Source organism: Streptomyces sp. A0642, from assembly GCF_004795105.1.
In the GTDB taxonomy this organism is placed as follows: Bacteria; Actinomycetota; Actinomycetes; order Streptomycetales; family Streptomycetaceae; genus Streptomyces.
The window spans coordinates 1-56,684 of the sequence record NZ_SSBL01000003.1; the positions used below are offsets into that span (position 1 = coordinate 1).

Here is a 56,684-nt window from a genome sequence, read left to right on the forward strand (position 1 = left end):
GCGCAGATGACGCCAGCCGAAGCGCCGTGTGATGTCGGCCATGATGGACCCCCTCGTTCTCGTCGTAGCGACGATAATGGCTCGCGCTGCATATCGTCAAGAGGACGAGAAGGGGGATCGGCGGCCGTACGCGGGCGGCCGGTGACTTCCGCAGAAGTCACCGGCCGCCCGGGGTGTGCGCCGCCCCCGTCCCCACGGTGCGGCGCGGGCGGGCCGTCGTCATCCGCTGGGACGACGGCCCACGTCTGTCAGGACCCGGACGCCTGCGCGTCCAGGCCGAGTGCGGGAAAGACCGCTGCCTCCACGAAGCGGACGAGGAAGGTCTCGTCCGCCTGGGCGCACCCCAGCAGCGGACGTGCGCGCATCACGCCCAGCAGCTGGGCGGAGACGAACTCCGTCGCCGGGTTGCCGGCGGCCACCTCGCCACGCTCCACGCCGCGCGCGACCATGGCGTCGATCGCCGCCAGTTCGGGCAGGATCAGCGACTCGCGCAGCGCACACAGCAGCTCGGGGCTCTGCAGTGCCGCATGGCTCAGGGCCAGCATCAGGGGGGTGTCGCGTCCGGAGCCCTCGCCGATCGCGCGCGCCGCCGCCCGCAGGTCCCCGGCCAGCGTGCCCGTGTCGATCCGGCCGAGCAGCCCGTGCCGGGTCCCGTGCAGGGCGGCGACGACCAGTTCGGGCTTCGATCCCCACTGGCGGTAGAGCGTGGACTTTCCGCAGCGGGTCCGGCTCGCGACGCCCTCCATGGTGAGGGACTCGTAGCCGCTCTCCCTCAGCATGTCGAGCACGGCCGTGTAGAGCTCCTTGGCCCGCTCCGGCGTGATCTTCGAGCGGCGCGACGCGGTGGCCTGCTCGGGCCCCGATTCCTGCGACGACATGCGCTTTCCCTCTCTGCGACTCTGCGACGAGGTCCATCGATACGCCAGTGTACCGATACGCGAGTGTTCCGATACGCCTCCGTATCGGTACACTGGCGTATCGATACGGCAGGGACTCGCTCCCTGCCACCGCACACCGCTTCGTCAGCAAAGGGGCACCGGATGCTGTTCGCCGGTAGCAGGCCCGCCGATCGGGAGCCGGACACTTCTGCCCGACCGCCCCTCGTCCGCGAGCTTCTTCTCGTCGTAGGACTCTTCGTGATCTACAAGTTCGGCCGCCAGGCGGCCAACGGTCACGTCGACGAGGCGTTCCACAACGCCGGACGCGTCTGGGACCTCGAACGCGCCGTGCACCTGCCCGGCGAGGGCACCGTGCAGAGCCTGCTGCTCCACGACGAGACGCTGATCCACCTCGCGAACACCTATTACGCGACCGTGCACTTCCCGGCCACGCTGCTCTTCCTCGCCTGGCTGTACTGGCGCCGCCCGCGCCACTACGTCTGGTCGCGCCGCATCCTCGCCGCGCTCACCGGAGCCGCGCTGGCCCTGCACCTGCTGTTCCCGCTCGCACCGCCGAGGCTGCTCGCCGCGACCGGCCTGATCGACACCGGCCAGGTCTACGGACCGACGGTGTACGGCTCCACGCCGGCCACCGACTCGATGGCGAACCAGTTCGCCGCCATGCCCTCACTCCACTTCGGCTGGGCCGTCATGGTCGGTGTCGGCCTCGTCGTCGCCACCCGCTCGCGGTGGCGCTGGCTGTGGCTGCTGCACCCGGCGGTCACGCTGCTCGTCATCGTCGGCACCGCCAACCACTACTGGATGGACTCGATCGTGGTGGCCGCGATGCTCTCGGTGGCGTTCGCGGCGCTGAGGCTCCCGCGCGCGGAGCCCGTCCGGGCCCCTCTGCCGTGGCCCTCCACCGCCGGCGTCCCGGCGCAGGCCGTCGCCGCACGCGCGCATGCCGTCGCGGCACCGTACGGCTCCGGCCGATCGTCCACCGTCGCCTCCGGGCGCTCCTCCTCGTACGCCTCCTCGGGAGCCCGGCGATGAACGCCACCCTGATCGCCGTCGCGCTGTCGCTCGTCTCCGCCGCCGCCTACGCCTGGGCGGCAGTGGCCCAGGCACGCCTCGCGGGGCGCACCGCCCCCGGCACCGGGACGCTGAGGCTGCTCGGCAGCGGGGCGTGGTGGTCTGCCGTCGGGCTGAACGCCGGCGGCGCCCTTCTGCACGTCGCCGCCCTGAAGTACGGGCCGCTGACCCTCGTCCAGCCGCTCGGGGCGCTGACCCTGGTCGCGGCCGTACCGCTCGGCGCACGCGCCGCGGGCCGCAAGGTCTCGACGACCGAGTGGCGCGGCACGCTCCTGACCCTGCTGGGCCTGGGAGCGCTGCTGATGACGGCGGGCGGCTCGGCCCCGCACGAGACGCTGAGCCTCGCCGAGGCGCTGGCCGTCGGCGCCGCGACCATGGCCCTCGTCGCCGGGCTCAGCCGCCCGGGCGCGCGTCCCGGACTGCGGCACGCCGCAGCCTCCGGCATCACCTCGGGCGTCGCCTCGGCACTGACCCAGACGCTGACCGTCGCGGCCACCGACCACACCACCGGCCCGCTGTTCAGCTGGCGGCTGGTCGTCGTCGCCCTGCTCGTCTCGGCCTTCGCGATGGGCGGACTGCTCCTCTCCCAGACCGCCTACCGGGGCGGCCTCGGCGCACCGCTCGCCGTCGTCACCCTCGCCAACCCGGTCGCCGCGGCGGTGATCGGCCTGGCCCTGCTGGGGGAGCGGCTCCAGGGCGGGACGATCAGCCTGGTCCCGGCGCTGTTGGGCACCGCGGCGGCCGCCCAAGGAGTCATCCTGCTCAGCCGCGCCCAGGCGCAGGCCGCCCCCGCCGCCGCCGCGGCGGTCGCCGCCGAACCGGCTCCGAGCGTTCCGTCTCGGGTCGTCATCAGGAGCCCGCGCGCCGTACTCCAGCAACACGGACACGGACACCTGCGGCGGATCCGGGCCGGCCGCTCGTAGCGGCCCCGCCGCCCGCCGGCCGCTCGCAGCGGCCCCTCCCCGTGATCCGCCGACGCCTATCCGAGGCCGGCCGCCGCCGCGCCGGCGTCCTCGGCCAGCGCCCGGGTCAGCCAGCCGATCCAGAAGTTCTCCAGATCGATGCCGCCGCGCAGCACGAGATGGCGCAGCCGGTCCTCCGCCGCGTCCCGCCCGGGCGGGAAGTCCCGCTCCTCGATCTCCAGATACTCCGCGAGCCGGCGCCGGTGCAGCGCGAGGTGGCGCCGGAGCTCCGCGTCGAGGCCCGGCGCACCGACGACCGCCGCCGCCCGCATCCGCAGCAGCAGCGGATCGCGGATCTGCTTCGGGTCCTCCGGGCGGGCCACCCAGGCGGACAGTGCCTCCCGGCCCGCGGAGAGCACCTCGTACTCCTTCTTCTGCCCCCGGGCCGGCTGGGCGGGTTCGAGGGCCCTGATCTGTCCGGTCTGCTCCAGCTTTCCCAGCTCGCGGTAGATCTGCTGGTGCGTGGCGGACCAGAAGTAGCCGATCGACCGGTCGAACCTGCGGGTCAGCTCCAGCCCCGACGAAGGCTTCTCGAGCAGGGCGGTGAGGATCGCGTGCGGGAGTGACATGGAGTGCATCCTAAGGAGGGCCGGGCGGGCCGCCCGGCCCTCCGGGTGCCCGGGGTCAGAGCGAGGCGGCGAGTTCCGTGCCCTGGCGGATCGCCCGCTTGGCGTCCAGCTCGGCCGCGACGTCGGCGCCACCGATCAGATGCGCGGGGCGGTCCGCGGCGAGCAGCTCCTCGTACAGGTCCCGCCGGGGCTCCTGGCCCGCGCAGAGCACGATCGTGTCGACCGGCAGCAGGTGCTGTTCACCGTCGACCGTGATGTGCAGCCCGTCGTCGTCGATCCGGTCGTAGCCGACGCCCGCGATCATGTTCACGCCCCGGTGACGGAGCTCGGTGCGGTGGATCCAGCCCGTCGTCTTGCCGAGGCCCGCGCCGACCTTGCTCGCCTTGCGCTGGAGCAGATGGACCGTGCGCGGGGACTTCGGACGCTCGGCGGTGCCGAGTCCGCCCCGCTCGCGGTACTCCGTGTCGACGCCCCACTGCCGGAAGAACGCCTCCGGGTCCTGGCTCGCCGCGTCCCCGCCGTCGGTCAGGAACTCCGCCACGTCGAAGCCGATGCCGCCCGCGCCGACGAGCGCCACCCGGTCGCCCACCGGCGCCCCGTGCCGCAGCACGTCGAGGTAGCTGACCACGCTCGGGTGGTCCACGCCGGGGATGGCCGGCGTGCGGGGGGTGACGCCGGTGGCCAGGACGATCTCGTCGAAACCGTCGAGCTCCCCGGTGCCGACCGGGGCGCCCAGCCGCAGCTCGACCTTCTCCTCCGCCAGCCGGGTGCGGAAGTAGCGCAGCGTCTCGTTGAACTCCTCCTTGCCCGGCACGCGGCGCGCCACGTTGAGCTGCCCGCCGATCTCCTCGGCCGCGTCGAAGAGCGTCACGTCATGGCCGCGCTCGGACGCCGTCACCGCGCAGGCCAGTCCGGCCGGCCCGGCCCCGACGACCGCGACGCGCTTACGGGTGCGGGTCGGCGACAGCGTGAGTTCGGTCTCGTGGCAGGCGCGCGGGTTGACCAGGCAGGAGGTGACCTTGCCGCTGAAGATGTGGTCCAGGCAGGCCTGGTTGCAGCCGATGCAGGTGTTGATCGCGTCCGCACGGCCCTCGCTCGCCTTCGCGACGAAGTCCGGGTCGGCGAGGAACGGCCGGGCCATCGACACCATGTCCGCGCGCCCCGCCGCAAGGACCTGCTCGGCGACCTCGGGAGTGTTGATGCGGTTGCTCGTCACCAGCGGGACGGAGACGGCGCCGCGCACCTTCTCGGTGACCCAGGTGAAGGCGGCGCGCGGCACCGACGTCGCGATCGTGGGGATGCGGGCCTCGTGCCAGCCGATGCCCGTGTTGATGATCGTCGCCCCGGCCGCCTCGATCTCCCGGGCGAGCCGCACGACCTCCTCGAGCGATGACCCGCCGGGCACCAGGTCCAGCATCGAAAGCCGGTAGATCAGGATGAAGTCGCTGCCGACCCGCTCGCGTACCCGGCGCACGATCTCGATGGGGAAGCGGATGCGGTTCTCGTACGAACCGCCCCAGCGGTCCTCGCGGTGGTTGGTCGCGGCGGCGATGAACTCATTGATCAGGTAGCCCTCGGAGCCCATGATCTCGACGCCGTCGTAGCCCGCGCTCTGTGCCAGCGCGGCCGCCGTCACGAAGTCCTCGATGGTCGACTCGACCTCGTCGTCGGTCAGGGCGTGCGGCACGAAGCCGCTGATCGGCGCCTGGATGGCGCTCGGCGCCACCAGCGCGGGGTGGTGCGCGTACCGCCCGAAGTGCAGGATCTGCATGGCGATCCGGCCGCCCGCCGCGTGCACCGCCGACGTCACGACGGCGTGCTCGGCGGCCTCGGCCTCGGTCGTCATCTTCGCGCCCCCGGGCAGCGAGCAGGCCTGCTCGTTCGGTGCGATGCCCCCGGTGACCATGAGGCCCACACCCCCGCGGGCGCGGGCGGCGTAGAAGGCGGCCATGCGCTCGAAGCCGTTCTCGACCTCCTCCAGGCCGACGTGCATCGATCCCATCAGCACCCGGTTGGGGAGGGTGGTGAACCCGAGGTCGAGCGGGCTCAGCAGATGCGGGTACGGGCTCATGGAGTGGCTCCTCGCGCGGTGTGGTTACGCCAGTTCTAGACCACCGAAACGGTGTTGTGCAACAAGTTGCACAATGGCGTACGTCGCACTGTGTCACGGGTCACGTGCGGCATCGGCTCGCCCCCGGGCTGCGGGAGAGCGGCTGGTCACGTGCCGTGGCTGTGCGCCCGGGCGGCGTGAGGACGGCTGGTCGCGTGGCGTGGTGGTGCCCCCGGACGGCGACAACTGGGCACGTGTCCCGTCCGCGCCCCCGGACGGCGTAGCAACGCGTATCGTCCCGGCCCCGGTGCGCGGAGAGTGGAGACCGAACCGCACCCGGGCGCTTCCTCCGTCCCGGCCCCCGAACCTTCCCGGAGACCCCCATGGGCTGCCTCAACCGTCGTGACCTCGGCCTGCTCGTCCTTCGCGTCGGCACCGGCGCCGTGCTGGCCGCGCACGGCAGCCAGAAGCTCGCCGGCTGGTTCGGCGGCGGGGGCATCGAGGGCACCACCGCCGCGATGGAGGCCATGGGATTCCATCCGCCGAAGCACAGCGCGATCGCCGCCGGTCTCGGCGAGGCCGGCGGCGGCGTCCTGCTGGCGCTTGGGCTGGCCACTCCGGCGGCCGGCGCCGCAGCCGCGGGCGCCATGGCCGGAGCCGTGGCCGTCCACGCCCCCGCCGGCTTCTTCGCGCAGGGCGGCGGCTACGAGTACCCGGCCTTCCTGGGCTTCACCGCGGCCGCGATCGGCCTGACCGGCCCCGGCCGGTACTCCGTGGACCACGCCACCCGGCACGCGTTCGACCAGCCGTGGATGGTCGCCCTGGCCTTCGTGGGCAGCGCAGCGGCCGCGGTCGCCGTCGTGGGCAAACGGGCCAAGGGGCAGACCGCGGAGCCGGAGGAGCCGGACGATTTCTGACACCCGCCCCGCAGGTCAGCGTGCGGACCGCAGGGCACGTCCGCTGGGCGCGGCGGTCAGCGTGAGGACCGCAGGACACGTCCCTTGGGCGCGGCGGTCAGCGTGCGGACCGCAGGGCACGTCCCTTGGGCGCGGCGGTCAGCGTGCGGACCGCAGGGCACGTCCCTTGGACGCGGCGGTCAGCGTGAGGACCGCAGGCCGCGTCCCTTCGACGCCGCGATCAGTGCGGGGACAGTGTCGAACTTGATCCGCGGGCGGCCCTGTTCGCGACCGCGGGCCTGTTCCGCACGGTCGATGGCGGCGAGCCCCCTGGCGTCCACGACCTGACGGCCACGGCGCCGGACCAGGCGTCCGAACGCCTTGGCCGGGTACGCGGGGGAGGGCAGCGCGCCCGCGACGGCGTCGGCCAGGAGGGTGCCGACGGTCTCGGCGGCGCACGTGCGGTTGGCCCCGATGCCGCCCGAAGGGCCGCGCTTGATCCAGCCGACGACGTAGCTGCCGCTCAGGCCCGCCACCCTGCCGCCCTCGTGCGGCACCGTGCCGGCCGACTCGTCGAAGGGCAGACCGGGAACCGGCACGCCCCGGTAACCGATCGCCCGCAGGAACAGGCCCGCGGGTATCTCCCGGTCGCCCGCGGCGGCCGTCACGCGCACCGCCTCGACGCCGTCGTGTCCCCGTACCTCCATGGGAGCGGAGTGGAAGCGGAAGACGATGCGGCGCCCCGGTGGCGGGGGCTGTGACCAGTCGACCGTCTCCCGGGGCAACTCCCGCAGGAGGGCGGCCTTCTCGCCCTCGGCCGGGCCGTCGAGCACGGCACCGGTCCGCGGGTCGTGGTCGTCGACCACCAGGCCGACGCCCGGCAGATGGGCGAGGGCGAGCAGTTCGGACGCGGTGCAGGCGGTGTCGTCGGGTCCGCGCCGGCCGAGCAGGACCACTTCGCGGACCTCGGAGTCCTGCAGCGCCGCCAGGGCGTGCCCGGCGATATCGGTGCCGGCCAGCGCGGCGGGGTCGGTGACGAGGATGCGTGCCACGTCCAGCGCCACGTTGCCGTTCCCGGCGACGACCACCCGCTCGGCGGACAACCCGACGGTCTCCGGCGGGACTTCCGGGTGGGCGTTGTACCAGGAGACGAACTGGGTGGCCGGGAGGCTGCCGGGCAGGTCTTCGCCCGGGATGCCCAGCCGCCGGGCGTCGGAGGCGCCGACCGCGTAGATCACCGCGTCATGGTGGGCGGCGAGCTCCTCGACCGTGAGGTCCTTGCCGACCTCGACCCCCAGGTGCATCCGTACCCGGGGGTGGGAGTGGAACCGTGCGAAGGTCTCACCCACCCCCTTCGTAGCGGGGTGGTCGGGCGCCACGCCGTACCGTACGAGGCCCCCGGCCACCGGGAGCCGGTCGATCAGCGTCACCTCGGCGTTGGTGTGCAGCAGCAGGTCCTCGGCCGCGTACATCCCGGCCGGCCCCGTGCCGACGACGGCCACCCTGATCGGAGCGAAGTCGGACGGCAGGCTGCGTGCGAACGACGGCTCACCCCAGGAGTGGAAGTTCGGCCCGGCGGCGGTCTCCCGTTCCCGCCCCTCGTAGTACGCCGCGTTGATGGCGGCGTACTCCTTCTGCCCGGCTGACAGACTGTCCACCGGGAAGATCGCGTCGACCGGACAGGCGTCGGCGCAGGCACCGCAGTCGATGCAGGCCGCCGGGTCGACGTAGAGCATCTCCGTGCTGCCGAAGGCCTGTTCCTCCGGCGTGGGGTGGATGCAGTTGACGGGGCACACGGCGACGCAGGTGGCATCGCTGCAGCAGTTCTGGGTGATGGCGTAGGTCATCGTCAGCTCGGGCTCTCGGCTCGGGTCAGATCAGGTCGGCGGGCTCGCGGAGGACCCGGCTCAGATCAGGTGGGCGCGCTTGTAGAAGAACAGGGCCGGTTTGGTCAGGAGGCGGGCCGAGGCCAGGAAGTCCATCAGGCCCGAACAGCTGGAACGCATCAGGGACTTGTGGTGTTCATTGGCCTTCGCCTCGGCGCGGGCGCGCGTGCTGTCCAGTCCCGCGTTCGCGTAGACGTCCCTGTTCACCATGCTGGTGACGATGTAGTACGAGGCGATGGCGACCACGAGAGAGTTGATCTGCCGGCGCAGCGGACCCGCGTCGCGCAGGCGCCTGCGGGTCTCGTCACGTGCGAACTTCATGTGCCGGGACTCCTCCACCACATGGATGTTGTTGATCGTCCGGACGAACGGCGCGACCCGCTCGTCCCGCATCCAGTCCCGCTGCATCACGTCCAGCACCTCCTCCGCCACGAGGATCGCCGCGTACGCGGCCTCGCCGAACGCGAGGGTCTTGAAGGCACGGCCCAGTTCGACCACCGGCCGGCGCGGCCGGTAGGCCGGTGCGCCCAGCTTCGCGGCGCCGCGCGCGAACATGATGGAGTGCCGGCACTCGTCGGCGACCTCGGTGAGGGCCCACTGGAACCGCGGGTCCGTGGGGTCCTTGGCGTACATGTCGCGCAGCACCATCTGCTGGAGGATCATCTCGAACCAGATGCCGGTGCTGGCGACGGAAGCGGCTTCCTGGCGCGTCAGCGCCTTGCGCTGGGCCTCGGTCAACTCCTGCCAGTACGCGGTGCCGTAGAGAGTGCTCCACTCCGGGCTCGCGCCGTGGTGACCGGTGTCCAGCGGGGTCTCCCAGTCCACCTCGGTCGCCGGGTCGTACGACAGTTTCGCGGCCGAATCGAGCAGGCGCCGGGCGACGTCCTGCTCGGCGAGCCGGTTCTGGTCCTCCGGCCGAACGGTGCTGCTTGCCATTGCTGCGGCTCCTTGAATCGCGACAGACCGACCCGACGCTGCCCGGCCTCTTGCCTCATCCCGTCCCGGCCCGATGAGACCGACGGCCGGCAGGCGCCGTCCTCGCTTGTTAGACGTGGCGTCTAGCAAGCTGTTAGACGGAAGGTATAGCAAGAGGGCCGTCCGGGCCTACCCCCGCGCAGGGAATCCGTACGATCTCTCCACGACGAGGCGCACATGGACGGCCGGCAGCGGGTGCTCCGAAGGGGTCGCGGAGGTGCGGGTCCGCCATGACCGGCCTCCACCTTCGTCCGCGGATGTCCGTGCACGTGCCGGGTGCCCGGGAGCCTTCCCCGAAACCTGTCCCGACGTGTGGTGCCGGTCCGCAGGGGTACCCATCCGGCGTCGCCGTCGGGACGGCTGCTCCGGGCCGTCCTCCCTGCTCATCCCATCGCTGGAGGCGTCATGGCAGCCGAGGAGCCCACGGGCCGGAACACGGGACAGGACTACGACGAGCGAGGGGCCGTGCCCCTCCTGGGTTACGCCGCCATCGCGGGGACGTACACAGCCGCTTGCGGAGCCTTGGTGGTGCTCGCGCGCCGACGCGGGGTCGTTCTGCCGGAGCGCGTGCCGCCGTGGGACGTGGCGCTGCTGGGCGTGGCCACGTACAAGACGGCACGGCTGCTCACCAAGGACAAGATCACCAGCTTCCTCCGGGCGCCCTTCAGCCGCCGCTCGCAGGACACGACGGCGGGCGAGGTGGCTGACGAACCTCGGGGCCGCGGCCTCAGGCTCGCGATGGGTGACCTGGTGACGTGCCCGTTCTGCGCCGCCTCCTGGACGGCCACGGGACTCCTGGGGACCTACGTACTCGCCCCCCGGGCCGCCCGGCTCATCGGTGCGGGCTTCGGTGCGATGGCCGTCGCCGACTGGATGCAGTACGCATGGGCCTGGACCCAGCGGAACGCCGAAGGGTGATCGGAGCGTTCTGCGGTGCCGGAGTGACAAGCGTGTCAGGTCGGAGGGCCCCCGCTCGCGCGGAGGTGAACGGGCTGCGCGTCGGTGCCCAGTCGTCAGCGCCGGCCTCGTCAGGCCGAGCGGGTTCATCCGCAGTCGGCCGGGCCCTTCGACGAGTGCGCGGACGCGCCGCTCCCCGGAGGCGGTATCGGCTCACGGGATGGTCACCGCGCCCCCAGCAGGGCTTCCAGGCCGGCCGCAAGCTCCGCCGGGCCGCCGCGATCGGCCATCCCGACGGCCGTCGCCCGTAGGTGAGGCAGTTCGCGCGCGGGCAGCCGGTGCAGGCCCAGCCGGAACGCGGGGTCGGGTTCGTCCGCCTGGTCGTCCATCGCCCGCAGCTCCACGAGCAGGAATCCGAGCAGCCAAGCGGTGAAGGCGCGGTGGAGGCGCACGACCTCGCCCTGATCGAAACCTGCGTCGTGGAGCAGCGCCAAAACGCGTTCGTCGCTCCGCAGCACCGGCAGCGGCCGCTGCGCCAGGGGCGTGGACAGCAGACGTGTGGCCAGGAGGGGCACCACGTGGGGGTGGAGGAGCGCCACGTCGTAGGTGCTCAGCGCGATGTGATGGAGTTGGGCCAGCCAGTCGGGCGTGGGAGGGTCCGTGATCTCAGGCTCCGCCCGGGGGCTTCGCTCCAGAATCCCCTCCACTTCCCGGCTGAACTCCTCGACCAGCCCGTCCAGCAGCGCTTCCTTGCTCGGGGCGTAGCGGTAGAGAGCCATTGCCTCCACGCTCAGTTCCGCGCCGAGCTTGCGCATGCTGAGGCCGGAGAGCCCGTCGCGGTCGACCACGTCGAGGGCTGAAGCCAGTACGCGCTCCCGGCTGAGCCGACCGTAGCGCCCCTTGTCGCCCGCCCTTCGCCCCGCCCCCTGCTCGGCTTCGTTCACGATGGCCGCCTTCCGGTTGACATGAAAGAACAATACGCTCAAAGTCGTACGTATATGACGTAAACGTATGGCGTCAAGGTACGGCGTCTACGTACGACGTAGCCACTCAGGAGTGTCCGGTCATGACGCACAGCGACCTGAAGCCGGAAGATCGCCTCGAGATGGAGCGCGAGCTGGCGCTGATCTCGGACGGCAACGTCGTACGGGTCTCCGACGAGGGCCCCACCTTCGGGCACCCGTACCGGGCCCGGACCGTTCGGCGCACGACCTTCACCCCGGTGCTTCCCGCCCGGGACCGGGCGGTGGTGTGGTCCGTCGCCGTCTGCTGGGTGGCGTCCTTCCTGTGGTTCTGGTCCTGGTGGCTGCGGCCGGAGCACCGGGCGGGCTGGGCGGGGCTCATCGTCAACAGCCTTCTTCTGCTCTACCTCACCGGCATCCCCTGCTACTTCTTCATCACCGCCCTGCGGTTGCGCCGGGTCGATCCACGGATGCCCGTTCCCTCGGTGGCGGTCGCCTTCGTGGTGACCCGTGCCCCTTCCGAGCCGTGGTCCACCGTCCGCCGGACCCTGCGCGCCATGCTGGCCCAGGACTACCCGCACCCCTACGACGTCTGGCTGTGCGACGAGGACCCCAGCGAGGAGATCGAGCAGTGGTGCCGCGAGAACCGCGTCACGATGTCATGCCGACGCGGTGTCCTCCCGTACCACCGAGCGGGATGGCCCCGGCGGACGCGGTGCAAGGAAGGCAACCTCGCCTACTTCTACGATCACTGGGGATACCGGCGCTACGCGGTGGTCGCCCAGCTGGACTGCGACCACGTCCCGGCCCCGACGTATCTCGCCGAGATGGTCCGCCCGTTCGGCGACCCCGCGATCGGTTACGTCGCCGCCCCCAGCGTGTGCGACGCCACCGACGCCGCGTCCTGGTCGGCGCGTGGCCGGCTGCATCGCGAGGCCGTCTGGCACGGCGCCGTACAACTGGGCCACAGCGACGGGCTCGCCCCGATGTGCATCGGGTCCCACTATGCGGTGCGCACCCGTGCCCTGCGGGACATCGGCGGCCTGGGGCCCGAGCTGGCCGAGGACTTCTCCACCACCTTTCTACTCAACTCGGCAGGCTGGCATGGAGCGTTCGCCGTCGACGCCGAGGCGCACGGCGACGGGCCGCTCAATTTCGCCGACATGGTCACCCAGGAATACCAGTGGTCCCGGAGCCTCACCACCATGCTGCTGGGGCTGCTGCCCCGCCATCTGGGGCGGCTTCCCGTGATTCTCCGGCTGCGGTTCGGCTACGCCCTGGCGTACTACCCGCTCCTGGGCCTGATGATCGTGTCCGGGCTGATCCTTCCGCCGGTGGCGGTGATCACCGGGCTGCCGTGGATGAACGTCAACTACTTTGACTTCCTGCTCCACTTCTGGTCGATGCCCGTCTGGCTGCTGCTGACGCTCGGCCTGCTGCGGCACCGGCAGCTGATGCGTCCGCGTACCGCTCCTCTGATGAGCTGGGAGACCTGGCTGTTCACGGTCGCCCGGTGGCCATTCGTGGTCTGGGGTCTGTTCGGCGCGGTACGTCAGAAGATCTGGCACACACAGCTGACCTTCAAGGTCACTCCCAAGAACACAGGCGGGCCCGTGCCGCTGCTGGCGCGGCTGACCTCACCCTTCGCGGCGATCGCCGTCCTGCTGTCCTCGGTCGCCCTTTACGGGGAGCTGAGCGGTCCGTCGGCCGGATACGTCTTCCTCTGTCTCCTCGGAGCGATCGTCTACGCCACGGTGGCACTCGCCGTCCCGCTGCTGCACGTGCGGGAAGCGGCCAGGACCTCGGGAAGGCGCTTCCTCGTCGCTCTGCGCACTGCGCGCCTGTCCCTGACCGTCGGCCTCCTCTCGTCGTTGCCCGTCGCCGCGGCAATCGTCTTCTATCCGGCCTACGCGGCCGCCGTCCTGGGCTGGTGAATGCAGTGACCATGAACGTACGCGCACACGCGAACAACCGCGACCACCGCGCGAGTTCACCCTCCACCATCCTCGTCACCGGAGGAGCCGGTTTCATCGGCTCACACGCCTGCGTCGAACTCCTCGACCATGGCTACGAGTTGATAGTTGTGGACAACTACTCCAACAGCACTCCACAGGTCTTCGCCCGTGTGCAGCGGATCGCCGGCCGTTTCGTCGGCGCCGTGTACGAGCTGGACATCCGTGATCGGCGCGCCCTCTCGGCAGTCTTCGACCGCCACTCCGTGGACGCCGTCGTACACTTCGCCGCTCTGAAGGCCGTCGGCGAGTCGACCCGGATGCCCGTCGAGTACTACGACGTCAACGTCGGCGGGACGACGTCGCTGCTGCGGGCGATGCACGAACACGGAGTGCACCGGCTGGTGTTCTCCTCTTCCTGCTCCCTGTACGGCGACGCGGGAGGCGGACGCCTCAGCGAGGCGTCCCCGGCCCGGCCGACCAATCCGTACGCCGTCTCCAAATGGACCTGCGAGCAGATCCTCGCCGACGTGTGCCGACGGATTCCGGAGTTCACGGCGCTCTCGCTGAGGTACTTCAACCCGGTCGGCGCCCATCCCAGCGGACTGCTCGGGGAGGACCCCTCCGGCATCCCGGACAACCTGATGCCGTACCTGGCCCAGGTGGCAGTCGGCCGCCGCGCGCGCCTTCCTGTGTTCGGGGACGACTACGCGACCCCCGACGGAACGCCCGTCCGTGACTACCTGCACGTCATGGACACGGTGGAGGCGCACCGCGTCGCGCTGGACCATCTCGCCGACGGCCCCGGGATGCACGTGTACAACCTCGGTGCCGGCCGGGGCTGGTCGGTCCTCGACGTCATCGCGGCCTTCCGTGAGGCCTGCGGCAAGCCCATCCCGTACGACATCGAGCCGCGCCGCCCCGGCGACGTGACCGAACTGGTCGCCGACGCGGCCGCGGTGGCCCGCGCCTGGGGGTGGCGGCCCACCCGCGACCTGGCGGCCATGTGCCAGGACGCGTGGCGGTTCCAGCAGCTCAACCCATCCGGCTATGCCGGTCCTTCCGGCAGCAGATCCCCAAAGGAGTGAAGTCATGCGTATGACCGTGATAGGAACCGGATACGTGGGCACAGTGCATGCCGCGTGCATGGCCGACATAGGCCACCAGGTGCTCGGAATCGACATCGACCCGGCACGGATCGCGTCGCTGACGGCAGGCCGCGCTCCCATGCACGAACCCGGTCTGGACGAGCTCCTCGCCCGAACCGTCGCGTCGGGGAGGCTGCGCTTCTCCACGTCCCTCGCCGAGGGCGCGGAGTTCGCCCGGACGCACTTCGTGTGCGTCGGCACCCCGCAGCGCCCCGACAGCGAAGCCGCGGACCTGCGGTACGTGGACGCCGTGGTGGACGAACTGGCACAGCATCTGCGACCGGGAAGTCTGGTGGTGGGCAAGTCCACCGTCCCGGTCGGCACGGCCGCGGCCCTCGGCAGGCGGCTCGCGGCGTCCACGCGGGACTGTGAAGTCGCCTGGAACCCCGAGTTCCTGCGGGAGGGCTCCGCGGTGCAGGACACCATGCGCCCGGAACGCATCGTGGTGGGCGTCGGCTCCCCACACGCCGAAGCGGCCCTCCGGGCCCTCTACGAGCCCCTGGTGCGCGTGGGCGCGGAGTTCTTCAGCACGGACACGGCCACTGCGGAGCTGGTCAAGGTGGCCGCCAATTCCTTCCTCGCGACCAAGATCTCCTTCATCAACGCGATGGCCGAGGTGTGCGAGGCGGCCGGCGCGGACGTGACCGTACTGGCCCGCGCCATCGGTGCGGACTCGCGGATCGGCCACCGCTTCCTGGATCCGGGGCTCGGCTTCGGCGGAAGCTGTTTCCCCAAGGACATCCGGGCCTTCGCGGCCCGCGCCGAGGAGATCGGCGCCGGCGAGGCGGTGTCGTTCCTGCATGAGGTCGACCGCATCAACCTCCGCCAGCGGCGGCGCACCGTCAACCGCACCAGGCGGCTCGTCGGTGGTTGCTTCGCGGGCCGCCGGGTCGCGGTCCTGGGCGCCTCCTTCAAACCGGGAAGCGACGACGTCCGTGACTCGCCCGCCCTGGCCGTCGCCTCCGTCCTGCACGAGGAGGGTGCGAGCGTGCGCGTACACGACCCGGAGGCGCTGGACAACGCGCGCGCGGCCCTGCCCGACCTCACGTACTCGCTGGACATCCCCAAGGTGTGCGAGGACGCGGACGTGGTCCTGCACCTCACACCCTGGCCGGACTACCGCCGGATCGACCCGCTGGCCCTCGCCCCCGTGGTCCACTCCCCGGTGCTCCTGGACGCACGCAACAGTCTCGACGCCCATCCCTGGCGCGCGGCCGGCTGGTCGCTGCACGCGCTGGGCCGCCCCACGGGAGGCACATCATGAAGGCCGTCGTCACAGGGGGTGGCGGATTTCTGGGGTCCCATCTGTGCGAGGCGCTGCTGCGCAGAGGCGACACCGTGTGGTGCCTGGACAACTTCTCCACGGGCGAACCGGAGAACGTGTCCCATCTCTGCGCGAACCCCCGGTTCCGTCTCCTGCACGGTGACATCACCGCCGCCATGGAGATCCCGGGGCCTGTGCACGCCGTCGCCCACCTCGCCAGCCCGGCGTCTCCGCCCGACTATCACCGGCTGCCGCTCGAAACGCTCACGGTCGGCAGCCGTGGCACGGAGAACGCCCTGCGCCTCGCCCTGCGGCATGACGCCCGGTTCGTCCTCGCCTCGACCAGCGAGGTGTACGGCGACCCGGAAATCCACCCACAGCCCGAGGAGTACTGGGGCCATGTCAATCCGGTCGGCCCCCGCAGCGTCTACGACGAGGCCAAGCGGTATGCGGAGGCGCTGTCCACGGCCTACCGGCGCAGCCTCGGCGTCGACGTGGGCGTCATGCGGATCTTCAACACCTACGGCCCCCGGATGCGTCCGTACGACGGCCGTGTGGTCTCGACCTTCCTACGCCAGGCGTTGTCGGGCGGGCCGCTGAGCATCTACGGGGACGGAAGCCAGACCCGCAGCTTCTGCTATGTGGACGACCTCGTGCGCGGAATCCTGGCCATGATCGACCGGCGCGGCCTGAGCGGACCGGTCAATCTGGGCAATCCGGTCGAGCACACCGTGCGGGAGCTCGCGGACCTCGTCCTGGGCGTCACCGGTTCGCGGTCACGGATCGAGTACCGCCCCCTGCCGGTCGACGACCCCTGCCGCCGTCGTCCCGTCATCACCCGGGCCCGTCAGGAACTCGGCTGGGCACCGGTGGTCCCGGTCGAGGACGGCCTGCGGCGCACGGCTGCCTGGTTCACCGACAGTGCGCGGCCCCCGCGGGCGAACGGGCCACTCCAGCCGGCCGAAGAGCCCGGCCCCAGCCGTTTCGAGTCCCTGAAGGCCTGATCCCCATGTACCGGACAGCCGCGATGACCACGCTGGCCGCCGCGATCATCCTGGCCGCCGGGAGCGGGTGCGCCGACACCCCCCACTACGCCCCACCGCCCGCCACCTACTACGTCAGCCCCGGCGGGAACGACCGGAACTCCGGTACGTCGCCCGGCGAAGCGTGGCGGACCCTGCGGCGCGTCGAGCGTACGCCCCTGGAAGCCGGCAACAAGCTGATGCTTCAGGGGGGAGCACGGTTCGCCGGGACGCTGACCGTGGGGAAGGGGGAGGCGGGCGACGCGGACCGGCCCGTGGTCATCGGGTCCTACGGCACGGGACGGGCGACGGTAGCGGCGACGGACGGCCCGGGGATCTCCGTGCACGACACCGCGGGCGTGGAGATCCGCAACCTCGCGGTGACCGGAAGGAACGGCTCCTATCTCCGGGAGGGGGGCATCAACCTCTACAGCGACCTGCCGGGCGGCGACAAGCTGGACCATGTGGCCGTTTCGGGCGTCGAGGTCTCCGGCTTCCGTGCGGGCATCGCGATCGGGGGCAAGGGCAGCGGTACGGGCTTCGAGAACGTGACCGTCAACCGTTCCAGGCTGCACGACAACAAGGACGTCGGACTGCTCGCCTACGGTCCTGACTTCGACGCCGATCGCCCCTCGTACGCCCACAGCCACATCCGTATCGTGAACGTCGCGGCGTACCACAACACCGGGGACCCCACCTCGACCACCACCCACTCGGGCAACGGCATCGTCCTCGGCAGCGTCCGCGACGCCACGGTCCGGGAGTCGCGCGCCCACGACAACGGGACGCGCGCCGCCGCCGAGGCGCCGGCCGGCCCGGTGGGGATCTGGGCGTACGACTCCACCGGGGTCCTCCTGGAGCACAACAGCTCCTACCGCAACCACACCGGCTCCCGCGTCGACGGCGCGGGCTTCGGCCTCGACTCCAACGTCTCGGAGTCGACGGTCCAGTACAACCTGGCCTTCCAGAACGACGGGCCGGGGTACTACACGTACACGAACAAGAGGAACGGGGCCCATCGGGACAACACCATCCGTTACAACATCTCGACCGGCAACGGACGCAAGCTGCCCGCGAAGGGCGCCCTGGCCGTCTACGGCAAAGACGTCCGGAGCCTGCACATCTACCAGAACACCCTGGTCATGCCGCACTCGCCCAAGGGCCGGGGACCGGCGATCGTGCTACGGGCGGGCCTGTCGCAGGTCACCGTGCGCAACAACATCCTCGTCACCGACCATGCCCCGCTGATCCTCGCCGCGAAGGGCCTCACCCCCCGCAAGGTACTTCTCCAGGGCAACAACTACGCCACGGCCGCCGGTTCATGGAGCGTGGACTGGGCCGGCCGCACCTACGCGGACCTGGCCGCCTGGCGCGCGGCGACAGGCCAGGAGCGCGCGGGCGGAAAGCCCTCCGGTACGACCACGAACCCCTGCTTCGCCGGCGGCGCCCTGCCCCGGATCCGCTCCACCCAGGACGCGCCGCTGATCATCCCCGAGTGCGCCGCCCCGATGGGAGCCGGACTCGATCTGCACGCGCTCTTCGGAACGGACCCCGGCGCCGTCGACTACTTCGGCAAGGCCACCGGAACGCCGCCCCCGGTCGGCGCCGCGGTCCCTTCGGTGAAGGACTGAACCGGCTGAAACCGCTCCGCGGCCGACAAGATGCAGGGCCCTCCGGCGATACCTACCATCGGAGGGGAGGCGCATGAAAGTGACCGGGACACGCGGACTCATGACCGTCTACGTCATCCTCGTCGCCGCCCTCACCGGCGTCTACCTGACCGTGTCCGGCGCCCTCACTCCCGTGTGGGCGCTGATCGGGCTCTCGAGCGTCGTCGCCGTCCTGGTGGGTGTGCGAATCAACCGGCCCGCACACCGCTGGCCTTGGTGGACGCTCGCGGCGGCGTTGCTCGCCTTCACCGCGGGCGATACCTACTACAACAGCCTCGAAGCCTATTACTCGGCAGCCAATCCGTTCCCGTCCCCCGCGGACGCCTGCTATCTGCTGACCTACCCGCTCTTTACGGCGGGACTACTCGGCCTGGTTCGGCACCGCGTGACGGAACGTGACCTTCCGGGCCTGCTGGACGCTCTGATCTTCACCGCGGGACTCGCGCTGCCGGTCTGGGTGTTCCTGGTGCAACCACTCGCCCACGTCGCGGACCTGACGTGGGTACAGCGTGCCACCAGCATCGCCTATCCGCTCGGCGACGTACTGGTTCTGGCACTGCTGGCCCGATTGCTCACGCTCGGGCCGCACCGGAACCGCAACCGGGCGATGCAGTTCCTCGTCCTCGGCACTCTGACCCTGCTCGGCTTCGACATCGCGTACGGGATTCTGCAGCTCAACGGAACGTGGCAGGCCGGCTCCGTCCTGGACAGCGGCTGGATCGTCTTCTACACGTCCTGGGGCCTGGCAGCCCTGCATCCGTCGATGACCGAGCTGACCGCCGGCGCGAACCGGCCGCAGTCGCTGCTCCCGCCGCCACGGAGGCTGTTGCTCCTGGCCGGCGCTGTACTGATCGCCCCCGCGATCCTGTTGTACGAGGGGTCGAGCGGCGCCCCACGGGACGTGGCCGTCATCGCCGCCTTCTCCGGGCTGCTCATCCTGCTCGTGATTCTCCGGCTGACGGGCATGGTCGTGGTCCACCGCAAGGCGGTGGCTCGCGAGAACGCCCTGCGTTCGGCCGTCACGGCCCTCGTCGCGGCCATCACCCCGCGGGACATCTCCCACGCCTGCGCCCGAGCGGTGGCGGAGCTGTTCGGCCCGGAGGTCCCGCACGCGAGCATGCTTCTCTGGGCGCCGGGCGTCGAGAGCTCCGAGGACCAGGAAACCCGTACGGGCGAGACGCCCGCCGGACCGCCGGCCGCGCTCGCCATCGAAGAGACGTGCTTGACGCCCGTCGACCGGCTGGGGCCTGCGCTCACCGCCCGGCTGGGGCGTTTCCGGACCGCCCTCCTGTGTCCAGTGACCGAACCCGACCAGCCCGCCGGGGCCGAACGGCCGGGCGTCCTGCTGGCCGCCGGAGCCGAGAAGCGGCTGAGCGAAATGCGCAGCTCCCTGGAGATCCTGGCCTCGCACGCGGGGCTGGCGATGCAACGCATGTCGCTCCGCAGGGAGATCAGCCGACGTGAGAACGAGGCGTACTTCCGCACATTGGTCCACAACGCCGCAGACGTCATCCTCATCGTGGGCTCCGACGACACCGTCCGGTACGCGAGCCCCTCGGCCCGTCATATGTTCGGGGCCGCCGAGCTCGTCGGCGTATCGCTGCCCTCGCTCGTGGAGGAGGAGGACAGACGCAGAGCCGGCTGGGCGTTGGCCGCCATGCGCAACGGAGACCGGTGCGAGTCCCAGGGCCACTGGGGCATACAGAACGGCAACAACCACATCGAAGCCCAAGTGCGTTTCCGCGACCTGCGGGACGACCGCACCGTACGCGGGCTCGTCGTCACCCTGAGAGATGTGACCGAACAGCGCCAGCTGGAGCAGGAACTCACCCAGCGGGCCTTCCACGATTCGCTGACAGGACTCCCCAACCGGACGCTGTTGCTGGAGCGGCTCGATCGGGCGCTGCTGCGAGGGGGGCGCCAGGCCTCCGTCACCGGCGTCCTGTTCATCGACCTCGACGACTTCAAGATCGTCAACGACAGCATGGGTCACCTCGCGGGGGATCAGCTTCTGGTCGCCGTGGGCAGCCGTCTGGCGGAAACCGTGCGCCGCACCGACACCGCGGCACGGCTGGGCGGAGACGAGTTCGCCGTGCTGATGGAGGACGCGAAGGCCCCGGTCGACGCCGAACTCCTCGCCGCGCAGGTCATCCAGACGTTGAGCCGCCCGTTCCGTCTGCCGGAGGGTTCCGTCAGCGTGTCCGCCAGTGTCGGAGTCGCCACGACGGTCGACAGCGCCGACACCAGCGAACTGCTCACCCACGCCGACCTCGCCCTGTACGCGGCCAAAGTCGCCGGCAAGTGCCAGTGGCGCCACTTCCAGAACCGTCTCCGGGACCGCATGCTGGAGCGGTTCGAACTGCGGACCAACCTGGACGTGGCCCTCAACCGGGACGAATTCGCGCTGCGCTACCAGCCAGTGGTGGATATCGCCCGGGGCGAAGTCGTCGGATTCGAGGCGCTCGCCCGATGGTCGAACCCGCGGTCGGGTCCGGTGCCGCCGCAGCAGTTCATCGCCCTTGCCGAGGAGACCGGGCACATCACTTCGCTGGGGGCCTGGGTCCTGGGGAACGCGACCTCAGACATGGCGCTCCTGCAGAGGGCTACGCCCGGCAATCCGCCATACGTCAGCGTCAATGTGTCGGCCCGGCAGTTCCGGGACGCGGACTTCCTGGACAAGGTGCGCGGCGCCCTGGCCACGCCCGGCCTCGCTCCGGGGTCGCTGCAGCTGGAACTCACCGAAACGGTCCTCGTGCAGCGGGACCGCCAGATCGAGGCCGTGATGCGGAGCCTCAAGGATCTGGGCGTCCGCATCGCGGTCGACGATTTCGGCACGGGTTACTCCTCGCTGCGCTATCTGCGGGACTTCCCCATCGACGTGCTGAAGATCGACAAGTCGTTCATCGACGAAATCACCTCGGACGCCCGGCAGATGGCCCTCGTCAAGGGAATCGTCAACATCGCCGACACCCTCGGCCTTCAAGTCATCGCCGAGGGAATCGAGGACCGCGGGCAACGCGATCTGCTCGCCCGGACGGGCTGCCGGTTCGGTCAGGGGTTTCTCTATGCCCGTCCGATGACGCTCCAGCAGGGTGCTTCCCTCCTGCGCCATCCCTCGGGGAACTGGCATCCGGGTAACGGGCACCCGCACGCGGATGCCGCCAGTAACCGTGTGCCCGACACCGAAAGGGGCAGCTGATGCCGGACACATCTGTGGAGACCGCGGGAGCGGCCGTGGCCCGGTCCGATCCACACTGGGGTGATCTCGAACATCTCAGGCGGACGAGTCCGATGACCGACGCGGTGCTCGACGAGGTACGGGGCAGGCACATCCGCTGCGGTGACCACTGGCTGATCGACTTCGCGTCGTGCAACTACCTGGGCTTCGACTACGATCCCGACGTCATCGCCGCGATCGAGCCGGCCGTACGGCGCTGGGGAACGCACCCCAGCTGGTCACGGCTGCTGGGCAGCCCCCGGCTCTACCCCGAGATCGAGGAGCGGCTCACGGCGCTGCTGGAAGCACAGGACACGCTGCTGCTCCCGACGGCCACGCTGATCCACGCCTCGGTGATCCCGGTCCTGGCGGACGGGGGACATGTGTTCGTCGAAGCCACCGCACACAGGACCGTGTACGACGGGTGCGCGGGAGCGAGGGGGCAAGGCGCCACGCTCCACCGGTTCCAGGGCGATCACCCCGGGCAACTCGACGCCCTGCTGCGGGCAGCGCCGTCGCACTCCGCGCGGCTCGTCTGCCTGGACGGCGTGAACAGCATGACCGGGAACATTCCCGACGTACGTGAACTGGCCACCGTGTGCCGCCGCAACGGTGCCACCCTCTACCTCGACGACACCCATGGCTTCGGCGTGATCGGGGAACGGCGGCCGGACGAGCTGAGCCCGTACGGAGCTCGCGGAAACAGCGTCGTACGGCACACAGGTGAGTCGTACGACGATATCGTGCTCGTCGGCGGATTCTCCAAGGCGTACTCGTCGCTGCTGGCCTTTCTCGCCCTGCCCACCCCGCTCAAGTCGCTGCTCAAGGTCGCCGCCGCCCCGTACCTCTACTCCGGTCCGTCTCCGACCGCTTCCTTGGCCACCACCCTCGCGGGGCTGGAAGTCAACGAACGCCGTGGTGATGCCATCCGCGCCGATATCCACCGCAAGACCGCCAGGGTGCTCGACCACGTCCGAGCCCTGGGCCTGGACACACCCAATAGGGACGGACTGCCGATCGTGGAGATTCCGCTCGACGACCCCTCGGATCTGGATGCCGTCGCGCTTTCCCTCTGGGACAGCGGTATCTACGTGACGCTGGCCGCCTACCCTCTCGTACCGCGCGACCGCGTCGGTTTCCGCGTCCAGATCACGGCCCTGAACTCCGACGACGACATCGCATCCCTGTGCGGCGCGCTGACGCGGCTCAGCGAGCAGTTCGCCCTGCGGCGGCGGGAAGGCTGAGGCCGCCATGGGCGGGACCCCGACGTACAACGACGACGTGGACTGGGACAGCTGGCCCGTTCAGGACTATCTCGCGGAGAACTACCGGGAACTGCACCCGTCCGACGCGGCCGTCATCGCGCATCACAGCGCCTTCTACCGTCGGCTGGAACCGGGCGGTGCCGCGCGCTCGGTCGAGTTCGGGGCCGGCCCCAACCTCTATCCGCTCATGCTGGCCGGCGCCGCGAGCCGGCGGATCGACGCGATCGAGGCGAGCGCTGCGGGTGTCGCCTATCTGAACCGGCAGCTGAACGAGGGCGCCGACCCCAGTTGGGAACCCTTCTACGCGCTGTGCCGGACATTGAACCCGCAGCTGCCGCCGACGCTGTCGCAAGCCCTCTCGGTGGTGCACGTCGTGCACACCGACGCGCGCAGTCTGATCCCCGGTACCTATGATTTCGCGTCGATGAACTTCGTTGCTGAGGGAATCACCGAGGACTTCTCCGAATTCAAGCAGTTCTGCGGGCGGTTCGTAGGCTCTGTGCGCCCCGGCGGGCATGTGGTCGCCGCGTTCATGGAGAACATGCCCACGTACCGTATCGGTGCGGCGTCGCTGTGGCCCGGCTGCCCGGTGAACCGTCGCCTCGTCACCGAGGTATTCGCCCCCCTGACCGAGCGGCTCGCCGTCACCCGGATCGACTCGGACTCCAGCCTTCCGGATTACGGCGATTCCGGAATGGTGCTCCTGACGGCCGTCAGGCCGGAGTGATCCCCGAGCGCTGGAGGGCGAATGCCGTCTCCACGAGAGCGATGTGGCTGACGCCCTTCGGAGCGTTTCCCAGTTGGCGGCCTGCCTCGGGATCCCACTGCTCCGACAACAGCCCGACGTCGTTACGGACACCGAGCACCCGCTCGAACATGTCGCGCGCCTCGTCCAGCCGGCCGATGCCGGCAAGGGCCTCGGCATACCAGAGCGAGCAGGCCACGAACGCGCCCTCCGTACCGTGCATGCCGTCGATGCCGTGTACGCCGCTGCCATTCGATGCGTACCGCCTCAGGAAGCCCTGGTGCTCGAGACCTCGCATCGCCGCGACCGTGCCACGGATCCTTTCGTCGTCCGACGGAAGGAAGCCCAGCCGCGCGATCAGCAGAGATGAGGCGTCGAGCGAGGAAGACCCGTAGGACTGGACGAACGACCGCTGCTCCGCGTCCCAGCCCTCGCGGCACACTTCCTCGCGCACGGCGGCGCGCATCGCCCGCCACTCCGCAGAAGACCCGTTTCTGCCGAGGAGAGCGCCCATGCGCACGGCGCGGTCCGCGGCGACCCAGGACATGACCTTGGAATGGACGAAGTGCCGTTGGGGCCCGCGCACCTCCCACAGACCTCGGTCCGGATCGCGCCAGTGCTTCTGGAGGTAGCGCATCAGGGCGGTCACGAGGCTCCACATATGGGGTTGCACGGGTATGCCCGCACGGAGGGACCAGTAGAGGGCATCGATGACCTCGCCGTATACGTCGAGCTGAAGCTGACCGGCGGCGGCGTTCCCGAAATGCACGGGGCGCGCTCCTTCGTATCCCGGCAGCCAGGGGGCCTCGGTCTCCGGCAGCCTCCGCTGCCCTTCGAGCCCGTACACCGTCTGCAGATCGGCAGGCTCACCTGCGATGGTGCGCAGCAGCCAGTCCAGCCACGCTGTCGCCTCCTCCCGGTAGCCGCTGCGCAGCAGGCAGGACAGGGCAAGGGCCGAGTCGCGCAGCCAGCAGAACCGGTAGTCCCAGTTCCGCTCGCCTCCCACGCACCCTGGGAGCGAGGTGGTGGGCGCCGCGATGATGCTGCCTGTGGGTGCGAAGGTGAGCGCCTTCAGCGTGATCAAGGATCGCACCACCGCCTCGCTCCAGGGTCCCTCGTAGCGGCACTGGGCTGTCCATTCACGCCAGAAGTCCTCTGTCTCCTTCAACGCTGTCTCCGCCGGCAGGCACAGCTCGAAGGGCGGGCTGGTCAGGTGCGACGGTGCCCACGCGAGCATCAGAGTCAGACGCCGGCCAGCCGGTACGGCGAACTCCGCGACGGTGGAGCCGCCGCTCTCGGAAAAGTCCACAGGGGCGTCGGCACTCTGCCAGAGGGCATCCGGTCCGGCGACGGCCACGATACAAGCGCCTGCGGGTCTGACCCAGGGGACCACGCGTCCCTGATGGAAGCGTGGCCTCAATTCGCTGCGCATGGTGACACAGCCTGCAATGCCCTCCACGGTGCGCACCATAAACGGCGAGTTGCTCCGTGCCGGCATGAAATCCGTGACACGCACGGCTCCGGTTTCGGTCTCCCACCAGGAGTCCAGGATCAGTGTGTTGTCGCGGTATTCCCTGCGGGAGGACTCTTGTGCACCGACGGGCGCGATCCGCCAGAAACCGTTGCTCCCGTCACCCAGCAAGGCGGCGAAACACGCCGGTGAATCGAATTGGGGGACGCAGAGCCAGTCGACCGAACCGTCGGTGCCGATCATGCCGGCCGTTTCGAGATCACTGACGAGGGCGTAGTTCTCGATTGGATTGCTCATCATCGCACTACGCCGTCTTACACAAAGCCGCTGCTTCCAGGCTACGCCACATTCCGTGTCAGGACCGGCCGGGGGTCCGCCGGTGGTGAGGCGCGGAATGTGGCCGAGGCCCTGCCGGCCCGACTCCCGACGTCGGCAGCACGGACGACACGGCGTTGGTCATCATGCGCCCGTAAAGCACCACGCTCGCCCCCGTCATGCTCTCCCGCATCGCCGGCCCGCTGGTGGGTCCGGGGTCCCCAGGTCGGGCGAGGTGGCCGTCGCCGCGCACCCGGGAAGGGAAGAATAATGTCCGATTTGACTCTTCCGGCATTTCTGACAGCGTGGTCAGTGCCGTATCTCCCCTTTCCTCCCGGGCTACGTCGAGACCCACCACGGAGCCGCAGCCATGGCCGACAACCCTCCGGACGGACACGACATGCGGCACTGGACCACGCGGCAGCGGGCCGCGTTCGGCAAGGCCGCGCGGGCGGCGGCGCCCCGGTCCAGCCACTCCGAGTTCGCGTCGGGACCGGGGCGGCCGGACCCGTTGGAGATCATCGAGAAACAGTCGGCGTCACGGCTGCCGGACCTCGTTCCGGTCCGCTACGGCAGGATGTCCGAGTCGCCGTTCCGCTTCTACCGGGGCGCCGCCGGCGTCATGGCATCGGATCTCGCGGGCACGCCGACGACGGGGCTGCGGACCCAACTGTGCGGAGACGCACACATGTTGAACTTCCGGCTGCTGGCCTCACCCGAGCGTCGCCTGATGTTCGACATCAACGACTTCGACGAGACGCTGCCGGGCCCCTGGGAGTGGGACGTCAAACGCCTCGCCGCCAGCCTCGTCATCGCGGGCCGGGCGAACGGCTTCAGCGCCAAGGAACGGGCCGCGATCGTACGGGCCGGCGTGCGGTCGTACCGGGAGAGCATGCGCACCTTCGCCGGGCTCGGCAACCTGGCTGTGTGGTACGCCCAGTTCGATGTCGACCGGGTGCGGGACCGCTTCGCGGCCGACCTGTCCGCGCGGGGCCGCGAGCGGTGGGCGCAGGCCGTGGCCAAGGCGCGTGCGCACGACACCCTGCAGGTCTTCGACAAGCTCACCCACGTCGTCGACGGCCGGCGCCGCATCATCTCCGACCCGCCGCTCATCACCCGCCTCGAGGATCTGCTGCCGGATGACCGGCGTGGTGCCGTGGAACAGCAGATCCGCACACTGATCGCACACTACGGCGAGACCCTGCAGTCGGACCGGCGGTTCCTGCTGCAGCAGTACCGGGTGGCGGACATGGCCCGCAAGGTCGTCGGGGTCGGCAGCGTGGGCACGCGGTGCTGGATCGTGCTCCTGCTCGGCAAGGACGACGAAGATCCGCTGTTCCTCCAGGCCAAGGAGGCCGACGAGTCGGTCCTGGCGCCCCATGTGGGGAACAGCGCGTACCGCACCCAGGGCGAGCGGGTGGTGGCCGGACAGCGGCTGATGCAGGCCACCAGTGACATCTTCCTGGGCTGGGAGCGCGCCGAAGGCATCGACGGCCGGCGGCGGGACTTCTACGTACGGCAGTTGCGGGACTGGAAGTGGGTCGCGGCGGCCGAGGACATGGTGCCCCGGGGCATGCGCACCTTCGGGGAACTGTGCGGTGCGACCCTGGCCCGGGCCCACGCGAGATCGGGCGACCGCGTCGCCATCGCCGCCTATCTGGGCGGCGGCGACTCCTTCGACCGGGCACTGGTGGTCTTCGCCGAGCACTACGCCGACCAGAACGAGCGCGACCATCAGGCACTCGTCGACGCCGTCCGCACCGGGCGGCTGCCCGCCGAGGCGGCCTGAACATCGCCGACGCCTCGCCCAAGGCCGCGCGGGCAGGGGGTCCGAGCTACTCGCCGCGTTCGTGCTCGCCGCGTTCGTGACCGATGAACGCGGTCAGCGCGTCCACCGTTGCGCCGGGCTGTTCGTCGGGAATGAAGTGTCCGGCCTCCGGGATGAAGACGCCGGTCGCGTTCTCCGCCCACGGGCCGAGGGAGGCGGCCATGTCGGGGATCGAGCCGTGGGAGCTGGAGATGCCCAGGATGGGGACGGTCAAGGGCCCTCGTGCGCGCGCGGCTGCGGACCGCCCTGAGCGTCGCGCAGTTGACCGAAGGCGAGGCCGAGGACTTCGCGCTGCACATGGCGGCGGTCAACCAGTCACTGGCCGTGCTGAGCAGGACCGGGGCGAGTGAGAAGCAGCTCCGCACGGTCATCGACATCAGCATGAGCGCGCTCTCGCACGTTTTGGGTGCCCGGAGCTAGCCCCCCCGCTCGGCCTGATCCGGGCCGTGTGGATGGTTCGGGAGCGGTGCCTGATCCGATCCATGCGGATGGTCCGGGGGGCGGTGGTGCTTTCCGGCGGGGGTGTGGCCATCGCGGGCCTGGCACATACGGCACGACCCGCAACAGCCTTCGGCTGTGTCACCTCGACACCGATGCCCTCGGCGGAGTGGCCGTTCACCCCCTCCCGGGCTGCGGCGTGGCCCGGTCAGCCCGGCTTGACCGCCCGCGTCGCGAAGTAGTTCGACAGGTAGGGGGCGGCGGCGCTGGAGTGGTCCGGTGCTTCTGCGAAGCCGGTGAGGACGAAACCCGCGGCGAATTGCCCGCCGATCTGCTCGGTGAGGGTGTGACTGTATTCGAGAGGGGCATCGGCGCCGAACTTCGCGGCGCGTTCCTCGGCGGAGTACTGCGTGACGTCGCTGTAGGGCAGTTTGTGCACGACGACCAGCTCGCCGCGCTCGTCGAGGGCCTCGTGGTCGAACAAGTACACATCAGGGTTGAGGAAGCCCGCGAGCAGGGTTCCGCCCGGCCTCAGGACGCGGAAGCACTCACGCCACACCGGTGCCAGGTCGGGTGCGAACAAGTTCGAGACCGGGTGGAACACCACGTCGAACGCTGCGTCGCCCAGGGCGCCGAGGTCGCGCATGTCCCCCAGGACGGTGTGCAGCTCAAGTCCGTCGCGCGCTGCCACCATCCGGTCCTGGCCGAGCTGGCGGGGCGAGTTGTCGAACACGGTGACCCGCGCCCCCGCGGCGGCGAGGATCGGTCCCTGCTGACCACCGCCGGAGGCCAGGCACAATACGTCCTTGCCGGTCAGGTCCGTCGGCAGCCAGGAGCGGTCGACCGGCTCACGCCCGATGAGAACGATCGACCAGTCGCCCGTGCGGGCGCGCTCGACGTCCTCGGTCGTCACCGGCCTCGACCACTCGTTGCCCTCCTGGACGTACTTGTCCCAGGCGGCTCTATTATGGGCACCGGGGTCGACGACGGAATCCTGCACGTTCAGCTCCCTGCTGCGGCCAAGCGGACCCCAGCGGTACTGGCGGTCCGGCGCCGCCAGCCAACACGATCACCGGTGAGGGCTCAACGAATTATCCGGGGGAGCGCCGGCGTCGGGGCGGCGGCGACAGCGGCCGGTGTGCGGCCAATAGGGTGACCCCCATGTCTGTCACGTTGAGTTCCACCAAGACCCGCGCCGCGCTCCGCTCATCGGCACGGGTCTCGGGTGAGTTGCTCCTTGTCCTTGTCCTGGCCTCGGTCGCACTGTGGATCCTGGGGCGCATGTGGTCGGTCGTGTGGCCGCTGATACTCGGCTTGCTGCTCACCACGCTGACCTGGCCCTCAGCGCGTTATCTGCGCAAACGAGGGTGGCCCCCGGCTCTCGCGGCCACGATCGTGACGGTGCTGTTCCTGCTCGTCGCGCTGGGCGTCGTCGCGCTGATCGCGGTGCCGGTGGCTTCCCAGTCGGGGGAGCTGGCCGACGGGGTGACCGCGGGCATCGACAAACTCCGCGCATGGGCCGCGGGGCCGCCGCTCAACGTGGGCGACGATCAGATCGCCCAGGCATCGGATTCCGCGACCGCCCGAATCCAGGACAGCATCGGCAGCATGGTCACCACGGTCGTCACCGGTGTGAGCACCGTCGTCAACGGGGTGGTCACCGCCGTCCTGGCGGTCTTCCTCATGTTCTTCATGCTCAAGGACGGCACCCGGTTCCTGCCGTGGCTCGGACGGCAGCTGCCCGGACGGCTGGCCACCGACATTCCCACCGTGGCCGCGCGCGGCTGGCAGACGCTGGGCGAGTTCGTGCGCTCGCAGGCTTACGTGGGCCTGCTGGACGCCGTCCTCATCGGGATCGGCCTGTGGATCGTGGGAGTACCGCTGGTTCTTCCTCTCGCGGTCCTGACGTTCGTGTCGGCGTTCGTGCCGATCGCGGGGGCCCTTTTCGCGGGCTTCGTCGCGGTTCTCATCGCCCTGGTGTCCAACGGGCTGACCGACGCGCTCATCGTCCTGGCCATCATCCTCGTGGTGCAGCAGCTCGAGGGCAACGTGTTCCAGCCCATGATCCAGAGTCGCGGGCTCGGTCTGCACGCCGCGGTCGTCCTGCTCGCCGTGACGCTCGGCGGCAGTCTGGCGGGCATCGTGGGCAGCCTGCTCGCCGTGCCCGTCGCCGCGCTGATCGCCGTGGTCTGGAACTACGTCCGCGAACAACTCGGCGAAACGGAGGGCGAACCGGAGAGCCGGACAGAACCGAGCGGCGTCGTCTCTCCGTCCTAGGGCGTGTTTCGAAAGTAGCGCCGTCCGCCCGGAGGGCGGGCTCGGCGGCGTTTGGTGCGTGCGATCGCAAGGCGGAGGGTCGCCCCGATACTGGCTGTATCGGGGCGACCCCGACAACGCGGCAAGCAATGGGGTCTCCCCTGCTCGAGCGAAGCCGAGAGCTCGGGGAAGTGCCAGGCGTCGCCGAGCAGGCGGGACTTTCGAAACACGCCCTAGAGCTCCACGACGCGTCCGCGTGCGGGGCGGGGGCAGCACGGCTCGCCCCCGCTCCGGCCGGCGACTGCGGTCGCCGGTGCTGAATGTCCGGTGCGATTGCCTTGCCGTCCTGATGGCGGCCAGGGAGCCTGGGCGGGTGCCAGGACAAGGGAAAAGACGGCGGCGACAAGAGGCCGAGAGCCAGCGGCGTGCCGCTCGCACCGCCCCGGGCGCGGGACGGTGGGAAGTGGTCGTCGAGACTGGGGACGAGGCGGAGATGCGTACACGGCTGCGCCGCCTTCGGGAGTCAGGTGTCGACGGGTCGATGATCCGGATCGACACGCTGTGCGGGCGCCTGGCGCTGCCCACCACTTACCGGCTGAGCCGGTTCGTGACCACGCCCCGAGACGGCCGTCAAACGTCTCACGATGCGCCCTACGGTGCGTAGGGAACGCCGGCACGGGGTCGGCACCGGTCCTGAAAACGTGCTGACCCCTGCCCGGACAGGCGTTGCGTTGTATTCCGGGCCCACTGCCCTTGACCTGCGCAAACGCAGGCGGGGAGCCTACGGGGTACCCACCTGATGCGTACCACGTTCAAGTCCAAGATCTGACTATTTGGCGTTGCCGCAGGTCAGGGGCATCATGTGCCCCCTTCAGGGCAGCAAACGGTCAGCATGAGTCCGATCTTGCCGAGCCACCCTTCTCGCTGGGCCCCGGTGACACAGGCGTTCAGGTTGTCGCGCCAGCGGACGTAGGCGGCGATGGTGGCGTTCTACTCATCGTGGCTGCGGTGATCGGCGCATTCGATGCCTCAGAGCCGGGTGGTGGAACCGCCCACCCGCCCTGACCTGCTTTCAGATGCAGATCACGATCTTTCCGCGTGTGCGTCCGCGCTCGGCGTGCGCGTGGGCGTCGGCGATCCGTTCCAGGGGATAGGTCTGTTCGATACGGGGCGTATAGAGGCCTTGCCCGCCTAGTTCGGCGGCCGCGGACAGAAGGGTGGGGTCGTTCTCCGCGTTGACGACATGCGTGCCCAGGCGTTGCCCGGCTGCGTGGTCGGCGACTGTCGCGACGCGCGCCGGGTCGCCCGTGATCGCGACGAGGTCGCCCAGGGATCCGGAGGCCGCGGTATCGAGAGCGATGTCGATGCCGTGCGGAGCGAGAGCGGAGAGACGCTGCGCGAGACCGGGACCGTAGGTAGTGGGAACGGCGCCGAGAGAAGTGAGGAACTCGTGGTTGCGTTCGCTGGCTGTCCCGATCACGGTGGCCCCTTGTGCTACCGCGATCTCGACTGCTGCGCTGCCCACGCCTCCGGCGGCGCCTTCGACGAGAAGGGTGTGCCCAGCGAGGGAGCCGAGCGCGTTGAGTCCACGCATAGCGGTCACAGACGCGAGGCCGGCGCCCGCGGCCTGCTCATCGGTCCATGTGGCCGGGACATGAGCCCAGGCCGAGAGGATGAGCAGCTCCGCGGTTGCGCCGGTGACACCGCCCAGTCCGAAGACGCGGTCGCCGATGCTCACCCCCTGCACCCCCTCGCCGATCTCGTCGACCACACCGGCGCCGTCGCGCCCGGGAATGGCGGGCAGCTCCAGGGGAATCAGCTCGTGCAGGGCGCCGGTGCGCAGCTTCCAGTCGATGGGATTGACGCTGGCCGCCGTGAGACGGACACGTATCTCACCGGGTCCGGGACGGGGGTCGGGGGCCTGCTCGATCACCAGGCTCTCCACCCCGCCGTATTCGTGGAAGCGGGCTGCGCGCATAATATCCTGCCTTACCTTTATTGGGCGAAAATGACGGTATTCGTTCGGTGCTCGTCACCCTGAGCGGGGCGGGCGCGGATCCGGTGAGGTTGCCGAGCAGGCGGGGCGGCGACCCGCCCCCGAGAACCACGATCCTGTCCCTCACCGGAATACCCGCTGTCGCGTCGACGCTTCGCAAGGTATCCAGAAGGTCGGTCACCAGCTGGATACCAAGGCCGGAGACGGGAGCCCCTTGATGACGCAACGGCAGCCGCTGCCGCCCGATTTGTTCGATGAGCTGTGCCCGTCCTCGCTGCTGCCCTTCCGCTTCGGTGACAAATGGGCGACTATGGTGCTGCACTGCCTTGACGAGGGCCCGCGCAGATACTCCGAACTCCGCGTGCCACTGGCTCGCGTCACCCCGAAGTCGCTCACCCAGTCGCTCCGCGGCTTGGAGCGGAACGGGTTCGTGTCACGCACGGTGCACGCCGAACCGAAGCTGCGGGTGGAGTACGCGCTGACACCGCTGGGCCGCAGCATGCTGGAGCCGCTGGACGCCGCGTGCCAATGGGCGACCGAGCACTGGGGCGAGCTGCTCGACGCCCGCGAGGTCGGCACATCCCCCATTGGCTGACTCGGCACCGTTGGCGCGTGCGGCACCGGACGAGCCGCACTCGGCAGACCGGGAGGAGCTGACAGTGGCATCCGCGGCCCTGCCGTAGCCGCCGGTCGGCTGTGACCCTCCCGGAGCGCAACGACCCGCACCGGCGCCAGTTCTCGCTGAGCCTCAGTGTCGACCCTGGCGAATACGACGTGCTGGGGGGTGTCGTGGCCGAGGCGCGGGTGCTCGACCAGCCAGGACCGGGTCGCCTTCGAGGTGTGCGCAGAGCAGTTTCCAGGATCACGTGGATCGGTCAATCCGCGGGGACAGCGTGCTCCAGCAATGGCGGGAAGGCGATGAAGGTGACCGAGTCGTTGCGCGTGATGTCCTCGACCAGGACCTGTCCGGTGCGGACGTCCAGTGCGGCGACGATGGAGGCGGTGCCGTGGCGGCGGTACTCGAACGCGCGGGGTTCGAGCTGGCCCTCGGCAGTTGGAGTACACGCCTTCGTCCGCCCAGCGACCGGACCCCCGCACGATCAGCGCGGCGAACCACTCGTCGTCCTGTCCGAACATCAGACCGTCGCCGAGGCTCCTGCGCTGACCCCGCGGACATGTCGCGACGGCGTCACTGGCCCCGATGGTTCCCGGGCTACTGAAGGGCCTCGAGACGGAGCTTCCGGAGCGAAATCAGGCGGTGCCATTCCGGATGCGGCATGGCGGTGACCGATGCGCCGATCCGGCGGAAGGTGCCGGCGCTCTCGCCGGGGCGGGCCTGTCCGGTGCCGGTCAGGGTGGCGCCCAGGTCGCTCTTGGCCGAGACGGTCAGGCGGCGGCCGTTGAGGTGGGCGCCGCCGCCGGCGGTGGCGGTGTAGGTGTCACCCGTCCCGCGGTGGCCACAGTGGTGGAGGGCGCCGGAGCCACCCTGCGCCCGGGAGGCGACCCCGAAGGGGGCCGTGTGGAACCCGCCATCATTAACACCAACTACATGGTCCTCATATATATAGTTCCTGTCATGCAACTGGATCTGAATCTGCTCACGGCCCTGGACGCGCTGCTGGAAGAAGGCAGCGTGACCGGAGCCGCAGCCCGGCTTCACGTCACCGCGCCGGCGATGAGTCGCTCGCTGGGCCGTATCCGCAAGGCCACCGGCGACCAGATCCTGGTCCGCACCGGACGCCACATGACACCCACCCCCCGCGCGCTGGCCATGCGCACCGAGGTCCATACCCTGGTACGGCAGGCACACCAGTTGCTGTCCGCCCACACGGAACTCGACCTGGCGGGCCTGGAGCGGGTATTCACCATCCGCTTGCACGACGCCCTCACTACCGCCTGCGGGACCGCCCTCGTCGCCGCGGTGCACCGCCAGGCCCCGGGGGTCAAGATGCGTCTCACGGTCGAGCCCGGCCACGACACCCCTGAGCTGCGGCGCGGGGAGGTCGATGTGGCCTCAAGTGCCGATCCGCCGTCCCAGCCCGACATCCGTCACCGCCTCATCGGTCAGGACAGGGTCGTCCTCGCTGTCCGGGCAGGTCATCCGCTCACCGAAGGGCCGGTGACCGTCGAGAGGTACGCGGCGGCCGATCACGTGACCGTCTCTCGGCGTGGAAGCCTGCGCGACCGGGTCGACGAGGTCGTCGCCGCCCTCGGCCACGAGCGCCGGGTCATGGTCTCCGCCCCCGCGACGGACACCGCACTACGGCTCGCCCGCGACGCCGGCGTCGTGGTCACCCTCCCCGACGCGGTCACGCGCGCTGCCCGCGACCAGCTGGGCCTGACCACGCTTCAGCTGCCATTCGACCTGCCGCCCGTACCTCTCTATCTGCTCTGGCACCAGCGCTACGACGACGACCCCGCCCACACATGGCTGCTCAACATAGCGACCCAGACCCTCCAAGCCCTGTTCACCACCCCCCACACCCCCGACCAGTAGCGGCCCGCCAGCACACTGCGGGCCCGGGGAACCATTCCGAGAGCAGAGCATCGACTTCCGGCACCCGTCCGACAGCAGGCCCCGCAGATACAGCCCGCCCTCCACTCGCTGGTCAGCACGCGCCAAAGGCGCGAACACCTGCCCAGTGAACTCCTCCAACCGGCTCCGACACGCTCCGAGTTCATCTGCCCTCACACCAGCCGGAAGCCAGCAGAACGACCACCTGCCTAGATACCTAACAAAGCCCTACTAGTCGACGTCGTGCCGCTTTCAGGACCGGTGGGCTAAGGGCTGTCCCGCAATTCCTGGCGGGCGCGCGACGACAGCTACGGCACCTCGCCCCGTTGTCGAAACGCCCGAATACATGCAGTGTGCGGGCGCCTCTCCGCCTTGCGATGCACCGCATCTGACGCCGCGCGCTGATCCACCAGGAATTGCGGGACAGCCCTTGGTGCAGCCGAAGGCGCTCAGCCCAATCGGCCGAAGCTCGCCGTAATCGGGAGGCGATACGGGCGGCGGGTACGGAACACTTCCCAGAGTGATCATCATGCAGCCCGTCCTGGAGATGTATGCACCTGACGGCTTCGGTCTTTGGCCTGTCGCTGACTTCGAGCCGTTCAGCTTCCTGCGCCTCAGCGGTGAGCTCTCACCCCCCGAAGTAGGGGCGGTCGTGATGCGCATCGCCGCCTACAATGGGGACGACTCGGATGACGATCACACGCCACAGCCAGCCAGCGCTCTCGGCTACTTCTTGCGCGGGCTGCTCACGCTTGAGGACGACATCGTCGCGCCAGGCGGTCTGCGAGTCATCGACACCTCCACGAGCGTCACCTTCCTGCCTGGCTGCTGTGACGGGCTGGAGAGCTGGCGCGACTGGCATCGGTTCGCCGACGATGGCAACCCGCTGAGATTCGGTCACGATCCCGTTTCACCGCTTGCGGAGCGCTTCGGCGGCCTCGTCAGACTCACTGCCAACGCAGAGCAGCGTGATAGCTCGGTGATCACACTTCCCATCACCGAGCTCCACCTCCTACTCGCCGGTGCCGAGCGCGACTTGGCTGGCTTCCTCGCACTGGCCGCCGACTGGGCATCCCGGCACTTGCCTGACCACTGCGCTCCCGTCACAACCGCTCTTGCCCGTGTTCTCGACCTGCCCGGTCCGGCCGTCCCACCAGAGTCGTAGTTCTTTATCTCCCGTCCGCGTCGTAGGGCGGGGACGGAAGGTTCCAACCGGCATCTGACCGGCTGACGATCGTTCGGAGTTCGCGGGCGCTTCGTGGTAATACGGCCTGCATCACGGTGTCGAGGAGGGCTCGGGCTTCGAGAGGGTTGCCGCGGCAGTACCAGTGCACCTTGCCCACTCGTAGTCGTGTCACAGATCACGCTCGGGCGGCTGCCGTAGTTCTTCCACAGGATCACAGCCGCTCTGGCATCGCCTGGCTGCAGATAGTTTCGAGTGCGCTCGAGTTCAGTGATCTCGGACAGCGCACGCGAAGACAGGCCGTCAATGACCGGCCGTGCACCCGTTGTCCGGTGGCTGCCGGTGGCGAGACGCTTGGCGGCGCTGCGGCGGATCACCGCCGGGGTCTGGTGGCCAGTCAGCAGCACGACCGGGCCCTTGTTCGCGAGAACTGACGTCCGCTCCGACGCCGGTCAGATCTCCAGCAGTTGGGCCGTGATCCGGTTGATCTGGCGGGTGCGGTCGCAGACAAGGCCGGTGCGGCGCCCTGTCAGGGTGCGCAGGTCCACCGCGATCTCGTCGCCTGGCCGCAGCAGCCCCAGGTCGTTGCGCATCCGAGCCTGGTCGGCGATGGCGAAAGCATCCTTTGCGTCTGTCTTGCCGCGGCCGCGGTAGCCGGCGGACGCCTGGTGGACCGCCAGGCCGGTGAGGTAGGCCCTCGGCTGGCTGTCGCTCAGGAGCAGTCCGATCAGCAGGGCCGCCCCGCCGTGGTTGATGTCCACCGCCCGCAGGACGTCCTCGGAGAGCGCCAGCACGTCAACGATGAGCTCCAGGAGGACGGTCTCGTCGTTGAGGACCCGCCGCGACAGGAGGCGCTTGCCCTGGGCGTCGGTCACCACACGCAGTGGTGGTGTTCCTTGCCGATGTCCACTCCGGCCCATATCTGGGGCACGGCCACCTCCGCCAGCTCGTCATCTCTCATGGGTCCCAGCAGACGACCTCGCCGGCGCTGTCCTACGAAGCGATCAAGTCGCATATCCCAATGAGCGGTCGAGTCGTCGCGGGGCTCCGGGCGGCCAAGTTCATTGAGCCATCAAGCGGCGACAAGCTCACGGCCATACGGGCACCCCCGGGCTTCCCTGATCCTACGAATGATCAGATCCGACCCGCTTGAAAGACAGGACAAGCTTAGGGTCTGTTTCCGGCACACCAGCGTTCGGCTGGAAATCTGCTGGAGATCACGCACCTCGCGCGCTGGTGTCCTATCAGCTCCCCGACTGCGGTGAGATCGTGCCGCTGCTGCACGGTGTGCGTGGCGGCCCTCAGATGCGCGGTCCCGGCCCTGAGCAGGACGGCGTCGACTCCCAGTCGAGTTCCCACAGCTTCAGGGTGCCGTCCAGGCTGCCTGAGAGGAGCATCCGGTCGTCCGGGGTCAGCGCGATGCCGTAGACCTCGTCGGTGTGCCCGACCAGGGTCCGGACGTAGCGGCCGGTCGCCGTCTCCCAGATCCGTATCCGGCCGTCGTCCTCGCCCGTGACAACGAACCGTCCATCGGAGGTGAACCGGGCCGTCTGGACCTCGCCGGACCGGTCCCCCGGGTCTTTCAGCGAAGGGGAGTCCTGTACGTCCTCGAAGGCGCGTACGAAGTCACCGGTGCCGGCGTCCAGGAGCCAGAGGGGACGGCCCCGGTGTTGGCCGGCGGCGAGCACGAGGCGGCCATCGGGGCTCAAACACACCGAGGAGACCCAGGAGCCGGGGTGCGGGAACACCACGCACTCACCGCTGCCCATGTCCCAGACCCGGATCTCGGCGTCGCTGCCCGCCGAAACGGCCCGGCGTGCGTCCGGGCCGAGCCACACCGCGGTGGGCCAGACCGTGTGTCCGGTCAGCGTCCGCGTGAGGCTCCGTCGGTGAGGTCCCACATCCGCAGGGCGTCGTCCTTGCAGATGCCCAGCACGAAGCGGGTGGTGGCGCTGAAAACGACCGCGCCGTTCTCGCTGACGAGGCATCTGCTGCGATCGTGCGGCGGAACTCTGCTCGGGGGGCGCAGGCCCTGGGGGTGGTAGGTCTCCGACGCGAGCGCCCCACCGGTCAGGGTGCACCGTAGGATTCTTCCCTTGCCGCTCGCCAGCACCCACCGCCCGTCGGTGGCGACCCCCGCCTGGCCCGCGCCGCGTGACCCGAGGTCCCGCAGGCGCCTTCCGGTGGCGAGCTCCCACAGCCGTACCGGTTCCCGAGCCCCTCCGCACAGCCCGAGCCGTCCGTCCGGAGAGATCGCCACCGTGCCCGCCGAGAACGATCCGCACAGCGTACGGACCGCTCTCGCTCCACGGAGCCCTTCCGGCGGCGAAACGCGTACCCTCCGGTCGACCCCGTCGCGGTTGTCGTCCTCGCCCATTGTCCCCACCCCTCACGTCCGGTCCAACAACCGTCCCCCATCGGCATCGGCCTCGGCACGAGCGCGAGATTCACCGGCGTGGCCACCGCGCGGACACCGGTCGAGCACGGCTGGTGCGGGTGGAATCCTGGGCTCGGGATCAGAAGTAGCGGAGCAGCGCGTCGTAGAACGTGTCGCTCGCGTCGACCGCTGGTGGATTGTAACCATTGGCCCGCACGTAGTTGACGAAACCGGCGGGAATCTCCAGTAGCTGCTCAGCGAGGTACTCGATCGAATCCTGACGCCACACCCACACGCCGTCGGAGTTCAACGACGACCCGCCGGGGATCCAACGGCCCTCTTCGAAGAGGTGTTTCACTGACTCCATCACATCGAAACCGGCCGGTGCGTTGTTCAGGTACCCGATGATCTCCGCGTGGTCGGGCAGCGTCTGCCGGGTGACGGCATCGGCGATCGACGGCAGGTCACCGTGCTGGTCACGGTACATCTCCCGGTACATTCCGACAGGTTCGAGGATCATTGCGTCACATCCTGAATCAGCATGCCCGCAGCGTCCCACTTCCGCCGGGCACATAGTCTGCCGGTGTCGTCGCAGAGGTCGATCTGTTTGATCGTGCCGTCGGGGTGCCACTCACGCCACTCGCCGACCGCCCTGTTCTGTGCGGCCATGCCCGCCGATTGAGGCGCGCCGTCGGCGTAAAAGCCCTGGGACGGGCCGTGTTCCATGCCGTCGGCATAGGTCGTCCGGCTCATGATCCGGCCGCCGTCATACTGCTCGACCATCTCACCCGTGAACAACACGCCGCGGTAGTACATCAGGCCGTCCGGGCCGGTCGCGTCGGCCTCCGGATCATCCATGTCGATCTGCGGAGTGGTCATCGATACCTGCTTCCCTTTTCGGCTCGGACTTGGGTGAAGGCGTGCGTGGCCACGAACGCGATCGCCGCCCAGCACTTGGCTCGCTTGAGAGCTTGACCGGGCGGCCCGCCGAGCCGGCTCGCCTTGAATCTCCCGCCGAGGATGGTCCTATGTGGACCTGGTGCGCAGGTCCGCCAGCGCGCACTCGAAGAACGCGGCCAGGGAGGGGAACGCACCGGTGACGAGATATCCGTAGTCCCCCCACTCCCCGATCGTGTCATTGCCGGTGTCGACGAAGAAGCCGTACGACCAGTCGTCCGCGGCGAAGGGGATCCATCGTGGGTTCCACCACGACCGGTAGGAATTCACGTCCCCGGAGGCCGGCATCATTCGCTGGTAGACAGGGGGATCAGTGCAGTGGACAGGGGGTGGTAGCCGTCCAGGAGGAAGCATCCGTCGCGTACGGGTGCTCGGTCCAGACGGCCGTCGGCAACTTGCACACCGTTGTTGAGCATCAGCCAGGTACGGAGCGCCGTCGGAAAGGGAACACCAATCGCCTGCTCTGCTGCCACGATCTCTTCGGCAGCGGCAGAGGAAATTGTGCTGCGGCGCTCGCGGGAGCATTGTCGTGCAACCCCTGCACCAGGCGGCTCCATATGTGGTGGATCTCGCTGTCTTCAGTGTTGGTCACCGATGGCTCCTAGCCGAAGGGGGCGATCTCATGGGCTACTACGAGGCGCGTCCAAGGGCTTGCTGAGCATTGTCTTGCCCTCATGCAAGATCAAGAAGGCGAGCTTATGAGCGGTGGGCATCGTGAAGTTGAAGGGCAAGTCGGCTGGTCTGCGGGCATCTTGGCGGCCTCGCGCTGGTCGGCCGCCGGTGCCCACGATGAAGATCGCCTGTCAGGGCGGTCGGGGCGGTTCTCGGATTCTGCTGCGCTTGTCGTGAGGGTCCGCCTACGATCCGTCGCCGTGCGGATGCGCCGAGTTGGAGCGGACCACGGCTCGTCGGAGTGAGCTGGACGTGCTCGCCGGGGAGCTGGGCTATCTCGCCACCCTGATACGCGGCCACTGCAAGAAGATCGGCTCACGGTGCGGGCGCTGTCTTCTGAGAAGTTTGCGGGGTCGTGCCGGCGGTACTGCGCTGGTACTACTCCGGCAAGCACAAATGCCACGGCCTGCTCGTGATCGCACTCACCGACGACGAGGGCCGTCCGGCATGGGGCGGTGCGTCCCGGACGGCCTCGGAGATCACCGCCCGGTACGACCACCTCACCGCCCATCTCCGCGCAGCCGGCTCGGCGCGATCGCCGACCTGGGCTTCGTCGGCCTGGACGACAGCGGTCCGGACGGCGACCCGGCGGTGATCACCGGCTACAAGGCCGCCCGCAACCGACCCCTGACCCGCAGCCATAAACGGTCCAACAAACGCTGGCCGCCGTCCGGGCACCGGTCGAGCACGGCTTCGCACACCTGAAGAACTGGCGCGTGCTCGGCAAGGTCCGCGCCGACCCGAAGTGGGCGACCCCCCTCCGCGCTGGACTGCAGGCTCCGGGGGAGCTGGCGCGGGAGCTGGCGCACCCTGGCAAAGCGGCGGCCCGGAGTCACCGCCCAGCCGTAGAAGCCGTCGATGCCCGATCGGGGGCGCTATCGGCGTGTCCTCCCGTAACGAGGGGTCCCCTCAGTTGCGCGAGACTCAATCCAATCGTGCTTTACATGCACTTGAAGTTAATGATCGGCGCGTCTACCTTCGAAATGCAGGCGGGAACGCAACACGGCTTCGCCCGGTCCGCCTCATTTCCCCTTACTCAGTTGGGAGCACCACCATGTCCGAGTCGCTTCAGACCACCGACATCGCTGCGACCGCCGGCGCCATCTCCGACGCCGACCTGCTCGACCGGACCGCTGACGCCGTGCGCGCGGCGGGTTCGGTGCTGCGGGAGCGGTTCGGAGACGTCGTCCGCTACGAGACCCGCGAGGAGCTGATGCAGGCGCTCGCCGCCAACGACTACGCGGCCCTCGAGATCCTGAGCCCCGTCCTCACCCGCCTGCGCCCGGGCGCCGGCTTCGTGGAGGACGAGCTCGCGGGTGGGGCGCTGCCGGCCGGCGAGTGGTGGCTCGTGGACCCGGCCGAAGGCAACGTCAACCACCTGCACGCCCTGCCGGACTGGGCAGTGACCGCCACACTCGTACGCGACAACCAGCCGGTGCTCACCGCGGTCCACCTGCCGTTGACGGGTGAGACCTACACCGCCCTGGCCGGCGGCGGCGCCCACGTCGACGGCCGCCCGTTGCACGTCTCCCAGACCAAGGACCTCGGCCTGGGCATCGTGTCCACGAGTCAGGCCCGCCCCGACGAGGACGAGAAGGTCGTACAGCGCATCGGTTCCTCGATCACCGCGATGCTCTTCGACGCGCTCGTCGTGCGCACTTCCGTGCCCGCCACCCTGCACCTGGTGAACGTGGCCGCGGGCCGGATCGACGCCTTCTGGCAGTACGCCGGCGCCCGCGCGGACCTGCTCCCCGGAGCGCTCCTCGTCACCGAGGCCGGCGGAAAGATCTCCGACGCCCAGGGCAACCCCTGGACCCCGCAGAGCGAAAGCTTCCTGGCCGCCGCACCCGGCGTCCACGCCCAGGCCGTCACCACGCTCTCCCGCTGACCCCCGCAACACCAAATAGACCCCCAGCACCGCAAGAACCGGAAGGACCACACCAGCATGAGCACGATCGCAGTTCTCGGAAACGGCCGCGTCGGCGGCAACCTCGCCACCGCCCTCACCCGGGCCGGACACGAGGTGACCGCGGTGGACCGAGAGCCGGGCGCCGCCGCCAACGCCGCCCGGACCGCCCAGATCGTCATCAACGCCACACCGGGCGCCGGCGCGCTGGAACGGCTCACCGCACTGCGCGAGGAACTGCAGGGCAAGATCCTCGTCGATGTCTCCAACGCCACTCTCGACGGACCCGACGGACTGCCCGGCGACCTGATCTACCCCGGCTCGAGCCTGGCCGAGCAACTCCAGGAAGCGCTCCCCGACACGCGCGTCGTCAAGACACTCAACACCATGCTCTTCCCGGTGATGACCGACCCCGCCGCGCTCACCCAGACGCCGACCGTCTACCTCTCCGGCGAGGACTCGGAGGCCAAGCAGGTCATAAGCGGGCTTCTCTCCGACCTCGGCTGGCAGAAGGAATGGATCGCGGACCTCGGCGGGATCGAGACCGCCCGCGCCACGGAGGCCGCGATCCTGTTCGTTCCCCACGTGATCCGATCCAGCGGATTCGCACCCTTCGCCATCTCCATCACCCGCTGAATGGCCCGACACCACACTGCTGAAAGACAACCGGGCGTGGCGAGTCAGAGTACGTCCGCCGAGGAGAAGCCCTCATTATCCGCTGGGAGGACCACTCCCGCGAAGCACTGCTCGCCGACCACCGCCACGCAGCTCGTCCAAAGGCGGCCGGGAAGTCCACAAGGGCATGCCCCGGCTGATCGCCCGTGACAACGATCGCCAGACGGCTGGCCCGAGCCTGCGCCCGCTGACACGGCGAACAGCAGGTGTGCGCCGCTGGGCACGATGCCCGGTCCGGCGGGCGCTCGTTCTCGACGTGGCACAGCCCCGCACATCAGCCAGCACAGTGATGGAAAGTGCAAGCGCACCGCGTGCGCCAGCGGGTTCCGGACCAGCCACAGTGAGGCCCGGATACCCCGCGGTGCCTCGGGTCTCTGCGGCCGGGGTCATGCTCCGGGACATCAAGCCGTGCACCATCCTCATCTCGTTGTCCGTCGTGGTGAAGGTCCTCGACTTCGGCGGGGGAGAGCGGTCGGCTCCCAGGCGGCGGCGCCCAGGGTACGCAGAGCGGGTTCTCGTGGGTGGCCCCGTTACAGGGCCCCGCGCATGCCCGCTCCACGGTCATCCGTGTGTCGCCGGGCCGTCACGTCGGTTTGGCTTGCGCATGACAGTCCTGGAGCAGATGTCGGCCCTTGGCTACAGACCTGGGCCCTGGTAGGCGCCGCGGTTGGGCTTCGTGGTCGCTGAGAGGGTGTTGCCCCAGTAGTCCCGGCTCCCGTTGTCGGTGATGAGGGCGCCGTTGCCGAGGGCGGGCGAGGTGGACTTCAGCTTGTAGCCGTCCACCTCGTGGATGGAGCTGCCGCCGGTGCCGGGAGCGAGGAACTGCGGGTCGCCGGCGATGCCGTTGGACGTAGGCCGGGGCACGCCCTGGAAGACGTTCCAGGACCACTGGATCCCGGTCCTGGCGGGCAGTTGGGAGTCGGCCGTACCGACGAAGATGTTGTTCTCGACGACACTTTCGCCGGGGAGTGTGACGTTGAACTTCTTGTCCGTGCAGTACAGGACGTTGTTGTACATGTGCAACGCCGACCGGCCCGCGCTGTTGCTGCTCATGCGGCAGTCGTTCTCGGAGATGTTGTAGCGGATGACCTGCTTGGCGCCGCCTATCGTGCCGCAGCCGTCGCAGTCGAGGAAGAAGCCGCCGATGTTGTCACGGCTGTAGTTGTACTGAATCGTGCAGTCGCCGGTGTTGCCCCAGTCGCAGTCGAACGCCTGGCTGTCGGCTGCGGACATCTTGGTGGTGTCGTACACCGCGTTCTTCTGAATGGTCGGGTTGTGGTCGCCGAGCACCCAGATCCCGGCGAAGTTGCCGCCGGAGAAAGGGTATACGCCGTTGCCCACGCCGGAGGCGTCGTTGTACTGGATCATGGGCGAGTTCGCGTAGCTGACGATGATGCCGTCACCGCCGACGTCCTTGACGGTGTTGTATTCGACGAGGACACCGTTGCCCTTGGTGGCCATGGAACCGGTACGGATCTTCAGGCCGCCGCCGCCCGTGTTGCTCACGGTGTTGTGGTGCACGTGTACGTCGTTGAGCGTCGAGTTCGCCCCGGAGGCGCCGGTGACGACACTTCCCGACTGTACGTAGTCCTCGGTGACGGAACCCGTCTTGTTGGTCTGGCCGGCGACACGGTCGATGACGAGGTTGCCGATGTCGAATCCGGTGTGGGCCTTGCCGTCGGTTGCGGAGATCCGCAGGCCCGTGCGCCGTGCGAGGGAGTCGGATGGGTTGGTGATCTTGAGGTAGCTGATCCTCCAGTTGTCCTGGTTGGTCAGCGAGAGGGCATCCGCGGCTCCGTCGCCGTTCAGGACCGGCAGTTCGCCCGAACCGTAGCGGGTGAGGGTGATGGGCTGACTTGCGGTGCCGCTGCCCTTCGGGGCGAGCGCACCTTTGCAGGCGGTGCCGGAGGCGAAGGCGAGCGAGTCGCCGGCTGTGTAGGTCTTCGCGTTGGCCTGGGCGATGCTGTTGAAGGGGCTGGCCTGGGTGCCGGTCCCCGCGGTGGACCGCGAACAGTCGACGTAGGTGAGGGAACCGGCCGCCAGAGCAGACTGACCCGGCACGACAGCGGTGCCGATGAGGGCGATGGATGCGGCGAAGAGCAGGCGACTGACTCTGACGCTCATGCGAGAACCTCCTGGGTGGGTGGCCCGAAAGTAGAGGTCACGATTGATCAGGTCAAGAGATTCGATCAATACAACCACTGATTGATCGAATGATCGATCTGAGTGTCGGAAGAGGCTGTGAATGCTCATCTCGTGGTCGGCCGAACGGGCGGGTGTTCGGGTGTGCATCGTCGGCTTCGGAAGCGCTGGCGGGGGGCCGGCCCTGACTCGAAGGGCTGGGTCCGCCGCATCAGGGTGGTGTCAGTGGGCCGGTCGGCCGCAGGAGTCGCGGACGGTGAGCATGGGCAGCAGCTGCACGTGCCGCACCGGCGGGGCGATTACGTCACCGCCCGCCATCCTGCGCAGGAGCAGGTCGACCGCCTCGCCTCCAACGGCCTTCTTCGGTGGAGCGACCGCGGTGAGCGGCGGGGCCCCAGGGCGGCGATCATGCCCCTGATCAGCGGTCTGCCAACGCATCCCGGCCCGGTGACACCACTTTCGAGTTCGCTTTCCGCCTGCCCCTTTCTCATCCTCCGCCGCCCGTGTCCGGCCCAACGGACGTCCACCTGAGACGAACAGCCGTCTGATCGTTCGCTCGTGCCAGTGCAGATCCTGCCCCGCTTTATCCAGCCGTTCCAACCAGCGCGACTGTGAGTGCCTCCGCTGGTCACGCGAACTCGCGGCCCGTCCGGACGGGTTGGGCGCGTCGTGTCGCACAGGGTCGGTGAAGTCATGGTTCGTCTGCGTCCGGCCGACGGGAAGGCCACTGGCGACGAGCCGCACAATGGGCGTCGTGACATCGACGATCGACTATCAGCAGATTCTGGAACATATTGCCGAGGAGATCGCGCGGACGCCGGGCCGGGGGCAGTCCGCCGACTACATCCCGGCGCTCGCCACCCGTGACCCCCGCGCCTTCGGCATGGCCGTCGCCGAGCTGGACGGCGCCGTCCACGGCGTGGGCGAGTGGCGCGAGCCGTTCTCCACGCAGTCCATCACCAAGGTCTTCACCCTGGCCCTGGACCTGGCCCACGAGGGCGACGAACTGTGGGAGCACGTGGGCCGCGAACCGTCCGGCAACCCGTTCAACTCCCTGGTACAACTCGAGTACGAGAACGGCATCCCCCGCAACCCGTTCATCAACGCCGGCGCCCTGGTCGTCACCGACCGCCTCCACACCCGCACCGGTGACGCATCGGGCGAGTTGCTGCGGCTGCTGCGTGCCGAAAGCGGGAACCCGGAACTCGATTTCGACCTGGCGATCGCCGCCTCGGAATCCGCGCACGGCAACCGCAACGCCGCCCTCGGCCACTTCATGGCCTCCTACGGCAACATCGACAACCCTGTCCCGCTCCTGCTCGACCAGTACTTCCGCCAGTGCTCGGTCACCGCCTCCTGCGCCGACCTCGCGCTGGCGGCGACCCTCCTGGCCCGGCACGGCATACGCACCGACGGCACCCGGCTGCTGACCCGCAGCCAGGCCAAGCAGGTCAACGCCGTCATGCTGACCTGCGGAACCTATGATGCCGCTGGCGACTTCGCTTACCGCGTCGGCCTGCCCGGCAAGAGCGGGGTGGGCGGCGGCATCATCGCCGTCGTGCCCGGCCGCTGCGCCCTGTGCGTGTGGAGCCCCGGCCTGGACGAACGGGGCAACTCCGTCGCCGGCGTAGCGGCGCTGGACCTCTTCACCACACTCACGGGACTGTCGGTCTTCTGACTGGTCTCGAAGCCTCACCGCCCACCTGGAGCAGATCGCCCTCCAGCTCCTCGCCCATGGAGTGCGCCCCGGTGACCGTGTGGGGATGAGACTGCCGTACGGCCTTGCCTTCGCAGTGCTCTGTTTCGGTGCGCTGCGCACCGGGGCGATCGTCATGCCACTGCGTCCCACGCCTCCGTCGCTCGCGAGACAGCGCGGCGGCAACGCCTTCGGCGCGCGGCTGATCTTCATTTCGCCGGACACGAAAGTCGCCCAGGAAGCCGGGACGGGGGACACGATGCTCATCCCGGCCGGGCCGGATTTCCTTTCCCAACTGGCGTTCTGGCCCTACCACTCCGCCGTTGTCGCCCGGGCCGATGATGACCCGGCCGTCCTGGTCCGCACCGTGGCCTCGACAGGCGTCGCCTCGGACATCGTGCTCAGCCAGCGCGCGGTACACGCCGGGGCCCTGAACGCCGGAGTGCAGAGAACGCCCCTGGCCGGGGGGCAGGCCTATGGTCTGCGGGCGGTGCTTCTCAGCGGATCACGCCTGCCCCTGAGCGAACACGAAGAGAACACCTCGGCCGGCTCGCGCAGTTGGGGTGAAGCCGCAACCGTCACCGGTCGTTCACTCAAACCCACCACACGGCGGTGACCACGTGGCGGCAACTCCTGACCGGGCTTCAGGACAACTCCCTGAACGATGTCGAGCGCGAAACGCTCGTGGCCCGGGCAGCCGTCCGGCTGGCTGCCGACCGTGGCCCCAAGGGGCGCCGGCCCACGATCGAGGAGGTCGTGGCCATCGCGCGTGAGGAGTTCGCCGTGATCCTTGATGCCGGGGTGGCCGGGTCCGCTCTTCATATCTGGGCACGGACCGGTGGGTAGTCCAGACACCTTCCGCAGCCCCGAACCCGACGGCCCGACGACGATGACCTGGTTCACGCCCGTCAGGTCTCCCGGCCAGGCGACCGTGAGCCAGAGCCGTACAGCGAGCTGGAGCCGATCTTCACCGGCCTCGCTCGGGAGTGGGAGGCAGCCGGCCGGTACGTCCCCGGTCAGCGCATGAGAACACAACGTTCTTCGTCCTCACGCCACCGGGGCTTGCGCGACGCCACAGCAAGCTGCGGTGAGCTCGCCGCTCACTCCCGGCGGGGCGGGTCGGCGACGACCGTGTCCTTGCCGAGTTCAGCGATCATGGCGGCGACCTGGGTGCGGGAGGTGAAGCCGAGTTTGGAGAAGATGTTCTCGGCGTGGGTGTCGGCCGTGCGCTTGGAGATGACGAGGCGCTCCGCGATGACACCGTTGCTCAGTCCGTCCGCGATGAGCTGGGCCACTTCGCGTTCTCTCGGAGTGAGCGGGCCCAGGGGGCTGCCGTCGACGCTGCCGAATGCGAGGACGTGTTTGAGGCGCGCATCCTCGCCCGCCACATCGACCAGCTCGGCCAGCTCGTGAGGAGGAAGATTCGCGCCGTAAGTGTAGAGCTGGGTGAAGCGCACGGCGCCGAGCGCGGCCGTCAGCTCGGATTCTGTGGCCGTATGCAGGCTGGTCAACCCGCTTTCGCCCCACAGGAGCGCGCCGACCTGGCGCCACAGTGCTCCCGCCCCGCCCAACAGGGCCGCCGCCAACTCGTATTCATTCTTGCCGCAGGCCACCCAGGACAAGTACTCCGCGGAGACCCCAGCACTCATGGTGTCGCCCTGTTCCAGCGCATCGAGCAGAACGGTTCGACCGAGATTCCGGGCGGGGTCCAGCTCGCCCGATGACCACAGGCACAGCACCTTCATGGCCAGCAGATAGCTGCGCAGCCATCGTTCCTGGGGCATGTGGGCCAACTCCTCAAGGCCTCTCTCCACTTCCGCGAGCGCCTTCGCTTGCTCGCTGTGCCCGGCCAGCAGGGCCGAGCTCTGGCAGTACGAGGCCACGAGGGCAAACTGGTCGTGGGTCGCCCGCAGGAGCTCGCGCGTGATGCCGCGGCAAAGGTTGAGTGATTCTCATCGAAGGTTGAGCGGTCCTCGTGTGCCCACCCCGGCGCACCCCCCGCATTTGATCGCCTACACCAATTCCAGGGACGCCATCCGCCGGGCCGGTCAGGGATTCCAATAGACCGTGCTGAAGGTACGGTCGAAGCGACGGGCCTCCAGGTCCGCGCGCTGGATTCCCCACTGCACGTCCGCGCCTTCCCGGCCACTGATGTCCGGGTTCCAGTGGGCCAGCAGAACCCAGTCCTCGACGACGCCCGACACCGGCTCGTCGCCGCCCCAACGTCCCCGCTTCGCCTGGCGGGCGGCGCAGCTCACGACGATTTCCAGCGGGTCCGGGTCGGAGTCCTCCTGGTCCGCGTATCCGCCGATCTGCAGATGTCCTCTTCTGTCAGAGGTGTCGCACCAGACAGTGACCAGCTCGTCAGCGTGCGGAAACCCGGGAAGCGAGTGGTGCGGCAGGTCCGGTTCGGTTCTGGCTCTCAACTCGCCCTGCGGGTACGAACCGACGATCTCCTGATATTCGTCATCACCGGGGTAGCCGTTCCAGGAGTTCTTGTCGCGTTCCTCCACCGGCGTGCCGGCCGGGACATAAACGGCCTGGCCGCAGTTGCCGTCGTCGTCCGTTTCATCGAGTGAGGCGAAGAGCAACAGGCGTCCGTCAGGCGGGAGAGCCAGGTCCGTCGCGTCCTTCGGCAGCGCGGCGAAGTCGACGGAAGCGAGGTACGGGTGCTCAGGGTCCGGGACCTCGGCGGGCAGCAGCAGCGGCCCGCCGAACCTGCCCGCGACCGGCCCGTCCCCGCCACTGGTGAGGACCGCGCAAGGCCGGACGTGGCCGATCCACCGGTCCACCTCTTCGGCCGGTAGCGGGTCTATGTCCTCCCACGGGTACCCCTCCTCAACCGCCCGCGTACGAAAGGGAAACAGCTTTTCTCGAAGCTCATCATCCGTCACACCGGCGACTGTAGTTCCCGCTACAGACACCCCGTGGCTCCCGGGACAACGAGCACCGTTCAGCACCGACGACCGCGCCAGGTGCGGTCGTCGTCGAACCGGCCCCGGGTGTCCTCGATGAACCACCGCAGCTGCGGTCGGCACCGTTGACCAGCGGCACCATCCGCTCAGGCGAGCCCGAGCCGCGGGCGCACCCCGTCCAGCCCGCCCTCACGCAGAACAGGACGGCTGCCGGAGGCAGCAGCACGGGCGGTGCCCACCGTCCGGAGCAGCTCACCCGCCAGGACCTGGCCCGGCTGCCGTGGGTCACCTACCAGCGCACCTACGACGCCCCGGCCGTACGGCAACGCGGCATGCTCGGCGTCGAACCGTGCGTGGAGGTCTCCGTCGACAGCTTCCAACTGCTGCCGCTGCTGGTGGCCGGCCCCCGGCGCATCGCCCTGATCCAGGCCCGCCTCGCCCCTCCGATGACGCCCTACGGCCGTAGGGCGAGGACGAGCTCCGCCAGATCAAGCGCTACGCCCGAGCGATCGTGGACAACCCGCAGTACAAGGGGGTGGAAGGCTGCAAATGGCGCTTCTACCTGCTCGCCTACGACTATTCCGACAAGATCCTTCGGGACATCCGGCAGAAAGGCAAGCCGGCGGGCCTCTATGACGACCGGGACGAGTACGAGGTCTGGGTAAAGAGCTGGGCTGAGATTTTCGACACGGCCGAGAAGAAGCTGCTGTTCTTCCAACGCCAGCTGAACTATGAAGCCACAGATAATCGCGTCACTCCGCACCTACGTGAGAGCTACTCGCGCTTCATCCCCGAGGGTCTTGCCGGACACCAAGGCCCCGATGCGTCCCGCGCTGGCTGACGAGAAACAGTCACCGGGGCTGTGCTTCAGCCCAGCCCCGCGCGCTCCTACGTCCAGCGCATCCCGACCTTGGACAGCTGCCCCATCCGCTCCGGGGTCAGCGTGGCGGCCCTCCAGCCGTTTCCGCCGCCGCAACAGCGACAGCGGATCCGGGCTTCGTCAACGCCGCACCTGATCGTTCCCTCGTGGGGGTGGCTGGCGTTTCGGTCGTGTGTCGAGGCGTGGTTCGCCTTGTGCAGGAGGCGCCCCACAGGCCGCAGATGGGTAAACGCTCCGTTTCGAGACAAGGGTGTGATCCGGCGTCCTGCGTTTCGTTCTGGTTTGTTCGTTCTCGACGTCATCATCAGGTCGGCGGTCGCGTGAATGGGCGAAGGGATGAAGATGAGCACTGACACGGGAACGGCAGATGGTGAGCATGCTGCTCGCCTGATCAGCACGGTTGCGGGAACAGCTACCCCAGAGGCGGCCAAAGACGGCAAGGAGCTGGCCCGTTCAACTCAGCTGAACGGTCCATACGGGGTCGCGGTGGACCGTGACGGGACCCTCTACATCTGTGAGCACGCCGGCCATCGGGTCCGGAGGGTCACGACTGACGGGAAGATCAGTACGGTCGCGGGGACCGGGAGTCCGGGACGTGGAGCAGAGGAGGTCTCTGCCCTCTCGGCCGCGCTGCAACACCCGCGCGGGGTTGCCGTGGACAGTGCGGGCGACCTCTACATCGCCGATGCGGGTAACCACCGTATCCGGAAGGTCACGATGGCCGACGGGAAGATCCGTACCTTCGCCGGGACGGGCACCGGGGCCACTGACCGTGCCTTGGCCACGGCTACCCCTTTGAGCACGCCGCACGATGTCGCGGTGGACAGCGCGGGCGATGTTTACATCGCCGACTACGGCAACCACCAGATCAGGAAGGTCACGGCTGACGGGAAGATCAGTACGGTCGTCGGGAAGAGCACTTATGGCTCGGCCCCTGACGGCACCCCCGCCACTGACGCCCAGCTGAAGTACCCGAGCGCCGTGGCCGTGGACAGCGCAGGCAACCTCTACATCGCCGATTCCGGCAACCAGCGGGTCCGGAAGGTCACAAAGGCCGACGGGAAGATCCGCGCGCTTGCCGGGACGGCCTCGGCCCCGTTGAACGTCTCAGTGGGGATGGCGGTGGACAGCGCGGGCGACCTCTATGTCGCCGACTACGGCAGCCACCGGATCACGAAGGTCGCGGCTGACGGGAAGATCAGCACGCTTGTCGGAACAGGCGCCGCAGGCTTCGATGGTGACGGCGAGTTGGCCGCCAAGGCCGCCAAGCTGAACAACCCGTACGGGCTTGCTGTGGACTGTGTGGACTCCCTCTACATCGCCGATTACAGCAACGCCCGGGTCCGGAAGGTCTCGTCGGCGAAGTTGGCGGGGCTGCCCGATTCGGGCACGGTGGTCTCCTGGGCCAACGTCCGCAGCAGGTTGCGGATTTCGGTCGTGCGTGAGTCGACCAAGGACGGGGCCGAGGTGCAGCAGACTCTCACCGTTCCCAGGGATCACCAGCGGTGGCGGCTGGTCGCGGCGGGGCAGGACGACGGCGCGGTCCTGTACCGGATCGAGAACGTGCGCAGCGGCAAGGTCCTTGAGGTGGTGGGAGCCCACAAGGCCAAGGGGGCGGTGGTGGCACAGCGCGCCTACGAGGGTGCTGACGCCCACCACCAGCAGTGGCGGCTGGTCCCGGTGGGACCGGTGAGCGATTCTCCGCGGGTGTATGAGATCGCGAACCGGAACAGTGGTCTGCTCCTGCGGGTCGACACCAACGCCCGCACGGTGATCAAGCAGTATGAGGCGGAGGGCGACTCCCGGGACCGGCAGTGGCAGCTGCTCCCGGTATGACGAACGAGGGGGCAGGGGCGGTCATGCCCCGGCCCCCTCGTGACGTGAGCGCTACTGGGAACCGGCCGGTTTCTCGATGGTCGTCTCGGTCGTCTTGGTTTCTCCCAGCTTCTGCGGAGTCTCGGCGGCCGCTGGAGGCGGCTTGGGGGGCTCTGCGGCCTTGGGTGCCTTCGGCGCCTCGGGGGCCTTGGCGTATGCCGCCCTGTCCGGGTTGTTCTGGAGGCCCCCGTTCTTTTGCAGCCCCTGCTCCTTCTTCATCGTTTCGCTCGCCTTGGCCATGCCGGTGGACGCTGTGCCGGAGACCGTGCCGGCATGGGCCGATTGGCTCTGCGTGTGGGCCGAGTCCTTGGTGGTCTGGATGAAGGAGCCGAGGATGCCCATGATGACCCGCGCTTCAGGGGACTGCTCCCGGACGACTTTCGCCCGGGAGGAAGCCCCGTGGAGATCATTGATGAACAGGTCCGTGCTCTTGTCGTCGTACGCGTCCTGCGCGACGTCCTCGAAGTCGACGTCGGCAGCTGGCTGCGACTCGGTGTTGCCGGGCTTCACCGAGAAGAGCGCCGCGCTGCCTTTCGCGAAGCCGAAAATGTTGTCGAACACCATGGTCATTTGCCTCTCGTCGTCGGGGCGGTGGTGGTGTCGTCGCCCGGTCACGGGCCCTTGTGCAGAGCTCGCTGGCTGTAGACCAGGCCCTCTTCTTCGAACATCGTGTGGTGGACGTCCAGGGCGGAGACGACCTCCATCCGCCCCTTCATCCGGAATCCGCCGCTGGCCAGGTTGATGTTGGCGATATCGTGGGCGACCACCTGGGCGAGCCCGGGACTCCCGGGCTGCGGGGGAGAGAGGACCGGAACCGGTACGGCGTACTGCACCGCGAGGTACCCGGCGAAGGTCACCGGGATCTCGTACTCGTAATGCCTGTGGACGCGCCGTTGCGTGGCCATGGTCTCCACGCGGGAGTCTGCCGGGACCGTGCCGCCGATCTGCGATTTCGAGGTCCAGCTGGTCGTCAACGAGCCGCCGACGGTAGCCGCGAGCCCCAGCGCCAGCTGCGCGTTGAGCGACGCGTTGCCGGTGGCACTGCCCTGGGTGGTGAACGCCACCGAGTCCGTCACCGAGTTCGACGTGGAGTTCCCCGTCGAGTTTGTCGTAGCCGTCTCCGTGCCGTTGGCGTTGTCGACCCCGACACTGTCTTTGCTGTTCTTGTTGGTCACCGTGTTGGCGTTCTTGTTCGCCATGTCGTTCCGCATCTGCGTCCCGAACTGCGCCTGGAGGTCCATCTTGAGCTGGTTCTGCAACTGCAACTGCAGCTGCGCGCCGATGCTGCCGCCGAAGGTGAGCTTGGCATCCCCGTGAAGCGACCACGTCACCCCGTTCGACACGGTGAATTCGACCGCGTCGGTGAAGGTCATGGAGTTTTTCTGGCTGCGGTTCACATAGGCCCGCGAGGAGAACGTGTCGGGCCGGGGCGGAGTGATGTCGCACCGTTCCTCGATCAGTGGCTCCCCGAGGTTCATGTAGGCGAGCCAGCCGAGATCGAACGCAGAGCCTGGGAAAGCGTTGGAGGATTTCGCCTTGTTGATGGAGACGCCGACGGGCCGGTGCTGCACGCCGTTGTTGTCGGTGTAGACCAGGTTGGGGTGGTTCAGGAGGGCCTGCAGGTCGATGTTGAGTTCCTGCAGGTTCGTTTTCGTCAGCGGATGACGCTTGAACCGTTCCAGGTTGTATGCAGTGGAAGGCATTCCCCGTCCTAGACTGATCTGTCCGAAACGCGCTCGATGGAATGGAGTAGATATCCGCGCGCTTTCCGAATTTCGAAACTATCAGAGGCGCAATTCCATGGGAAGGTGTCTCGGCTCATCACGCTCAATCGAGTGAAAACAAATCGTCGACCGCTCCAACTTGCCATCGGTTGAGCTAGGTTGAGGCGCTGTCAGTCGCTATGGGCTCCTGAGCATAACCCTTCAAGCATTTATTCCCGTTTCTTGACGCTCATGTTGCGGGTGCTTGGGTGGAGGGGGTGATTCGGGCGTTTATCAAGCGCCGGGATTATTTCGGTGCGGGACGGTTGAATCCGGCGGTAATGCCGTTCGGTAAAAAGCTGCCCCTGTGGCTGGCTCATTGTTCTCCTCGTTCAACAACAGGTGAGGTTTTGCGATGTACACCCAAGAACGCACAGCGATGTCGAACCTGGTGGTCGGCGGCCCGGTGGCGGTGAACAGCTACGACAACGCGATCGTGGCCGCGCTGGTCGAGAACCGGCCGGTCATGCTCGTCCACGCCTTCAACGGAGGCTTCCTGAAGCCTGCCGAGATGAAGGAGAGCGTCCACGACAAGGGGGTCCAGCTGTCCACCAAGCTCGACACGCTCACCAAAGAGGCTCAGGGCCACCTCTGGTACATCACCCCGGCCGGCTTCTTCGGGCAGCGGCCGCTGTACTTCATCGAGAGCGCCGCGGGCCAGGCGACACCCAAGCCGCCCGGCGTCGGCCAAACCGATGCCGGGCGCGGTGACGACGGCGTGCCCAAGCCGCAGCGCCGGCGCATCACCGTCCACCAGGAGGCCCCCACGGGCACCACGGGCACCACGGCCGACACCGTCCAGGTAGGCCTGCCCGACAAGGTCGGTGACCTGTGGCGCGGGAAGAACGGTGCGCCGGAGGACACACAGCTGTGGGTCGTCACGGTGACGCCGTGGGGCGGAATCACTTTCGTGCCGATCACCCACCCGGACACCATCCTCGGGTTCAAGGACCACGCGGTGGCGGCAGACAGCGAGGTCCGCGTGACCTACAACTGGGGCGGGGACTTCACCGGGACGGTCATCAACACGTTCTACCCGCGGCTGCCCAACGAGTGGAGCGTCCCCTACCACCATGTCTTCACGTGACCCGCGGCCGCCGCCCCACCACACCTGTCCCGAGCCCACGCCCGAACCGCCCGGAAGAGGCACCACGATGCCCGTGCCCACGCAAGAACTGAAACTTCAGATCGTCAACGCGGCCACGGGGAAGATCCTCGGTGCCAGGTCCACGCCGGGAACGGACGGGGCACTGGTCGTGCGTGACTTCCCTGACGGGGGTCCGGACCCGGAGCAATGGCAGTTCACCCCCGTGCAAGCGCAGGGCGGACAAACACGAGACGAGCAGGCCTATGTGATCCGCAACGCGGCCTGCGACAAGGTCCTCGACAACCCCGCCGCCGCGGACCGCGGCATCCGCCAATGGGATGCCGCCGCCGGCAAGAAGGCCCAGCAGTGGCGCATGGTCCCCGTCGAGAACGAAGCGGGCCTCTACTTCATCGAAGACGCCACCGGCGGCGCCGTTCTCGACCTCGCCGACCCCGCAGCGGACGAGATCAGGGTCGTCCTGCGCGAGTACGACGACAGCGTGGCAAGCCAACACTGGCGGTTCGCCCCGGCCGCCCCCGAGCGCACGAGCGATCCCGTGCTGCGCTTTGGACCACTCAGCCACTGGAGCAGCCGCCAGTCCTGGCGGCTGCTCCGCTCGGCCGCGCTGCGGCCGGCACCCGACGCGACACCCTCCTTCAGCGACATGCTGCTGGTCGTCAACCGGTTCGGAAGCGACCAGAACGCCGGCGCGTGGCAGAACGTCGGAGCCAGCAGCTCAACCGGCGGGCAGCCGGGCCGGTGGGCCGGGCTCGGTGACCGGTTCCCCGCCGACACCACCGGAGCAGGGCAAGCGGACATCGTAGGGCTCAAACCCGCGAAGGGAGCTGTGACGGCCGCCGGCAAAGGCGACGGCACCTTCAAGGACGACGAGCGCGTCCTGCACCCACCCGTACCCTCCCCGAGCCCCAAGGACCTGTGGACCCTCGCGGACACGACGGGTGACGGCAGGCCCGACGTCGTCGTCCTCGCCGGCGACGGTGTCCGCGTGTTCCTGCAGGACGAGAACAAGAAATTCACGCCCGCGAGCGGCGAGCCGGTCATCAAGGCGTTCGGCCACGGGCAGCCGGCCGGCGGGTGGGCTGCCGACAAGCATCCCCGCTTCCTCACCGACACCACCGGGGACGGCCGCGCCGACATCGTCGGCTTCCACGACGACGGCGTCTGGATCTCACTCCAGGACGAGGAAGGGAAGTTCGCACCACTCGCCGCGGAACCGGCTCTCCGGGCATTCGGCCACGACGAGAAGGCGGGCGGGTGGGTTGCCGACAGGCATCCCCGCTTCGTCACCGACACCACCGGTGATGGTCGCGCCGACATCGTCGGCTTCCACGACGACGGCGTCTGGATCTCACTCCAGGACGAGGAAGGGAAGTTCGCAGACCCTCTGTGGATCCTCGACGACTTCGGGGTCGACCAGGGGTGGAGCTCGGTCGAGGAGCACCCCCGGTCCCTAATCCGGACCGCCGACGGCGGAGCTGTGGACATTGTCGGGTTCGGCCCGCAGGGCGTCGTCCTCGCACGTGGGTGCGGCGACGGCACCTTCGAGCCCTCCCAGCTCGTCCTGAACGACTTCGGGCTTGCCCAGGGATGGACGAGCAAGAAGCACCTGAGGTTCCTCGCCGATGTCACCGGCGACGGCAACCCCGACATCGTCGGCTTCGGCGACGAAGGGGTCTGGGTGTCGCACAACTGCGGCGACGGCCGGTTCGAGCAGGCGCAGCTGGTGTGCCGCGGCTTCGGCTACAACGACGACGCCGGCGCCTGGCGCGTCGGCCACCACCCCCGCTTCGTCGCCGACATCACCGGTGACAAACGCGTCGACATCGTCGGCTTCGGCGGACCGGGCGTGTATGTGGCCCGCAACCTCTTCCGCCGCTTCAGAACCCGATAACCCTCCAAGGCCCTCCACCGCTACAGCACGGCGACCGGCCATCGGCGGCGAGGACGGCTACCGGACCGTCCAGCTCGACATCAATGACCGCGCACGCAACGTCACCGCCGCACCCGGCCGGTGCTGAACCAGCCAGTCGGTGCAGGGCGCGCCGCCCCGCGGCTTGCAGGCTAAGGGCTGTCCCGCAATTCCTGGCGGGCGCGCGACGCCAGCTACGGCACCTCGCCGCGTTGTCGAAACGCCCGAATACATCCAGTATGCGGGCGCCTCTCCGCCTTGCGATGCACCGCATCTGACGCCGCGCGCTGATCCACCAGGAATTGCGGGACAGCCCTTAGCGACCGCACCGCCTACGACTGAAGGGCCGTGGTGCGG

At 69.0% G+C, this 56,684-nt stretch carries 47 protein-coding genes and 5 pseudogenes; 29 read left to right on the top strand and 23 right to left on the bottom strand.

The genetic code is table 11. The features are described 5' to 3' along the window. Positions 1-248 precede the first annotated feature (248 nt). Positions 249-878, bottom strand: a complete 630-nt coding sequence (locus E6R60_RS07080; RefSeq protein WP_136325586.1) for a TetR/AcrR family transcriptional regulator — start codon at positions 876-878, stop codon at positions 249-251. Between the two features lie 162 nt (positions 879-1,040). Here E6R60_RS07080 and E6R60_RS07085 point away from each other — a divergent pair, with 162 nt between their 5' ends. Together E6R60_RS07085 and E6R60_RS07090 are read left to right on the top strand one after the other, a co-directional pair. Next, positions 1,041-1,931, top strand: a complete 891-nt coding sequence (locus E6R60_RS07085; RefSeq protein ID WP_136325587.1) for a phosphatase PAP2 family protein — start codon at positions 1,041-1,043, stop codon at positions 1,929-1,931. After that, a complete protein-coding gene (locus tag E6R60_RS07090; protein WP_136325588.1) occupies positions 1,928-2,893 on the top strand; it encodes a hypothetical protein in 966 nt (321 codons plus the stop codon). Before E6R60_RS07085 ends, E6R60_RS07090 begins: the two co-directional genes overlap by 4 nt. 56 nt (positions 2,894-2,949) lie before the next feature. Here E6R60_RS07090 and E6R60_RS07095 read toward each other — a convergent pair whose 3' ends face one another. Together E6R60_RS07095 and E6R60_RS07100 are read right to left on the bottom strand one after the other, a co-directional pair. Then, on the bottom strand, positions 2,950-3,501 hold the full coding sequence (locus E6R60_RS07095) for a PadR family transcriptional regulator (RefSeq protein WP_136325589.1): 552 nt from the start codon (positions 3,499-3,501) through the stop codon (positions 2,950-2,952). 55 nt (positions 3,502-3,556) lie between these two features. Beyond that, entirely contained in the window at positions 3,557-5,572 is a 2,016-nt protein-coding gene (locus tag E6R60_RS07100) for an NADPH-dependent 2,4-dienoyl-CoA reductase (protein WP_136325590.1), read from the bottom strand. 362 nt (positions 5,573-5,934) lie between these two features. On the opposite strand from E6R60_RS07100, the gene E6R60_RS07105 reads away from it, so the two are divergent. Next, positions 5,935-6,468 (top strand): DoxX family protein, encoded by a 534-nt coding sequence (locus tag E6R60_RS07105; RefSeq protein ID WP_136325591.1) that lies wholly within the window; start codon positions 5,935-5,937, stop codon positions 6,466-6,468. 179 nt (positions 6,469-6,647) lie between these two features. On the opposite strand, the gene E6R60_RS07110 is transcribed toward E6R60_RS07105, so the two are convergent. After that, a complete protein-coding gene (locus E6R60_RS07110; RefSeq protein ID WP_136325592.1) occupies positions 6,648-8,294 on the bottom strand; it encodes an FAD-dependent oxidoreductase in 1,647 nt (548 codons plus the stop codon). A gap of 60 nt (positions 8,295-8,354) precedes the next feature. After that, positions 8,355-9,269, bottom strand: a complete 915-nt coding sequence (locus tag E6R60_RS07115) for a diiron oxygenase (protein WP_136325593.1) — start codon at positions 9,267-9,269, stop codon at positions 8,355-8,357. A gap of 444 nt (positions 9,270-9,713) precedes the next feature. Between E6R60_RS07115 and E6R60_RS07120 the strand changes: the two genes are divergently transcribed. Continuing rightward, positions 9,714-10,226 (top strand): DUF1360 domain-containing protein, encoded by a 513-nt coding sequence (locus E6R60_RS07120; RefSeq protein WP_136325594.1) that lies wholly within the window; start codon positions 9,714-9,716, stop codon positions 10,224-10,226. A 203-nt stretch (positions 10,227-10,429) separates the two neighbouring features. Here the strand turns inward: E6R60_RS07120 and E6R60_RS07125 are convergent, their stop codons facing one another. Further along, the gene (locus tag E6R60_RS07125) at positions 10,430-11,149 is read right to left on the bottom strand and encodes a TetR/AcrR family transcriptional regulator (RefSeq protein WP_240802429.1); all 720 of its coding nucleotides are present in this window, start codon (positions 11,147-11,149) and stop codon (positions 10,430-10,432) included. Between the two features lie 122 nt (positions 11,150-11,271). Here E6R60_RS07125 and E6R60_RS07130 point away from each other — a divergent pair, with 122 nt between their 5' ends. The 8 genes from E6R60_RS07130 (at position 11,272) to E6R60_RS07165 (ending at position 23,432) form a co-directional block, all read left to right on the top strand. Beyond that, a complete protein-coding gene (locus tag E6R60_RS07130; RefSeq protein WP_136325595.1) occupies positions 11,272-13,101 on the top strand; it encodes a glycosyltransferase in 1,830 nt (609 codons plus the stop codon). A gap of 11 nt (positions 13,102-13,112) precedes the next feature. Then, on the top strand, positions 13,113-14,207 hold the full coding sequence (gene galE / locus E6R60_RS07135; protein WP_206309334.1) for a UDP-glucose 4-epimerase GalE: 1,095 nt from the start codon (positions 13,113-13,115) through the stop codon (positions 14,205-14,207). Positions 14,208-14,211: 4 nt separating this feature from the next. Next, positions 14,212-15,531, top strand: a complete 1,320-nt coding sequence (locus tag E6R60_RS07140; protein ID WP_136325596.1) for a UDP-glucose/GDP-mannose dehydrogenase family protein — start codon at positions 14,212-14,214, stop codon at positions 15,529-15,531. Beyond that, positions 15,528-16,535, top strand: a complete 1,008-nt coding sequence (locus E6R60_RS07145; RefSeq protein WP_136325597.1) for a UDP-glucuronic acid decarboxylase family protein — start codon at positions 15,528-15,530, stop codon at positions 16,533-16,535. Before E6R60_RS07140 ends, E6R60_RS07145 begins: the two co-directional genes overlap by 4 nt. A 5-nt stretch (positions 16,536-16,540) precedes the next feature. Further along, a complete protein-coding gene (locus E6R60_RS07150; protein WP_136325598.1) occupies positions 16,541-18,184 on the top strand; it encodes a right-handed parallel beta-helix repeat-containing protein in 1,644 nt (547 codons plus the stop codon). 79 nt (positions 18,185-18,263) lie between these two features. Beyond that, complete coding sequence (locus tag E6R60_RS07155; RefSeq protein ID WP_240802430.1) at positions 18,264-21,422, top strand: EAL domain-containing protein; 3,159 nt, start codon at positions 18,264-18,266, stop codon at positions 21,420-21,422. After that, positions 21,422-22,684, top strand: a complete 1,263-nt coding sequence (locus E6R60_RS37205) for a pyridoxal phosphate-dependent aminotransferase family protein (protein ID WP_240802431.1) — start codon at positions 21,422-21,424, stop codon at positions 22,682-22,684. The genes E6R60_RS07155 and E6R60_RS37205 overlap by 1 nt, the downstream gene beginning before the upstream one ends. A 7-nt stretch (positions 22,685-22,691) precedes the next feature. After that, positions 22,692-23,432, top strand: a complete 741-nt coding sequence (locus E6R60_RS07165) for a class I SAM-dependent methyltransferase (protein WP_136325599.1) — start codon at positions 22,692-22,694, stop codon at positions 23,430-23,432. Here E6R60_RS07165 and E6R60_RS07170 read toward each other — a convergent pair. After that, a complete protein-coding gene (locus E6R60_RS07170) occupies positions 23,419-25,218 on the bottom strand; it encodes a glycoside hydrolase family 15 protein (protein WP_136325993.1) in 1,800 nt (599 codons plus the stop codon). The two genes, E6R60_RS07165 and E6R60_RS07170, sit on opposite strands and share 14 nt — an antisense overlap. A gap of 388 nt (positions 25,219-25,606) precedes the next feature. Here E6R60_RS07170 and E6R60_RS07175 point away from each other — a divergent pair, with 388 nt between their 5' ends. Further along, complete coding sequence (locus E6R60_RS07175; RefSeq protein WP_136325600.1) at positions 25,607-27,025, top strand: DUF2252 domain-containing protein; 1,419 nt, start codon at positions 25,607-25,609, stop codon at positions 27,023-27,025. Between the two features lie 46 nt (positions 27,026-27,071). Here E6R60_RS07175 and E6R60_RS07180 read toward each other — a convergent pair. Continuing rightward, positions 27,072-27,278, bottom strand: a pseudogene (locus E6R60_RS07180) (alpha/beta hydrolase); the annotation flags it as partial. An 8-nt stretch (positions 27,279-27,286) separates the two neighbouring features. Between E6R60_RS07180 and E6R60_RS07185 the strand changes: the two are divergent. After that, the gene (locus tag E6R60_RS07185) at positions 27,287-27,484 is read left to right on the top strand and encodes a hypothetical protein (protein WP_240802432.1); all 198 of its coding nucleotides are present in this window, start codon (positions 27,287-27,289) and stop codon (positions 27,482-27,484) included. Positions 27,485-27,710: 226 nt separating this feature from the next. Here E6R60_RS07185 and E6R60_RS07190 read toward each other — a convergent pair whose 3' ends face one another. Then, complete coding sequence (locus E6R60_RS07190; protein WP_136325601.1) at positions 27,711-28,502, bottom strand: class I SAM-dependent methyltransferase; 792 nt, start codon at positions 28,500-28,502, stop codon at positions 27,711-27,713. A 161-nt stretch (positions 28,503-28,663) separates the two neighbouring features. Between E6R60_RS07190 and E6R60_RS07195 the strand changes: the two genes are divergently transcribed. Then, on the top strand, positions 28,664-29,779 hold the full coding sequence (locus E6R60_RS07195; protein WP_136325602.1) for an AI-2E family transporter: 1,116 nt from the start codon (positions 28,664-28,666) through the stop codon (positions 29,777-29,779). Positions 29,780-30,830: 1,051 nt separating this feature from the next. On the opposite strand, the gene E6R60_RS07205 is transcribed toward E6R60_RS07195, so the two are convergent. Continuing rightward, positions 30,831-31,736 carry an NADP-dependent oxidoreductase gene (locus tag E6R60_RS07205; RefSeq protein ID WP_136325604.1) on the bottom strand — a complete coding sequence of 302 codons (906 nt, stop codon included), beginning with the start codon at positions 31,734-31,736 and terminating at the stop codon, positions 30,831-30,833. A 235-nt stretch (positions 31,737-31,971) separates the two neighbouring features. On the opposite strand from E6R60_RS07205, the gene E6R60_RS07210 reads away from it, so the two are divergent. Further along, positions 31,972-32,349 (top strand): helix-turn-helix domain-containing protein, encoded by a 378-nt coding sequence (locus tag E6R60_RS07210; protein WP_136325605.1) that lies wholly within the window; start codon positions 31,972-31,974, stop codon positions 32,347-32,349. Positions 32,350-33,030: 681 nt separating this feature from the next. Here E6R60_RS07210 and E6R60_RS07215 read toward each other — a convergent pair. Further along, positions 33,031-33,201 (bottom strand): annotated as a pseudogene (locus E6R60_RS07215) (3'(2'),5'-bisphosphate nucleotidase CysQ); the annotation flags it as partial. Between the two features lie 129 nt (positions 33,202-33,330). Between E6R60_RS07215 and E6R60_RS07220 the strand changes: the two are divergent. Both E6R60_RS07220 and E6R60_RS07230 read left to right on the top strand, forming a co-directional pair. Continuing rightward, entirely contained in the window at positions 33,331-34,251 is a 921-nt protein-coding gene (locus E6R60_RS07220; RefSeq protein ID WP_136325606.1) for a LysR family transcriptional regulator, read from the top strand. Between the two features lie 547 nt (positions 34,252-34,798). Next, the gene (locus tag E6R60_RS07230; protein WP_206309360.1) at positions 34,799-35,434 is read left to right on the top strand and encodes a hypothetical protein; all 636 of its coding nucleotides are present in this window, start codon (positions 34,799-34,801) and stop codon (positions 35,432-35,434) included. Positions 35,435-35,793: 359 nt separating this feature from the next. Here E6R60_RS07230 and E6R60_RS07240 read toward each other — a convergent pair. The 6 genes and pseudogenes from E6R60_RS07240 to E6R60_RS07260 all read right to left on the bottom strand — a co-directional run. Then, positions 35,794-36,383: pseudogene (locus E6R60_RS07240) on the bottom strand (IS110 family transposase); the annotation flags it as partial. Positions 36,384-36,753: 370 nt separating this feature from the next. Continuing rightward, a complete protein-coding gene (locus E6R60_RS07245) occupies positions 36,754-37,353 on the bottom strand; it encodes a hypothetical protein (protein WP_168713556.1) in 600 nt (199 codons plus the stop codon). Then, a complete protein-coding gene (locus E6R60_RS36600; protein ID WP_168713557.1) occupies positions 37,317-37,829 on the bottom strand; it encodes a hypothetical protein in 513 nt (170 codons plus the stop codon). Before E6R60_RS36600 ends, E6R60_RS07245 begins: the two co-directional genes overlap by 37 nt. A 139-nt stretch (positions 37,830-37,968) precedes the next feature. Next, positions 37,969-38,349: a hypothetical protein gene (locus E6R60_RS07250; RefSeq protein WP_136325609.1), complete on the bottom strand. Its 381-nt coding sequence runs from the start codon at positions 38,347-38,349 to the stop codon at positions 37,969-37,971. Further along, the gene (locus tag E6R60_RS07255) at positions 38,346-38,708 is read right to left on the bottom strand and encodes a hypothetical protein (RefSeq protein WP_136325610.1); all 363 of its coding nucleotides are present in this window, start codon (positions 38,706-38,708) and stop codon (positions 38,346-38,348) included. Before E6R60_RS07255 ends, E6R60_RS07250 begins: the two co-directional genes overlap by 4 nt. Before the next feature lie 147 nt (positions 38,709-38,855). Then, positions 38,856-39,056 (bottom strand): hypothetical protein, encoded by a 201-nt coding sequence (locus tag E6R60_RS07260; RefSeq protein ID WP_136325611.1) that lies wholly within the window; start codon positions 39,054-39,056, stop codon positions 38,856-38,858. 757 nt (positions 39,057-39,813) lie between these two features. Between E6R60_RS07260 and E6R60_RS37210 the strand changes: the two genes are divergently transcribed. From E6R60_RS37210 to E6R60_RS07275, 3 genes are all read left to right on the top strand, one after another. After that, positions 39,814-40,053, top strand: a complete 240-nt coding sequence (locus tag E6R60_RS37210) for a hypothetical protein (RefSeq protein WP_240802433.1) — start codon at positions 39,814-39,816, stop codon at positions 40,051-40,053. Positions 40,054-40,512: 459 nt separating this feature from the next. Continuing rightward, on the top strand, positions 40,513-41,346 hold the full coding sequence (locus E6R60_RS07270; RefSeq protein ID WP_136325612.1) for a 3'(2'),5'-bisphosphate nucleotidase CysQ: 834 nt from the start codon (positions 40,513-40,515) through the stop codon (positions 41,344-41,346). Between the two features lie 57 nt (positions 41,347-41,403). Further along, the gene (locus tag E6R60_RS07275; protein ID WP_136325613.1) at positions 41,404-42,000 is read left to right on the top strand and encodes an NAD(P)-binding domain-containing protein; all 597 of its coding nucleotides are present in this window, start codon (positions 41,404-41,406) and stop codon (positions 41,998-42,000) included. 675 nt (positions 42,001-42,675) lie between these two features. Here the strand turns inward: E6R60_RS07275 and E6R60_RS07280 are convergent. Together E6R60_RS07280 and E6R60_RS07285 are read right to left on the bottom strand one after the other, a co-directional pair. Then, entirely contained in the window at positions 42,676-44,163 is a 1,488-nt protein-coding gene (locus E6R60_RS07280) for a right-handed parallel beta-helix repeat-containing protein (RefSeq protein ID WP_240802434.1), read from the bottom strand. A gap of 240 nt (positions 44,164-44,403) precedes the next feature. Continuing rightward, on the bottom strand, positions 44,404-44,619 hold the full coding sequence (locus E6R60_RS07285) for a substrate-binding domain-containing protein (RefSeq protein WP_136325614.1): 216 nt from the start codon (positions 44,617-44,619) through the stop codon (positions 44,404-44,406). A gap of 307 nt (positions 44,620-44,926) precedes the next feature. Here E6R60_RS07285 and E6R60_RS07290 point away from each other — a divergent pair, with 307 nt between their 5' ends. From E6R60_RS07290 to E6R60_RS07300, 3 genes and pseudogenes are all read left to right on the top strand, one after another. Continuing rightward, positions 44,927-45,859 carry a glutaminase gene (locus E6R60_RS07290; RefSeq protein WP_136325615.1) on the top strand — a complete coding sequence of 311 codons (933 nt, stop codon included), beginning with the start codon at positions 44,927-44,929 and terminating at the stop codon, positions 45,857-45,859. 22 nt (positions 45,860-45,881) lie between these two features. Beyond that, a pseudogene (locus tag E6R60_RS07295) lies at positions 45,882-46,493 on the top strand (AMP-binding protein); the annotation flags it as partial. Beyond that, positions 46,490-46,723, top strand: coding sequence for a hypothetical protein (locus tag E6R60_RS07300; RefSeq protein WP_136325617.1), 234 nt, complete (start codon positions 46,490-46,492; stop codon positions 46,721-46,723). The pseudogene E6R60_RS07295 and the gene E6R60_RS07300, both read left to right, overlap by 4 nt. Before the next feature lie 254 nt (positions 46,724-46,977). Here E6R60_RS07300 and E6R60_RS07305 read toward each other — a convergent pair whose 3' ends face one another. Together E6R60_RS07305 and E6R60_RS07310 are read right to left on the bottom strand one after the other, a co-directional pair. Next, entirely contained in the window at positions 46,978-47,661 is a 684-nt protein-coding gene (locus tag E6R60_RS07305; RefSeq protein WP_136325618.1) for a LuxR C-terminal-related transcriptional regulator, read from the bottom strand. A gap of 264 nt (positions 47,662-47,925) precedes the next feature. Continuing rightward, a complete protein-coding gene (locus E6R60_RS07310; protein ID WP_240802436.1) occupies positions 47,926-48,801 on the bottom strand; it encodes a DUF1963 domain-containing protein in 876 nt (291 codons plus the stop codon). A gap of 236 nt (positions 48,802-49,037) precedes the next feature. Here E6R60_RS07310 and E6R60_RS37215 point away from each other — a divergent pair. The 3 genes and pseudogenes from E6R60_RS37215 to E6R60_RS07325 all read left to right on the top strand — a co-directional run. Beyond that, positions 49,038-49,232, top strand: a pseudogene (locus E6R60_RS37215) (LysR family transcriptional regulator); the annotation flags it as partial. Between the two features lie 71 nt (positions 49,233-49,303). After that, positions 49,304-49,633, top strand: a complete 330-nt coding sequence (locus E6R60_RS07320) for a hypothetical protein (RefSeq protein WP_206309336.1) — start codon at positions 49,304-49,306, stop codon at positions 49,631-49,633. Between the two features lie 381 nt (positions 49,634-50,014). Then, positions 50,015-51,508 (top strand): RICIN domain-containing protein, encoded by a 1,494-nt coding sequence (locus E6R60_RS07325; protein ID WP_136325619.1) that lies wholly within the window; start codon positions 50,015-50,017, stop codon positions 51,506-51,508. A gap of 51 nt (positions 51,509-51,559) precedes the next feature. On the opposite strand, the gene E6R60_RS07330 is transcribed toward E6R60_RS07325, so the two are convergent. Both E6R60_RS07330 and E6R60_RS07335 read right to left on the bottom strand, forming a co-directional pair. Further along, positions 51,560-52,117: a hypothetical protein gene (locus E6R60_RS07330; protein WP_346766062.1), complete on the bottom strand. Its 558-nt coding sequence runs from the start codon at positions 52,115-52,117 to the stop codon at positions 51,560-51,562. Between the two features lie 41 nt (positions 52,118-52,158). Further along, complete coding sequence (locus E6R60_RS07335; protein WP_136325620.1) at positions 52,159-53,250, bottom strand: hypothetical protein; 1,092 nt, start codon at positions 53,248-53,250, stop codon at positions 52,159-52,161. A gap of 415 nt (positions 53,251-53,665) precedes the next feature. Between E6R60_RS07335 and E6R60_RS07340 the strand changes: the two genes are divergently transcribed. Then, entirely contained in the window at positions 53,666-54,397 is a 732-nt protein-coding gene (locus tag E6R60_RS07340) for a hypothetical protein (RefSeq protein ID WP_136325621.1), read from the top strand. Positions 54,398-54,464: 67 nt separating this feature from the next. Next, positions 54,465-56,309, top strand: coding sequence for an FG-GAP-like repeat-containing protein (locus tag E6R60_RS07345; protein ID WP_136325622.1), 1,845 nt, complete (start codon positions 54,465-54,467; stop codon positions 56,307-56,309). Positions 56,310-56,684: the final 375 nt, after the last annotated feature.

What these genes read in the sequence shown, in the direction of transcription:
- E6R60_RS07280 (WP_240802434.1), bottom strand. Translation starts at nt 44,163, where the DNA reads ATGAGCGTCAGAGTCAGTCGCCTGCTCTTCGCCGCATCCATCGCCCTC.
- E6R60_RS07325 (WP_136325619.1), top strand. Translation starts at nt 50,015, where the DNA reads ATGAGCACTGACACGGGAACGGCAGATGGTGAGCATGCTGCTCGCCTG.
- E6R60_RS07290 (WP_136325615.1), top strand. Translation starts at nt 44,927, where the DNA reads ATGGGCGTCGTGACATCGACGATCGACTATCAGCAGATTCTGGAACAT.
- E6R60_RS07195 (WP_136325602.1), top strand. Translation starts at nt 28,664, where the DNA reads ATGTCTGTCACGTTGAGTTCCACCAAGACCCGCGCCGCGCTCCGCTCA.
- E6R60_RS07330 (WP_346766062.1), bottom strand. Translation starts at nt 52,117, where the DNA reads ATGACCATGGTGTTCGACAACATTTTCGGCTTCGCGAAAGGCAGCGCG.
- E6R60_RS07085 (WP_136325587.1), top strand. Translation starts at nt 1,041, where the DNA reads ATGCTGTTCGCCGGTAGCAGGCCCGCCGATCGGGAGCCGGACACTTCT.
- E6R60_RS07115 (WP_136325593.1), bottom strand. Translation starts at nt 9,269, where the DNA reads ATGGCAAGCAGCACCGTTCGGCCGGAGGACCAGAACCGGCTCGCCGAG.
- E6R60_RS07090 (WP_136325588.1), top strand. Translation starts at nt 1,928, where the DNA reads ATGAACGCCACCCTGATCGCCGTCGCGCTGTCGCTCGTCTCCGCCGCC.
- E6R60_RS07205 (WP_136325604.1), bottom strand. Translation starts at nt 31,736, where the DNA reads ATGCGCGCAGCCCGCTTCCACGAATACGGCGGGGTGGAGAGCCTGGTG.
- E6R60_RS07275 (WP_136325613.1), top strand. Translation starts at nt 41,404, where the DNA reads ATGAGCACGATCGCAGTTCTCGGAAACGGCCGCGTCGGCGGCAACCTC.
- E6R60_RS07220 (WP_136325606.1), top strand. Translation starts at nt 33,331, where the DNA reads ATGCAACTGGATCTGAATCTGCTCACGGCCCTGGACGCGCTGCTGGAA.
- E6R60_RS07120 (WP_136325594.1), top strand. Translation starts at nt 9,714, where the DNA reads ATGGCAGCCGAGGAGCCCACGGGCCGGAACACGGGACAGGACTACGAC.
- E6R60_RS07165 (WP_136325599.1), top strand. Translation starts at nt 22,692, where the DNA reads ATGGGCGGGACCCCGACGTACAACGACGACGTGGACTGGGACAGCTGG.
- E6R60_RS07285 (WP_136325614.1), bottom strand. Translation starts at nt 44,619, where the DNA reads ATGCGTTGGCAGACCGCTGATCAGGGGCATGATCGCCGCCCTGGGGCC.
- E6R60_RS07210 (WP_136325605.1), top strand. Translation starts at nt 31,972, where the DNA reads ATGACGCAACGGCAGCCGCTGCCGCCCGATTTGTTCGATGAGCTGTGC.
- E6R60_RS07145 (WP_136325597.1), top strand. Translation starts at nt 15,528, where the DNA reads ATGAAGGCCGTCGTCACAGGGGGTGGCGGATTTCTGGGGTCCCATCTG.
- E6R60_RS07305 (WP_136325618.1), bottom strand. Translation starts at nt 47,661, where the DNA reads ATGCCCCAGGAACGATGGCTGCGCAGCTATCTGCTGGCCATGAAGGTG.
- E6R60_RS07255 (WP_136325610.1), bottom strand. Translation starts at nt 38,708, where the DNA reads ATGACCACTCCGCAGATCGACATGGATGATCCGGAGGCCGACGCGACC.
- E6R60_RS07270 (WP_136325612.1), top strand. Translation starts at nt 40,513, where the DNA reads ATGTCCGAGTCGCTTCAGACCACCGACATCGCTGCGACCGCCGGCGCC.
- E6R60_RS07105 (WP_136325591.1), top strand. Translation starts at nt 5,935, where the DNA reads ATGGGCTGCCTCAACCGTCGTGACCTCGGCCTGCTCGTCCTTCGCGTC.
- E6R60_RS07150 (WP_136325598.1), top strand. Translation starts at nt 16,541, where the DNA reads ATGTACCGGACAGCCGCGATGACCACGCTGGCCGCCGCGATCATCCTG.
- E6R60_RS07095 (WP_136325589.1), bottom strand. Translation starts at nt 3,501, where the DNA reads ATGTCACTCCCGCACGCGATCCTCACCGCCCTGCTCGAGAAGCCTTCG.
- E6R60_RS07175 (WP_136325600.1), top strand. Translation starts at nt 25,607, where the DNA reads ATGGCCGACAACCCTCCGGACGGACACGACATGCGGCACTGGACCACG.
- E6R60_RS07110 (WP_136325592.1), bottom strand. Translation starts at nt 8,294, where the DNA reads ATGACCTACGCCATCACCCAGAACTGCTGCAGCGATGCCACCTGCGTC.
- E6R60_RS07140 (WP_136325596.1), top strand. Translation starts at nt 14,212, where the DNA reads ATGCGTATGACCGTGATAGGAACCGGATACGTGGGCACAGTGCATGCC.
- E6R60_RS36600 (WP_168713557.1), bottom strand. Translation starts at nt 37,829, where the DNA reads ATGGGCGAGGACGACAACCGCGACGGGGTCGACCGGAGGGTACGCGTT.
- E6R60_RS37205 (WP_240802431.1), top strand. Translation starts at nt 21,422, where the DNA reads ATGCCGGACACATCTGTGGAGACCGCGGGAGCGGCCGTGGCCCGGTCC.
- E6R60_RS07170 (WP_136325993.1), bottom strand. Translation starts at nt 25,218, where the DNA reads ATGAGCAATCCAATCGAGAACTACGCCCTCGTCAGTGATCTCGAAACG.
- E6R60_RS07335 (WP_136325620.1), bottom strand. Translation starts at nt 53,250, where the DNA reads ATGCCTTCCACTGCATACAACCTGGAACGGTTCAAGCGTCATCCGCTG.
- E6R60_RS07100 (WP_136325590.1), bottom strand. Translation starts at nt 5,572, where the DNA reads ATGAGCCCGTACCCGCATCTGCTGAGCCCGCTCGACCTCGGGTTCACC.
- galE (WP_206309334.1), top strand. Translation starts at nt 13,113, where the DNA reads ATGAACGTACGCGCACACGCGAACAACCGCGACCACCGCGCGAGTTCA.
- E6R60_RS07130 (WP_136325595.1), top strand. Translation starts at nt 11,272, where the DNA reads ATGACGCACAGCGACCTGAAGCCGGAAGATCGCCTCGAGATGGAGCGC.
- E6R60_RS07080 (WP_136325586.1), bottom strand. Translation starts at nt 878, where the DNA reads ATGTCGTCGCAGGAATCGGGGCCCGAGCAGGCCACCGCGTCGCGCCGC.
- E6R60_RS07340 (WP_136325621.1), top strand. Translation starts at nt 53,666, where the DNA reads ATGTACACCCAAGAACGCACAGCGATGTCGAACCTGGTGGTCGGCGGC.
- E6R60_RS07345 (WP_136325622.1), top strand. Translation starts at nt 54,465, where the DNA reads ATGCCCGTGCCCACGCAAGAACTGAAACTTCAGATCGTCAACGCGGCC.
- E6R60_RS07250 (WP_136325609.1), bottom strand. Translation starts at nt 38,349, where the DNA reads ATGATCCTCGAACCTGTCGGAATGTACCGGGAGATGTACCGTGACCAG.
- E6R60_RS07230 (WP_206309360.1), top strand. Translation starts at nt 34,799, where the DNA reads ATGCAGCCCGTCCTGGAGATGTATGCACCTGACGGCTTCGGTCTTTGG.